Raw genomic sequence first — 48,715 nt, 5'->3', positions numbered from 1 at the left:
ACGCTTGAGCAATTTGAGGGCTCCGCGCCCGGCGCGCTTGCCCAAAACGAAACCAACGAATATGAAAACCAGACCCGCAGACTCTCGTTATGAATGAGGGAGCCTCGGGGGGCAGGTCAGGGGCAGGTCAGTCTTGATCCAAGTCAGGTAGAATACGCACGAAACCTCAATCGTACCTTTGGAGCGAAGTTTGGCGGGTTTGGCGTATTTGACGCATCAGGCGGCTTTGGAAGTGTACATTCGGAAGTTAAAACTTTAAACTATGCAGATAAGAACAAGATGTCGCCTGTTGCTATGATTTCTTCGCAAAAGTTCTGCTATCATTGCAAACGGCGTATTGAGCAAAGCGGTGGTACTATCGCACACCCACATGGAGCAGTTTGGTGGTAGATATAGAAGACTCTAGCTATGATATTGTTTTTGATTATATAGAGAAGAGTAGTAGTCAGTCGAATCCACAAAAATGGAGATCGGTGTTACGGATCAGTCTGTTTTTTAGTTTATTTTTGATGGAGTACATCGGTAGGAATAAAATCAATGATAAAGACAGTTTGAAAATATTCTTTAAGAAATTTATCGGTGAAACGGATGGATTGGATTATAAATTCAATAAATTTGGTTTAGAGCACTATTTTCACGAGCTTGATAATATGATCGCTGGCCCTGATGAACTTGATAAATTTTGGGCAGACTTCTATTCTCAAGACTCTCTACTTCTTTTCAATACTTTGGCCAGATTTGAATTCGGTGAAGCTTCCTTCGATGAGCTATATACAGAGTGTCAAGCAAGTTACGCAAAAGCTCAGCACAAAAATTTTGTCTCTGGCGTTTTGTTTCAGGATCTATTTGACGTCGAAAGCTTGGAAAATTTCTTAGATGGAGACGCAGAGCACTTTGAGAAAAGTCTATCTGACCTTGCAGCAAGAATATATGGACAGAGGGGATTTTTTAATTTACAAAGCATATATTATAGATAGGTTTTATATCTAGTGGAATATAATATATTTGATGATATGTGACTTTTAGATATAAACTACAAAAAGCAACAAGTTGGGCCTAAATCAGTGCGCTCGCTTGATACATCCGGTTAACGATGACAATGAAACCTGACGGGTTTGCGAAAGAAATACTGAAGCGTGGGCGATTTCACGACTTTATCACGTTTTGGGAACATATCGAGCCGATGTATACGTCAGAGATGGGAAAATAGAGTACATTCTCACGAATAAGATGGGTGTAAACTCCTTCTTCGCTGGGAGGCCACTTAGAGAACACTTGGGACTTGAGGGGGTTCCAGACTTGTTACCGAATGCGGATGGCACCCGTCGAGCGTTCGGAAATTACTATCAGATTTTTTATATCTATGAAGCTGCTGATACTGTTTCCGAGTCTAGATCTGATAATGATAGTGGGCGAGGTCGCGGCAGAGGAGGGAGACCTTCCAGTGACTTATACGTGTGTAACTATGGTTGCTCATCAGGGGGTCTATATTGATGAAATCTTCTTGTGTATTTTTATATAAATTTTTTGAAATCAAGGAAAGTTTTGATTTAATTTATTCTGTATTTAATGGGATTAAGTGTAAAAAATTAAATTATTCAAAATATATACTACTTATAGGTGGCCTATTTTTGACTGCATCCTGCAGGGGGGAGATCTCGGATGATTTTTTTGGGACGTACGCATTGACCACAGAAGGATGTCATCATATTTTAATACTCAACAAGGACAGAACATATACACATAAGTACACCGAAAGATCCATAGGAAAAGAATATACCAGAAGCGGTAGCTACTCGTTTTCTCATAAAGCTGCCGACCATAGGATAGTTTTAAGTGGATTCTCATTTCATCCACTAAGTGCAGGGTGCGGTGTGCCGTACAACTCAGACGAAAAATTTACTTCCTCCGCGCCAATTCTTTCTGTATCAATATTTGGAAAAAGATCGATTGTATTTGATTATGATAGCGGTGTGATTTTTGATATGAAGTAGAGGCTCTTGGTACATTCGCTGCGACCCATCCTATCATCGGCTGGTACTGAAGTGGTACCCGAAAACCGGATAGTTGGCTAAAGTGTATTACAAGCCTTTAAGGGCTAGGAGCCCCGCGCCTCGCAACAAGACTGGACCTGGCAAGCCGCCGTCGCAACGGAAGAAAAAGCCTTCATCGGCGAACGCTACGACGAAGAAGCGGGGCTCAGCTACCTCAACGCCAGATACTACGATCCGGCGCTAGGACGCTTCATCCAACCCGACTGGTGGGAGGTCACAGAACCCGGCGTCGGCACCAATCGCTACGCCTACTCCTTCAACGATCCCATAAACCTCGCCGATCCAAACGGTCATAGTGCGGTTGGTCAGGCACTGAGTGCGGTCGGCAACGCTTTGAAGAGTTTTGGGACTTGGCTGGCCGATACCTTCCTCGGATTGCCGGATGTTGGGGGCGGGGCCGCAGGTTCTCAAAACGCATCAGAAAGCGTCGGCGTCGGCATTGAGATGCTGGGGTACGGGGCAACACTCTCGACCGGCATCGATGCAATAAATGGCGCAACTAACAACGCAATGCATGACCTTGACAAAGCAGTTGAGATCACAAGTGGTGCGGCCAAGGAAAGAGCTAGGCGAATCAGAGAGACTGGGCGAACCATGCTTGAAGATGGAAGGATTATAAAGGTTGTAGGTGAAACGATATTTCTTCATGGAGCAGGGCGAGTTCCTACCAAGATTATTGACAAGGTCACCGCACGCAAGTTGATTGCAAACGGCTGTTCATTCCACGGTTCCACCCTCGTGCTGACAAAAGATGGCTATCAAGCGATCACCGGGATCGAGGCGGTCGATACCATGGTCTGGGCCAAGGACGAGTTGACCGGCCAGATGGGCTGGAAGACTGTCACGACCATCATGCAGAACGCCTACGATCACGCGGTCTATATCACCATCCGCGATGTGGAGACCGGCGATGAACAGACCCTCATCGCCAACAAGATCCACCCATTCTTTGTGCAGACCGCGCCAGCTTCCGGGCCGCAGGAGGCCGCTGCGACACAGTCCAGCGAAGGCCATGTCTACAAGGGCCCGATCCCCAACGGTGCGTGGATCGACTCCGGCGACCTGAAACCCGGCCACCGCCTGCTGAACCCGGATAACACCTGGGCCGAGGTCGTCTCTGTCGAGATGCGCGACGAGGCACTGACGGCCTATAACCTGAGTGTGGACGGATTCCACACCTACTTTGTTGCCGGGGACGAAGATGCTGACGCGGTTTGGGTGCACAATAGCGATTGTCTGGGCAAGAGTTGGCGGCCCCGCGATCCATCAAATTCAATTAACTGGAACGGTTGCGAAAAATGCGCAGCACAAATTCAAAAGCACTTAGGAGGCGGCGAGATAGTTTCAATTACACCAATTGATGGTGCGCCAACACTTGGGGATATCGAGGACCCAACCCAGGTTGGGCTTATCATAAGGTTGTAGTGAAGGACGGGCGAGTGTACGATGCTTTTACTGGTCATCGGGGAGAAAGCATTGATACCTTCAAGTCTCAATTTGAGTACCCGGAGGCCATAAATTTTGGTTTCTGAGGCAGCTGCAAAACTTAGCTCTTTCTTAGGAAAAATTAAACGATACCCAAATATGTTTTTTTTGGGAGGCTCTTATCTATCTGCATGTAACTTTCTTGTCGGCATGGATTACATGTCAGAGCGGCCGTTTTTAAGTGGTTTTGATGGCTGGCTGAGATGTAAATTGGGTTCAAAATCAACACGACATTGGGCTTATATTATTGAACAATACGCCAATGAAAACAAAATGAATTCATATTCTGAAAAGATTGACTTCTTGCTTGAAATGGTTGAGGAATATATTGACTCACCGCACGAATAATTTCATTTATTACTATTGATAATTAGATGCCGACGGCACCCGCCTAAAGAAGATTGTTGACGACAATACCGGCCTGCCGAAAGAAACGCTCTATGTCGGTGTGGTGGAGGTCCGCAACTACGGCACCGCCCAGCAATCTGTGGTGCGGCACCTCCATGACGACGTCCGCGAGGTCGACGGCGTGCGCAGCTGGCTGCACCGCGATCACCTTGCTTCCGTCCGCTTCATCACCGGCGAGGACGGCCTCAAAGCCCGCCGCTCCGACTTCACCGCCTACGGCACCCCCCAACAAGACTGGATCTGGCAAGCCGCCGTCGCAACAGAAGAAAAAGGCTTCATCGGAGAGCGCTACGACGAAGAAGCGGGCCTCAGCTACCTGAATGCGCGGTACTACGACCCGGCCTTGGGCCGGTTCATCCAGCCCGACTGGTGGGAGGTCACAGAACCCGGCGTCGGCACCAATCGCTACGCCTACTCCTTCAACGATCCGGTGAACTTGAGCGATCCCAATGGGCATCAGGCGCGGCCGGGCTGGGTTGAAAGAAACGTTCTGGAACCAGCATATTATGGCCTGATTGGTGCACTAGAATATGTTCAACCAAGCCACGACTGGGAATCAAGAGATGCCATAAAAGATCACCCAGCCTCATCTTTTATTCCAGGTATGGATATTGCAAAGTCTATTGAAGAAGGTGCCCCGGCGGCTGAAATTGGCATTAATGCGGCTCTAGAAGCTGCCGGACCGATTGCCGATGCCCTTAAGATTGGCTCTAGAATCGTTCGCAGCGCTCCGGACTTGCCGGGGGGAAGCAATGCTCGGACAAGCGGAGGAACTGCTAACTCTTTCGCAGGTACGCAACTTAATCGCGAATTACTTTTGGATGAGGTCGTAGATCACGCATTTGAAAAACATGTATTGCAACAAGGTGAGTTTGCTGGGCTCGGAATACGCACGCGCGCGCAGTTTAGAGATCACATCAATAGTGTTCTAGAAAACCCGAGCGAAATCCGATACTATAGAGATGGGAGAGCTGCATATCTTCAAGAGTCGACGGGCACGATCGTAATAAGAAATCCAAACGGCTCCGGTCAGAGTACTGCTCATGGCTTTGAAACTCGGATTGGCCATAAACCTGAAGAAGTCGGATCAATAGGGGAAGAGTTGTGCGAGCTTCTCAACGCTGAGGGCATCTCTGAGTAGCCATAGTTCGGCATTAAGTTTAAGAGATTGCTACTGACGAAGGCAGAAGGTGGCTGCTAATGACAATGCCAGCCTGCCGAAAGAGACGCTCTATGTCGGTGTGGTGGAGGTCCGCAACTGCGGCACCGCCCAGCAATCCGTGGTGCGGCACCTGCAGGACGACGTCCGCGAGGTCGATGGCGTGCGCAGTTGGCTGCACCGCGATCACCTTGCCTCCGTCCGCTTCATCACCGGCGAGGACGGCCTCAAAGCCCGCCGCTCCGACTTCACCGCCTACGGCGCCCCCCAACAAGACTGGACCTGGCAAGCCGCCGTCGCAACAGAAGAAAAAGGCTTCATCGGCGAACGCTACGACGAAGAAGCCGGGCTATCTGCGAGCGCTTCCACAAGACGATCTTGCAGGAGTTCTACCAGGTCGCGTTCCGAAAGAAGCTCTACGACAGCATCGACGCGCTGCAGGCCGATCTGGATGAATGGCTGCACCATTACAACCACGAGCGCACGCATCAGGGCAAAATGTGTTGCGGCAGAACACCCATCGAAACTATGATCCCCTCTCGGCAGATTGCTTTGCAATCGCCTGCCGGGCAGTGGACGGGAAAGAAATCTGGCAGGAAAAGTTCGTGAACTGAACTTCACCTGACAGACGCCGCCAGAAAAACGGACAACTGTCAGATCACATCTGAACCACTACAGATTATCCGCCGATAGCCGCCGCCCCTGTCTTTGCATCAACACCCAACCTGAACCTTGCCCTTGGAGCGCCATCCACAGGCGGATTTGTCGGCTTCATGGATGTGACCAACGGCGTGTTTGAGGACATTGCCGTCCGCAAGGCTGTCATGCTTGCCATAAACTATGACGAACTGGCCAATGCTGTGTTCCACGGGGCAAAGACTCCGGCCACAAGCCTTTATAACAACCGCTTTCCCTATGCGCTTGAAAACTACCGCTATGATGTGGAGGACGCCAATAAGCTTCTTGATGAGGCAGGCTGGGTTCGCGATGGGAACACCCGGACAAAGGATGGTGAAACGCTTTCGGTCACCATGTTGATCTACCCGCAGCAGCCGGATCTTGTGCCGCTCAGCAATGCTGTGCAGTCCTATCTGAAAGAGATCGGTGTGGTTTCCGAGATTGTCTCGGTCGACAATGTGCGAGAGACGGCCTTGAATGATCTGGTCGAATGGGATCTGGCGCTGTCTGGCACCGGCACGGCCACGGTCGGCTCTGTCAGCGGTTTCTTAAATCGGTTTGTCGCCTGCGATGGGGACCGGAATTATGGCAGCTATTGCAACGAGACTGTGCAAGAGTTGATCGAGAAGCTGGACGTCACCGTGGATGAAGACATGCGTTATGAGATGCTGCGCGAGATTCAGCGGATTTTGGTTGAAGACGATCCCTACGCTTTCAACCTTACCATCCTAATTGAGCGGGCTTTGGTAAGCGATGCTTGGTCTGATTACGTGCCAGCAATGGCATGGAACCATATCAAATGGGATACGGCACCGAACCCGTGAAGACATCAACATCAAACCGGCGCGGCGGCCTTATGGTGGCCGCGCTTTTGCGCTGCGGACAAGCGGTGCTGACAGCCCTGGCAGCATGTGTGCTTGTCTGGGCGCTGATGCCGCTTGCGCCGGGTGACCCTGCTGAGAGGGTGCTTTTGGCGCGGGGCGTCAATGATCCAACGATGGCCGAGATTGAAGCCGCGCGCGAAGAGCTTGGGTTGAATGCGTCGCTGCCGGTGCAGTTTGTGAACTGGCTGGGCGGTGCCATCCAGGGCGATCTGGGTCAGAGTTTCACCAGTCAGGCCCCCGTGGCGCAGGAAATAAAGGAGCGTCTGCCCGCTACACTTATGCTGCTGGGCCTCGCGCTTTTGGTTTCGGTGACACTGTCGCTGATATTAGCCCTTGTTGCAGCGTCCTATCGGGATCGATGGCCGGACCACCTGATCCGGCTTTACACGCAAATCGGTGCGGCCCTGCCGACCTTTGTCTTTGCTCTGCTTGCCCTCAGCTTTGTGGTGGTCGGCTTCCAGATGGGCAAGGTATTGACCGATGTCAGTTGGTCCTCTGCCCTGATCCCGGCCTTCATCATCGGACTTGATCGCGCAGCCAGTTGGACGCAACTGCTGCGCACCGGCCTGCTGGAGGCAATGGCCAGCGGTTATGCTGAGGTTGCCCGCGCGCGCGGCGCGTCCGAGCGGCGCATCCTTATGCGCCACGCTTTGCCTAACGCGCTGTTGCCGTTTCTGACAGCGATAGGGGTCAGTGTCGGCGCACTTATCGGGGGTGCGCCCTTGATCGAGGCGATTTTCACCTGGCCCGGCCTTGGTGCTTACCTGCTGGAGGCGCTTTCGGCCCGGAACTATCCGGTGATCCAGGCCTATGTGCTGATTGCCGCGCTGTCCTACGTGACAGCGGCCCTTTTGATCGACCTTGTTGCCATCGCGCTGGACCCTCGGCTGCGGGGGCAAGGCGCATGACACCTGAACGAAGACTTTTTGTAAGGCTCTGGCGGCATCGTGCGGGCAAAGCCGGGATGATCCTTGGCGCAGTGCTGATAACCTTCGCCATTCTTGGCTGTTTCTGGACCCCCCATGCCCCAGACATCCCCAGTTATGCCAATGCCCTGAAAGCACCAAGCCTGACGCACCCCTTCGGAACCGATGCAACGGGGCGCGATTTACTGAGCCGGGTGATGGAAGGCGCGCATCGCTCTATCGGGGCCGCGATTTTGGTGCTGGGGGCGGTGGTTCTTATCGGCCTTCTGGTGGGGACACTGGCCGGTCTTGCCGGTGGGGTGATCGACATGGTGCTGATGCGGATCGCCGACATTGCCATGACCCTGCCGGGGCTGGTGCTTGCATTCGCTGTGCTGGGTCTGCTTGGACCGGGCTTTATGAACCTGCTTATCGCCCTTATCATTGCTGACTGGGCCTGGTACGCAAGACTGGCGCGGTCGCTTTCCCTGAATGCTGGTCAAAAACCCCATGTTATTGCCGCACGAATGGCAAGCATCCCGCGCTGGCGGATCATCTGGGGTCACATCCTGCCGGGGGTAGCACTGCAGGTTGGTATTGTGGCCTCACTTGCCTTGGGCGGGATGATTGGCGCGATCTCTGGCTTTTCATTCCTTGGGCTGGGTGTGCAACCGCCGCGGGCCGAATGGGGCGCGCTGTTGGCAGAATCCCGGCTCTATTTCTCTCTTGCGCCATGGTTGCTGATCGTACCGGCCGGGATGATCTTTCTCTCTGTTCTGTCGGCCAATCTGCTTGGCAATGCCTTGCGCGATATTGCGAACCCGGAGGACGGATGACGGACCCTGTTCTGATTTGCACAGATATGACCGTGGCCTACCCGGGCGGCCATCGGCAGGTGGAAAACCTGTCGTTTTCTGTCGCGCCGGGTGAGTGCTTTGCCCTGGTTGGCAGCTCGGGCGCGGGGAAATCTACTGTCGCGAAAGCACTGGTAGGGCTGCATCGCAACGCCACGCGGGTAAGTGGATCCCTGGTTTTGCAGGGGCGGGAAATGATCGGGGCAAGCCGCGCAGCCTGGCGCAGCGTACGCGGGCAGGACATCGGCTTTGTGGCGCAAAACCCATGGGCCAGCTGTGATCCCCTGCGCCCGGTGCGCGACCATGTGGCCGAAGCCTGGCGGATCCATGGCCTGCCCGTGACCTGGCAGGATGTTGCGCGCCGGTTGGAGGGGTTTGACGTGGCAAATGCAACAGACCGGATGACCCAGCATCCACATACTTGGAGCGGAGGTATGTTACAGCGTGCCTCAATCGCTGCGGCAGGTGCGCTGGCACCGCCCCTGTTGATTGCAGATGAACCGACCAGCGCGTTGGACGCCGACCGGGCCGAAGCGGTGCTAAAGGCTTTGCGATCCCTGGGCGCGGCAGTGGTTTTGATCAGTCACGACATTGGACTGGTGTTGCGCAATGCAGACCGGGTGGGGGTGCTTCATCGCGGATTTTTGGTGGAAACGGGCCGCCCCGACACGTTAAGCATGGCCCCCGCGCATGACGAAACCCGGCGGCTGCTTTCGGCGCTTGAACCCCTGCCGCCGCGCGTCCGGTAGGAAGGCGAGTCGCTTCTAAGACTGAACGGGGCGACCGCGCATTACAATCGGGGGCATGTCCAGGCACTGAGTGCCACAGATCTGGAAATCAATGCGGGTCAGATTGTGGGTGTGCAGGGCCCATCGGGCTGTGGCAAATCCACATTGCTGCGCCTTGCCATGGGGATCGAGCAGCCCACTAGCGGCACGATCTGGCAAGCCGAAGCGCTGCAACAGAAGGGCGCAATCCTGCCTGTTTTTCAGGACCCTGTAGGCAGTCTTGTCCCTCATTGGCCTGTCTGGCGTTCCGTTGCAGAGCCGTTAACCACCACCGGGATCAACCGAACCCAGCGCCGCGCAGCAGTTGAGGCCGCGTTCAAAGCCCTTGGCCTTGAGAAAATCGACCCCGAGGCTCGCCCCGCAGAGCTATCAATCGGCCAGTGTCAACGCGTTGCCATCGCCCGTGCCACAATGGCCCATCCTGCACTGATCGTCGCCGATGAACCCACCAGCGCGCTTGACAGCCCGTCGACCTGGCTGGTCAGCAAGCTGTTGCGTGATGCGGCAGAACGGGGAACAGCGGTTCTGATCGTGAGCCATGACAGCGCATTTCTGCAGCGCATCGCGGATAAGGTGATCAACCTGGAAGCCGAGAATAGCGGAATGGCAAAGCATCGCTAGGCTGGCGGGTTCTTTTTTCTGACCCGCCAAACGCTTTGAAACAGGAACCCAAATGAGCTTTTGTGCCTCTATACGAAACTCTGAATGGTCTTGATCGCACCATCGAGTTCTGTGCCGTTCTCATCTCTTAGCGCGGCTTCTCGCAAACGGTCTATCCAATCGGCTGCATCTGGACGGTCTGAGACCAGCTTTGAAGCCTCCATCACCTTTGAAAACTTGGAAAGGCCGCGGGCATGTGTGTCAGAGTATCCCTTGATCAGTCTGCGGCATTTCAGCAGCTCCACCGAAGCCGGGGCGTTGGACCGCGCCAAATCCAGGCATGCGCTCTGCCATTCATTCAAATGCGCTTGTTCCATCGCATGGCGAAGGCTGCGCCGCCGTGTGCGCCTTAGTGACCCAAGAAAATAGAGCAGCACGAAACCTGATAACCTGTGGGTTCTGATGCGACGCCCTTTGTTCAGGCGGCGGTCGATCCATGCAGACAGTTTGGGGCGGTTTTCAATCGCGCGGCCCAATGAGGCAGGCAGCAGCGAGATTATCTCTTCGCCGCGGGGATGAAAAAACTCCGTCAATCGCACGGGGTTATCGCCGGGCTTCATCTCGTCCGAGATACGGGCGAAACGGGACTTGCGCGTTTTTCTGTCGGCAACGCGGATGATGTCATCATAGCACATGGCATTCGCAATGTGCTTTGCGGCGGCCTCCTGCAAGGCCACGTCAGTGGGGTGAAGGTCGTAAAATTGCCGAACGCGATCAAGATATTCTTGGCCGTAGGACAGGTCCTGATAGTCAACGACCTTTTGCAAACCAAGGCGCACCATCTCAGGGTTCGCAAATGTGCTGGCCTGGCTCTCAATTTCGGTCCAGCTGCGTAGCAGTTTCGATGGCCCCGTCATCCGGCCAGAGGGTTTGGCCATGCTGACATTGTCTTGCGGTTCGTCAGTGTCTGCGGATTTTGCACGCATGAACGCGGCCTCAAACGCCTTAAGGCTTTGCGTGACGCCCTTGCCCGATGCGCGGATCGCGTCTTCGAATGCTTCGCGTGGGAAGGGCAGGGAACCGGATGCTGCCAGCGCACCGAACAGCGCTGACGAGATAACGGAACCATTGTCGGTAGCCAAACGATCCATGTCGAACATGATCAACTGGTCCGACATAAGTTTCGCGGCCTCCTGCACCTCCTGCGAGGATGCAATGCCATCGCCAGGCACCATTTTCTCGGATACGGCCAATGCGCGATGGGTCGAGGCAATCAATGTCGTCCGATCTGGCGTCACAAAGCCGCGCATGATGGCGCGACCGGCCTCCATCATCTCGGCTGCGATCATGATATCGACATCGCCTGCGGTGGGCGCGAGCGAAAAGACCGGGGATGCGTCCCCGCTTGGGGCCATCTCGATATAGTAAATCGTCGCGCCGGTGCGCTGTGCCACGCCAGCGACAGATGTTGCCTGGGCGCTATAGCCCTGCGCGCGCGCAACGCTTTCGATCCAGTTGGTCAACACACCGCCGCCCTGACCGCCAACAGCCAGAATGGCAAGCTTTATGACGGTCTGCAGCTTTTCGTCAGGGGTGCGGGGCGCCAAACTGTTCATTGTGCAGCCTCATCAAAACTAAGCCGCCGGGCAGCGCGCCGATTTTGAAGCCAGTGAATCACAGCCGTCGATTTTTTTGTCCACCACCGCTCAAACCTGCCGGGATTATGCACCACATCCGCTCGATAAAAGCTGGGGCACAGGATCGCGGCATCGGCGACCTCACCGCAATTGCCGCAGCCCACACAGCTTTGATCAATGCTGGCAACAGGATCGTCGCGCAGCGGGTCGTTCAGGTGCTTGACTGAAAGCGAAGGACATCCCGACAGGCGAATACAGGCATGATCCCCTGTGCAGATATCCTCGTCCACACCGAAGCGTGGCACCTCCATCCGCTGCCCATCTTTGATCGCTTTGGCCCGTAGCGGTTTTTCGCGGCGCTGGCGGTTCAGCATACATTCAGAAGACGCCACAATGACCTTTGGCCCGTCATAGTCTGTCGTCAGCGCCTCAATAAAGGTCGCGCGCATCTTTCCCACATCATAGGTGTGGTCAATATGGCGGATCCATTTGACCCCGGCTCCTTCCAGCGCCTTGGTGATCGGATTGTTCGTTGACTTGGTCGGATTGTCCGCGCGGCTTGAAAGGATATCCTGCCCGCCGGTTGCTGCAGAATAGTAGTTGTCCACGATTACAGCAACACTGTCCGATCGGTTGAACACCATATTGCCGATGGAGGACGACAACCCGTTATGCCAGAAGCCACCATCGCCAATGATGGAGATCGCGCGCTTTTCCCCGCCCCCGTCAAAGGCTGCGTTGGAGGCAGGACCCAGCCCATACCCCATCGTTGCGCCGCCAATTTCAAAAGGCGGCAGAGAGGCGAATAAGTGACAGCCGATATCCGCGCTGATCTGATGCGTTCCCAGTTTTTCCTGCGCCAGTTTCAGGCCGGCGAAGATGGGGCGTTCGGGGCAACCGGTGCAAAAGCCAGGGGGGCGTATCGGCACCGTTTTGCTCAGGTCCGGGATATCTGGTGGTGATTGGTTGGGCGCGCGCATCTTCCCCGGAAGCAATCCGGGCGCATTCAGGCGCAGGAATTCCGTGATGCTGTCAAACATCACCTGCCCGGTATACTCGCCCGCCATCGGAAACACGTCTTTTCCGTGCAGTTTTGTTCGGATTTCGGAGCGGAGCAGGATCGTTGAAAGACCTTGCTCTATGAACTCCGGCTGGCCCTCTTCGACCATAAGGATCGCCTTTTTGCCGGTGGCAAAGCGGATCACTTCCTCATCCACCAAGGGATAGGTCACGTTCAGGCAATAAAGGGGAATCTCGGTATTGCCATAGATATCCGCCAGACCCAGCCGCTGCAGAGCGCGGATGACGCCGTTATACATTCCGCCCTGGCAGATAATGCCAATCTCACCATTTTCCGGGCCAAAGAATTCGTTCAGTCCCTTGTCCATGATGTGCTGAACCGCATTGGGCCAACGATTGTTCACTTTGTCCTGCTCATGCGCAAAGGACATGGGCGGCAAAACAACCCGGTTCCAATCCTTCTGTGGGTTGCTCAGCGCGTCGCGCACGGTCAGGTCAGGCCGCTGGTTGTCCGAGCATTCGAAACTGCCCGTCACATGGCAGCAGCGGATGCGGACCATCAGCATCACGGGCGTATTTGACGCTTCGGACAGCTCAAAACTGTCGCCAACGGATTTGACGATTGAGGGCAGATTGGGGCGTGGGTCCATCAGCCAGAACTGCGATTTCATGGCAAATGCATGGCTGCGCTCCTGCATGATGGAGGAGCCTTCGCCGTAATCCTCGCCCACAATCACGATGGCCCCGCCTGTCACACCGGACGAGGAAAGGTTGGCCAGAGCATCGGAGGCAACATTTACCCCGACCGCACCTTTGAATGTCACCGCACCCCGAATGGGATAGTGCACGGATGCGGCCAACATCGCCGCCGCGGCCGCCTCAGAGGCATTTGCCTCAAAGCGGACGTCCAACTCGCCCAACAGGTCCTGCGCGTCGGCCAGAACGTCCATCAAATGCGAAATTGGCGCACCCTGATAGCCGCCGACATAGCCAACGCCATTTTCCAACAGCGCTTTGGTAAGGGCCAGAATCCCTTCGCCTGTGAATGTCTCACCCGCACCTGCGCGCAGGTGTTCAACTTCGGTCTTGAATGATCGTTCTGCCATCGGGTGCCTTGCGGGGTGCCTCTTTTAGAAATTGTGGACGCGGATGTTCTTTAGGATTTTTTGAAGTGTGGCGGTGAACGCGCGCCGCTCGCTTTCGGGGATGTCCTTGAACATCTCGGCGTAGAACTCGGCCATGCGGGGCCAAAGCTCCTCGAACAAGCTCCGGCCTGCCGGGGTGATGAAGATACGTGTAGCGCGCGCATCATCGGGGTCAGGTTCGCGCAAGGCGAGGCCATCTTTGGTAAGCCCGTCCAGCGCGCGCGTCAGCGTTGAATGTTCGACCACGGCATAAACGGCAAGCTCGCCGATCAGGATGCCATCAACCATCGCCAACACCGCAAGAGACCGGATTTTGGGCGTCGTCAGCCCATGCCGCATCATCTCTGCGCGCAAGGACGCGTTATAGCGGCCCATGATGCGGTTCATCAGGTAGGGCGCGAAGTTATCGAGACCGATTTCACCCAGCCGTTGTTGTGTTGTTGCGTCGCTCATCCGCCCAACCTCTTGGCCACATTATACCCAGAGCCACCGCCAAGCCCCGGCCCGGGATGTGTGGACGCCCCAATGTGATAGAGTTTCTTAATGGAAGTCGCCCCATTGCGGGAGGTCGCAAACGGACGAAATGTGAAGAACTGGTCGATACCGCAATGCCCGCCATACGGGTCGCCGCCAACAAGATTTATGTTGAGGTTTTCCAGGTCCGCCGGGGAAAAAGCGCGGCGGTGCAGTTTGATTTTTTCAAAGTTCTTTATGTGCCGGGCCAAAATCGCCTCTATTCGATCAGCGAACGCCTCCCGTGTTGCTTCACTCCATCTGTCGCCTTTGATCTGGCCTGACGCATCCCCTTTGATAGTGCGTGGCGCGTCGGGGATTTGCAGCCACAAGATGGCCTTGCCGTCCGGGCAGCGCGATGGGTCAAGGCGATGCGGTTGTCCGACACAGATGGTTGGTGTTGCGGGCAACATGCCCCGCTCGGCCTCATTGGCGGATTTTGACACGGCATCAATTCCGTCCGTCAGATGGATCAGCGCAACATCGTCCAGCCCGTCGGTTTGCCATTCAGGCATCGCATCCAAGGCATAGTGCAGCTGAAAATTGCCGCGCCCATGCCGGAAAGCCTGAGCTTCGGGGTGTTCCGGCGCATTGGGCAGCAACCGGCCATAGAGTTGGGACGGCGCAACTGATGCAAGGATGTTGCTTGCCCGGATTGTCTGCCCATCGGTCAGTTTGACGCCCTGGGCTGTCCCGTTTTCAACAATAATCTCGCACACATCCGCGCCCGTGCGGATTTCGCCACCATTGGCTTCGATCAACTTACGGAATGCGTTAACAGCCTGACCCGCGCCGCCCTTTACGACTGGCGCACCGGCTGCTTCGAGCGCAAAGGCAATCACCTTGCCCATCTGCGCTGAATAGGTGCTTTCAGGCGTCAGGCCGGTGTGCAAAACCCATGGTGCCCAAAGCGCCTGAAGATCGGCGCTGTTATAAGAGGTTTCCAACCACGCGCGGGCCGGTTGCAGGGCATCGCCGATCCACGCCTTCAGGCCATTCAGGCCACGCTTTCGCATCTGGGAAAACATCAGACGGGCGGTGCGCCAGGTCCACAGCTCGTTGCCAAGCAGCGCAAAAAGAAACTCGCTATCCGCTTCGATCGCGCCAACGTCTTTGCCGTGCTGGTCGCCGTCGCCCTCGGACAGCGCGTCAAAGGCTGCAACATTGGTGACGCGGTCCATGGTCAACATGCAGGACTGGCCACCCGGGCGCAGCACGGCGGTTGGGCGGGGCGTATGGCAGAACTTAAGACCCTGCTTTTCCAGATCGCCCGCCAATTCTGCATAGGCGGGCGATGTCATAAACAGAACAAAAGTTGCAGCCATTACGTCATGGTGGAACCCGGGCAGGGTGATCTGGTCGGTAAACATACAGCCGCCAAGGCGGTCTTCACGCTCCAACACGATCACTCTATGTCCCTTGCGCGACAGCAATGCCGCCGCGACAAGCGAATTGATGCCGGACCCTATGATGACGTGATCTGCCACCAAGGCTTAGCCTTTCGGAACCAAGGCCAATGCGCGAATAGGCGAGCCTGTGCCGCGTTCGATCTTAAGCGGTGCGGCAATCAGGATCGCGCCTTTTGCGGGCAGCTTGTCCAGATTGGCCAGCGATGCCAGGCCAAAGCAATTGTCACGATGCAGCAGGTTGTGCGCGGGGTAGGGCGGTTCCATCCCTCCGGCCTGACCGGCATCGGTTCCGATACACTGGCTGCCCCAGCCAACGATCTTTTTGGACAACAGATACTCGACGCAATCCGGGGTTGGTCCGGGGCTATGCGGCCCTGCTTCATCAGCGTTCAGGAACTTAGCCTCGTCATTTGCACGCTTGTCCCAATCGGTGCGCATGACGACCCATTCACCAGCGTTGATCTCCCCATGTTCGGCTTCCCACGCCTTCACATGATCGGCGGTCAGCAGAAAATCCTCATTCTCAGCACTTTCTTTTGAGCAGTCGATGACATTCACCGGCGCAACCAGTCGGTTGACATCCAAGGTGTCCGTGAAGCCATCCTCGTAATCCTTGCCGGTGATCCAGTGATGTGGCGCATCGAAATGCGTGCCCGAATGCTCGCCCAGAATCATCCAGTTCCATGCAAAGAACGGCCCGTCCTGATCGTATTCGCTGATCTTGTGAATCTCGACCTTTGGCGTGTTCTTGGCGAAATCCTCTGGCAGCTGAAGAATGGGTGTGTTGGGACCCAGCACCCCCGAGCAATCAACAACCTCGACGGAACCGGTGGCCAACATTTGCCCTAAATCAGTCAGTGCGTTTTGCGCGTTCATCTTATCCTCCCTGCGATGACGAAACTCAGATTCTATGACCTGTATTCGATTCATTGCTAGACATATATATTTTCATTTGCAAACAATAACCATCAGGGAGGTTCGGATGGACCCTACGGTAGACGCGATCATTATCGGGTCAGGTGTAAACAGTCTTGCGTGTGCGATGGTGCTTCAGCGCAAGGGCTGGCGTGTGTCCATTTATGAGCAGGCGTCGGAGATTGGCGGGGCTGTCAAAACCGGTGCATATACCGCGCAAGGCTTCAAGCATGACTGGGCTGCGATGAATCTGTCGCTGTTCGCAGGCTCTCCGTTTTTTAAAGAGTTTGGTGATGAGCTTACCTCAGCAGGTCTGTCTTTTGTGCCCGCGACCAAGTGCTTTGCAAGTGCGTTCAAGGATGGGCATTGGCTGGGAATTACGACGGATGCAGATGAAAACCACCGCAACATCTCTGCATTTGCAACAAATGACGGCGACGCCTGGGCCGAGATAAGCGCGGATTTTCCAAGACAGGCAGAGCATATTTTCGCGGTACTTGGCGGGCCCTTCAAATTTCGGCCGATGGTTAGAACGCTTTGGCGTATTTACCGTCAACAGGGATTGGCTGGCGTTCTTGATCTGGCACGATTTATGTCCAGCGCACCGCGGGCGTGGCTGGATGAGCAGTTTGATCACCCTCAGATCAAGGCAACGCTGGCAGCGTGGGGCATGCATCTGGATTTTGCCCCCGACATCGCGGGCGGCGCTATATTTCCCTATCTGGAGGCGATGGCGAACCAGAGTTTCGGCATGGTCATCGGCGAGGGCGGTGCGGATACGGTCACCAAAGCCATGGCGAAATGCATCACGGATGCAGGCGGCACGATCACAAGCGATACGCGCGTTGAATGCGTTCTGATCGAAGAGGGCCAGGCGAAAGGTGTGACGCTTGCGAATGGTGACACGGTCCGGGCGCAGCGTGCTGTGATTGCGAATGTTGCGCCGCGCGGGTTGGCTGCTTTGATCGGGGAGGAAAAGCCTGACTATCGCGCCAAGCTGAACAAGTTCCGCCACGCGCCTGGAACCATGATGATCCACCTCGCGATGGAGGATTTGCCGAACTGGCAAGCCGACGAAGCCTTACGCGACTTCGCCTATGTCCATTTGGCCGAGGACATGGATCAGATGGCACGCACCTACGCGCAGGCGCAGGCAGGTCTGCTGCCCGACGCGCCGGTTATTGTCGTGGGTCAGCCAACTGCGATTGATCCCAGTCGTGCGCCTGAGGGAAAGCATATCCTTTGGCTACAGGTTCGCATGGTGCCAGGTACTATCAAAGGGGATGCGTCAGGCCTAATCAATACATGTGATTGGCAATCTGCTGCGGACCCGATGGCGGAACGCGCGCTGGATATCCTGGAAAGCTATGCCCCCGGCACGCGCGACAAGATCATCGAAAGAAAGATCGTGACCCCAGATATGCTGGAGGCGGACAACCCCAACCTTGTGGGCGGCGACCAGATTTGCGGGTCACATCACCTTTCCCAGCATTTCTTGTTTCGCCCGTTACGGGGCCACTCTGACGGCACGACCCCGATCAAGAACCTTTTCCACACCGGCGCTGCTGTATGGCCTGGCGCGGGAACGGGTGTGGGTGCGGGATATCTGCTTGGACAAAAAATAACCTAATAATCAGGGAGGACTACAATGACGACTATAACAAAACGAAGTCTGCTAAAGCTCAGCACTGCCGCCGTCACCGTGGCTGCAATCGGAATGCCGGCTTTGGCGGCTGAGATTGATGAACTGGTCATCGCCAATAACGTCAATCTTCCCAGCTGGGACCCAACCATTGGCCTTTCGGCTGTGAACCCGACACTGCAAGGTATGTATCAATCGGTGTTCGATCTGTTCATTGCGCAGGATACCGATCTGGCGCAGGTGCCGGGCATCATCACCGAATGGGGCTGGAACGACGACAAAAGCCAAGTCTTCATGAAAGTCCGCGAAGGGGTGAAGTGGCATGATGGCAGCGACCTCACGCCCGAAGATGTCGTTTGGAGCCTTGAAACTGCCGCCGATCCAGAGGGCGGCAACCCGATTCAGTTTGTCTGGTCGACCATCGGCAACTTCAAGATCGACGGCCAGATGATCACGGCGGATGTGCTACGGTTTGAGCCGACGATTTTCAAATGGATGTCGTTCCTGACCGGCTATGTCCGCCCTAAAGCCTATATTGAAAAAGTAGGCGAGGACGGCTTCGAAGCTGCACCGATCGGCTCGGGCCCGTATATGGTCGACAAATATGAGCGCAACGCCTTTGTGCGCCTGAAAGCGTTTCCGGACTATTGGGGGCCAAAGCCGGAATTCGAAAGCGTGACGATCAAATTCGTTACGGATGCGGCCGCCCGCGTCGCGGAGGTGGAATCCGGCAATGCCCATGTGACGCTGGAGATACCCTACGAAGAATTTGATCGCCTGAAGGACGGCAAGTTGCAGGGCGTTGCGCATCCGGTCTCGGACATCGGGATGATCTTCTTTAATGACATCGAAGCGATGACAGATCCAAACGTGCGCAAGGCTGCTGTGATGGCTGTGGACAAACAGGCCATCGTTGACCGCCTGTTGTCCGGCTATGGCGTTCCGATCGATACGCTGCAAACCCCGGAATACTCTGCCTATGATGCGTCGATTACAACGCCTTATGATCCCGAAGGGGCCAAGGCCATGTTGGCGAAGTCAGGGTATAGCCCGGAAAACCCGGTCAAATTCAAGATCCAGACAACGCGCGGTTTCAAGCCAAAGGACTACGAGATCATTCAGGCGATTGTTGGCCTGTGGCGCCGCGTCGGTATCGAGGCTGAGATCGAAGTCTACGAAGTAGCCAAGCACTACGAATTGCGTGCAACGGACACGTTGGCCCCTGCCGCTTTCTATAACTGGGGTAACTCCATCGGTGATCCAACCACATCTACGGGGTTTGCGATGTTCGGGCCGTCCCCACACTCTGTCTGGGATGGCGAGGATCTGACCGCGATGATTGGCCCCTTGTGGGGCGAGGCGGATGAGGCCAAGCGGATTGAAGGCTGGAAAGCCGTTGACCGCAAGATTGCCGATGACGCGTTGGTTTTGCCTTTGATGCAATATGTGCAGCCGATCCTGCACGCGCCCGGGGTAAAGGTAACGCCGCACTCCTCAGGCGCATTGCTGCCACATCTTATGACCCGCAACTAAGCAATGACGGGGCAGCGTTGCGCTGCCCCGATCCATCATGTCAGCCAGAGCTTTTCTCGCCCGCCTATTGTCCATGATCGTCACCCTGTTCGGGGTGGCCGTCATTGTGTTTTTCGTGATCCGGGTCGTGCCGGGCAATCCTATCGCTATGATGCTGCCCCCAGGCGCCGGGGAAGAGGATATCGCAAGGCTCAAGGCGCTTTATGGTTTTGACAAATCCTTGCCCGAGCAGTTTTTCATCTGGCTGGGCGGTGTCGTTCAGGGGGATTTCGGAACGTCCATCACCACCCGGCAACCTGTTCTGTCGCTGGTACTGGGGCGACTGCCCGCAACGATAGAGCTGGCCGTTCTGGCACTGGTGATTGCGATTGTCATAGGCGGCATCCTGGCGCTAACCGGAACGCGCCATCGCGGCACCAAGGTTGAGGGAGCGATTGACGTAACAAACGGTATGTCGCTGTCAGTCCCGGATTTTCTTTGGGGGTTGTTCTTTATCCTTATCTTCGGCGTGCTTTGGCCCATTTTCCACATCTCTGGCCGGGTGTCGCCAGCGCTTGATCTGCCCTTCGCAACGAATTTCTATCTGGTGGAAAGCATCCTGAGACTGCGGTTTGACATTATGGCTGACCTTATAAGCCATATGTTCATGCCCGCGCTGGCGCTTGCCATTCCCCTGGCGGCCATCATCGCGCAGTTGCTGAAACAATCGCTGAAAGAAACCATGCATCTCGATTACGTCACCTTGGCCCGCACCCATGGCTACAGTGAAAACCATGTCATTCTGCGCGAGGCCTTGCCGAATGCGATCCTGCCCACACTCACACTGGTCGGGGTGCAGTTTACATTCCTGATCGGCGGAACGGTCATCATCGAACGGCTGTTCAGCTATGAGGGATTGGGCAATATGGCAATCGACGCGGTTATCAATCGTGATCTTCCGCTGATCCAGGGGATCGTCATTCTGTTCGCGCTGATGTTCACCATGGTCAATCTGATCGTTGATCTGACCTATGCATTGCTAAACCCGAGGCTGCGCCATGGTTGACGCACGCGCCAGCATCAAACGGCCCGTAGGTGCACGGCTTTGGCTGTCAGGCGGATGGCTGATCTTGCTGGTCCTGGCCGCAATATTTGCGCCACTTATCGCACCCCATGACCCATTGGCGCAGGATCTGTTTCTTGGCCGCATGCCGCCATTTTGGGAAACAGGGGCTGAGCCAGGCTATGTGCTGGGAACGGATTCTCTGGGCCGCGATGTTCTAAGCCGACTGTTATTCGGGGCCCGCATCGCCCTGCTGGTCGCTTTGATTGCAGGAACGCTGACTTGTCTTTTGGGCACAACCCTTGGTCTGATTGCCGGCTACTATCGCGGCTGGGCTGATCTGGTGATTTCGCGGTTCATTGACATTTGGATGGCCTTTCCCCCCGTCTTGTTCTCGATCCTTCTAATTGCCGTGATGGGTACCGGCCTGACCTCCATTATCATTGCCATTGTTGTCATCGACTGGACCCGCTTTGCCCGCGTTATCCGCGCCGAAGCGATGACGCAGGGGGCGATGGATTATGTCGCCTCAGCCCAGGTGGCGGGGCGCAAACGGTTCGGAACCATGATCTTTGAAATTCTGCCGAATGTGTTGCCGACAATGGTTGTGCTGCTGACATTGGAAATGGGCATCGCTGTTATCATCGAAGCGATCCTGTCATTTGTTAACCTTTCAATCTCGACCGACGATCCGACCTGGGGGTCGATGATCGCCGAAGGCCGCACCTCCATTCATCAGGCGTGGTGGGTACTGGTGTTTCCCCTGATTGGCCTTTTCCTGACGGTGCTTAGCTTCAGCCAGTTGGGCGAAGGGCTTAAAGACTACTACGATCCGGTGCTTCGATGAGCTTTCTGAAGATTGAAAATCTAAGCGCTGCGGTCGGCCCGGTCCCCATCCTGCGAAACGTGAGCCTTAACGTTGCCCCCGGTGAAGTGCGCGGGCTGGTTGGGGAAAGCGGTGCCGGGAAAAGCATGATCGGCAAGGCCATTCTGGGCACATTGCCAAACGCGATCAAGGTCAATGGAGGGCGTATCCTGCTAGAGGGTGAGGACCTTCTGGCGATGCCAATGGCACAACGGCGGCGCTTAATCGGGCAAAAGGCCGCGCTGATACCGCAAGATCCTTTGACGGCTTTGAACCCGGTGCGCAGGATCGGCCCCCAGATCACCAGGCGATTGGTGAATATTCTTGGCTGGAAAAAACCCAAAGCCGAGGCGCGCGCGCTGGAATTGCTGAACGAGGTCCACATCCCCGACCCGGCCCGCGTGATGCGCAGCTATCCCCACGAACTATCCGGCGGCATGCGGCAACGCGTTCTGATCGCATCGGCCTTTGCCGCTGAGCCAAAGCTGATCATCGCGGATGAGCCAACGACGGCACTGGATGTCACCGTGCAAAAGCAAATCCTGAAGCTGATCAAGAACATGCAGGAGCAGCACGGCACCGCATTGCTGTTTGTAACCCATGATCTGGGCGTGGTCGCAAAGGTCTGCCAAAGTATGACCGTGCTGTTTGGTGGCAAAGTTTTGGAGGACGCGCGCACAGCGGACTTCTTTGAGCATCCCGCGCATCCTTATGCCGCCGCTTTGCTGGCGGCGACCCCGAAATACACCGCCCCCGATGGCAGTCTGACCCCGGTGCCCGATCACATCATTCAGGATCTACAAGCGATGCTTGCAGCCGAAGACCGGGCGGATAAGCGATGACGCCTCTTTATCAGATAAGCGATCTGCGTCTGTCATTTCCTGACATGGCCCGCAAACCTTTGCTGGGGGCCGCACCCGAGATTGAAATTCTGAAAGGCCTGACCTTCGACATAGGTCGCGGCGAGGTTTTGGGCATTGTCGGCGGCTCTGGCTCGGGTAAGTCAACCCTGGGCCGCGCGCTCGTGCGACTGCTCGAGCCGTCCAGCGGAACGATCCGGTTCGATGGGGTGGATATCACCCATCTGCCGGAAACCAGCCTGCGCCCGTTGCGCAAAAGGTTCCAGATGATCTTTCAGGATCCGATGTCATCGCTAAATCCCCGGCAAACTGTCGGCCAGATCATTGCAGGCCCGCTCAAGCTGCATGGGTTTGACAACGTGCCGGACAGGGTTGGGCAGGCCCTTGAGCATGTTGGTTTACCGCAAGCCTTCCGGCATCGTTATCCGCATGAACTATCGGGGGGGCAGCGTCAGCGTGTAGGCATCGGTCGCGCCATCGCAACTGAACCTGAATTTATTCTGGCAGATGAGATCGTATCTGGCCTTGATGTTTCATCGCAGGCGCAAATCCTGACGCTACTGGAACGTCTGGTGGCAGAGCTTGGGCTGACCCTTGCATTCGTCAGCCATGATTTATCGGTGATCCGGCGTTTGTGCACACGCACCCTGGTGCTGCACCATGGCGAAATCGTCGAGCATCGCGCCACCAAATCCCTGTTTGATCAGCCTGAGGCCGGGTATACAAGAACGCTTCTGAATGCGATCCCCTTGCCCGAGCTGCAGCAAGACTGGCTCGCATGACTCCCTGAGTTTAGGGTCTTCTGGGGGATGCCCGTTGCATCGGAAGTCTTGGTTTTTGCCTGCGCAGTCGTTGACGGTGCAAAAAACCGTCTACTCTGCTGCAGTCTTTAAGCTCGCCATAAGCTGGTGGAACTTTTCACCCTGCACGGCGATATGACTGCGAATGGCCTCGGCTGCCTTGGGCCCGTCCCCTTCCTCAAGGGCCAAGACAATCTGCTCATGCTCGCGCATTGATTGCTTTAGGCGGCCTCTCCATCGCAATTGTGTGCGGCGAAAGGGCTGAAGCCTGCGCTGAAGACGAAGGCATTCCTGTTCAAGAAAATTGTTCCCCGACTCGCGGTACAGAATGGCGTGAAAGTGCTCGTTCTCGCGGTAGTATTCCTCGGTGTCGTTTTCCGATACCGCTGCATTGCACCGTTCGTTCGTCTCGTTCAGTTCCCTGATGGCCGCATCCGATATCCGTGACGCTGCCAAACGGGCGCAGGCCGCTTCAAGTTCGGCCATGACTTCGAACATATCCATCAGCTCGATTGGCCCTGGCTGCCTTACAAAGACACCCCGCCTTGGGAAATGCTCCACCAGTCCAGACTGTGCCAGTCTAAGAAATGCTTCGCGAATAGGGGTTCTTGAGACTGCAAACCTCTCCGACAGTTGAACCTCATCAAGCCGCTCGCCGTCACTGAACGTGCCATCGAAAATCAGCTCTTCAATCTGCTGGGCAATTATGTCGGATCGCTTTTGCTCCATATTCTTCAGATAGCACCCCCGAATTAAGCACGCAAGAATCTCATCCTTGTATACAAGATTGTTGACCTACAACGCAAAGTTTGCGATCAGATATGAGACCCGATGGATAAATCGGGATATTCTGGGAGGAAAAAATGAACATGAAATTCACCGTCACCATCGCGTCAGCCACACTTTTGACTGGTTCAATTGCAGCCGGCGCGGCCGAGCTTCGTCTGTCGCATCAATGGTCAACAGCGGATGTTCGCCATCAGGTCGCACAAATGGTCGCTGATGAAGTCGCAGCAGCCGGCGTAGACCTGAATATCAAGATTTTCCCTTCGAAATCACTCTTCAAGCCCCGCGAGCAGTACAAGCCACTAAGCCGTGGTCAGTTGGACATGACGGTGTTCCCGCTCAGTTACGCCGGTGGGCAGCAGCCCGCCTATAACCTGACACTGATGCCTGGCCTCGTAAAAAACCATGATCATGCCGCACGCCTGAACGAGAGCGAATTCATGGGCCAGATCGAGGAGATCATGGCCAGTGACGACGTGATGGTGCTGGTGCATGGCTATCTGGCAGGCGGCTTCGTTGGAAAAGACAAGTGCATTACGTCACCCGAAGATGTTAAGGGCCAGCAAACACGTGCGGCGGGTAAGGCTTTTGAACAGATGCTGGCTGGCGCAGGTGCCTCGATTGCTTCGATGGCCTCCTCCGAAATATACAACGCTATGCAAACCGGTGTTTTGACGGCGGCCAATACGTCGTCATCGTCGTTCGTCAGCTATCGCATCTATGAACAGGTATCGTGCTATACGCCCGCAGGCGATTTCGCTCTGTGGTTCATGTATCAGCCGCTGTTGATGAACAAATCGACATTCGATGGTTTGAATGCAGACCAACAGGCGGCATTGCTGGCCGCTGCCCAAAAGGCAGAGGCTTTCTATCTGGAAGAAGCGAAGAAGCAGGACGCCGCTTCGGCAAAGGTATTTGCTGACAACGGTGTAGAGATTGCGGAAATGAGCCAGGAAGAATTTGATGCCTGGCGCGCGCTTGCACAAGAGACGTCCTACAAAGCCTTTGTAGAGGAAACGCCTGGCGGGCAAGCACTCCTGGATCTCGCTCTTTCTGTAGAGTGATGACCTGATTGGGGCGGCGCACAGTCGCCCCACCACTTCGTCCCACCCCAAAGAACCGGGAGGCCGCCATGGCTGGCCAGAGCAATGCCACTGTTGCGCATGTCGGCAGCAACCCATTTTTGCGCTTCGTTGCCGTCGTATCAACCCTCGCAGGGTGGTGCTCGGCTGGCATGATTGTTGCCGCCGTCGTCATCACTTGCCAGATGATTTTTATCCGCTTCGTGATGAATGGGTCCACCGTGTGGCAGACCGAAGCGGTTATATATCTTGTTGTAGCTGCCACGCTGATAGGTCTGTCCTATGTCCAGCGACTTCGTGGGCATGTGAATGTGGACCTGGTTCCCCTGGCATTGCCACCAAAAGCCCGGATGGTATTGGCGTGTATCACCCTGTCAGTCTCTATCCTGATCGTCGCACTTATGCTGTTGTACGGTTTCGACTATTGGCACGTCGCCTGGGAGAAAGGGTGGCGCTCGGACACGGTGTGGGGGGTTCGGCTTTGGATCCCTTATCTCGCGATCCCGATCGGATTTGGCCTGTTTCTTTTGCAACTCATTGCTGACCTCGTTGCCGTGATTATCGGTGTGGATAAGCCTTTCGGATTGGAGGACGCCTGATGGACCCGATCCTGCTTGGCGCGATTGTTGCTGTCGCGACAATCTTTGTTCTGTTCTCTGGCGTGTCTGTGGCGCTCGGCCTGCTTATCGTATCAGCGGGGTTTCTGCTGGTCTTTGACGGGGTAAGGTCGTTGGAGTTGATGCCGGAACTTCTGTTCGGCAAGCTTGATAACTTCGCGCTGCTCTCTATCCCGATGTTCATAATGATGGGCGCATCTATCGCCTCAACTCGGGCAGGGGCGGACCTTTATGAGGCTTTGGAACGCTGGCTGACGCGGGTTCCCGGTGGGCTGGTCATTTCTAACCTCGGCGCCTGCGCCCTGTTCTCGGCTATGTCCGGCTCATCCCCGGCGACCTGTGCTGCCATCGGCAAAATGGGCATTCCCGAGATGCGCAAACGCGGCTATCCGGACGCGATTGCGTCTGGCTCGATTGCTGCGGGCGGTACGCTGGGAATTCTGATCCCGCCATCCGTCACCATGATCGTCTATGGCATCGCGACCGAAACCTCCATCGGTCGTTTGTTCCTGGCAGGGGTATTCCCCGGCCTGCTGCTGGTCGTACTGTTTATGGCTTGGTCCCTCTATGCGACCTGGAAGTCGGGTGACACAGCCGTCCTAAATCCAAAGCGCTATTCCTGGCGCGAGAAATTTGAAATCCTGCCGCGGGTTCTGCCGTTCCTCGCGATTATCCTTGGGGTTCTCTATACAATGTATGGCGGGATAGCGACGCCCTCCGAGACCGCCGCTATCGGTGCTTTGCTTTGTCTTGCGGTTGCGATGGTGATCTACAGGCTATGGCATCCTGCCGATCTTTGGATCGTTCTTCGTGACAGCACCAAAGAAAGCGTGATGATCCTTTTCATCATCGCTGCGGCTGGCGTCTTCAGCTATATGTTGTCGTCTTTGTCCATCACGCAGTCGATTGCTGAATGGATTGGCACGCTTGACGTGAACCGCTGGGTTCTGATGGGCGCAATCAATGTTTTTCTTCTGATAGCCGGATTTTTTCTGCCGCCGGTCGCCGTGATCCTGATGGCCGCGCCGATCCTACTGCCGATCATAGAGACGGCCGGGTTTGATCCCATCTGGTTTGCTGTTGTCCTGACCATAAACATGGAGATCGGGCTGATCTCCCCACCTGTTGGGCTTAACCTCTACGTGATAAATGGCATTGCGCCGGACATTTCGTTGAAGACGATCCTGCGTGGATCGCTGCCTTTCGTGGCCTGCATGATTGTGGCTATTATCCTCTTGTGCGTGTTGCCCGGCATCGCAACATGGCTTCCTAACGCTGTTATGGGAGTCTCATTGTGACAATGCTCGCCGACCTCCTTTCGACGGTTTTTGAGCGTCGTATACGGATTGCCAGTCCTGCAACGGTTGATGCTCGGTCCACAGAAGAGCTTGCTGATGCTTTGGTAGGCACGGATGGGGAAATGTCCGGTCAAACGCTCGGCCGCCTGATACTGGACCGTTTCGGCGATATGGATGACGGGCAACGGAAGGCATTCTTTGACCACCTTGCAAAGGCTATGGACTTTGAACCAGCGGCGGTTCGTCAAGCCCTGGCGGACCATGAGGAAAGCCCGTCCCGGAAAACCTATCAACGATTTGCAGAAGCCGCCGAGCCAAAACGGCAGGAACTTATCAGACGGCTTAACCGGGTGCCGCAAGCCACTGGTGAGTTGGTCGCGATGCGCGCGCAGTTACTGAAATACACCAAAGAGGACCCGTCGCTGGCTGCATTGGATTTAGATTTTCAGCACCTGTTCAGTTCCTGGTTTAATCGGGGTTTTCTGGTGCTGCGCCCAATCAACTGGGAGAGCCCGGCACACATACTGGAAAAGATCATTGCCTACGAGGCTGTCCATGCCATCGATAGTTGGGACGATCTAAGGCGGCGACTTGAACCAGAGGACCGCCGCTGTTTCGCATTCTTCCACCCGGCAATGGCGAATGAACCGCTGATTTTCGTCGAGGTCGCTTTGACCAAAGGAATTCCAAGTTTGGTTCAGGATCTTCTGTCGGAGAAGCGCGATGGCCTGCAGGCTGATGAGGCCGACACGGCCGTGTTTTATTCGATATCCAACTGTCAGGCTGGTCTCGCCAACATTTCGTTTGGCAATTCGTTGATCAAGCAGGTCGCTGTTGATCTCTCATTGGAATTGCCCGGCCTGAAAACCTTTGTCACGCTTTCGCCCATGCCTAGTTTCAACGCCTGGCTCGCAGAGAACAAGATTGAGCCCAGACCGGATGAAACGGACCGCATGCGCAACCTGGCCGCACATTACTTACTGGAGGCAAAACGTGACAGTGGTGTCCCACTTGATCCTGTAGCCCGTTTCCATCTAGGGAATGGCGCTCAGATCCATAAGGTTCACGCATCGGCGGATGTGTCAAAGAACGGCATGAAGCAATCCAGCGGGGTCATGGTCAACTATCTTTATGACCTTGGGAACGTCTCGCAAAACCACGAGCGTTTTGCCATGACGGGTAAAATTTCCGCATCCTCGGAAATCCGCACTATGAACGCGAATGGAAAGAAACTTGTCGCCGAGGAGAAAGGTCAATGACGAACCCGCTCTATGATGCATTGTTTGGAAAACATGCAAACCAGCCATCACCGTTCCTTCAATTGCCAAGCGGTGTTGTGCTGACACATGCAGACCTCCTTGCAATGGCTGCGCGGTTTTCTCATGCACTTGCAGATGCGGGGCTGAAGCCCGGTAATCGCCTGGCGGCGCAAGTTCAAAAGTCTCCGGAAGCTTTGGCGCTCTATGCCGCCTGTGTACAGACCGGCGTGGTCTTTCTGCCGCTGAACACGGCGTACACCGCCGACGAGCTGTCCTATTTCATCAATGACAGCGGTGCAAAGCTGGTCATGTGCGATAGTTCAGATCTAGCGACACTTGGTGCGATCGCGGGTCCGCTCGGGGCACAGATATACTCAATGGACGGGGATGGAACGGGCACATTTTTAGAACTCTCCAATACCAAACCAAACGAGTTTCCTACGGTAGAGCGCACCGAAGACGATCTTGCCGCATTCCTTTACACATCCGGAACAACGGGCCGGTCAAAAGGTGCGATGCTGACGCAGGGAAACCTTTTGTCTAACGCGCAGACATTGGCCCGTTACTGGCAATTTCAGTCAAATGATGTGCTGCTTCATGCCTTGCCGATTTTTCACACCCACGGGCTGTTCGTAGCAACCAACGTTACGCTGGCCAGTGGCGGTTCCATGATCTTCTTACCCAAGTTCGACCAGGATCAGATTATCGCGTTGTTGCCAAAGTCCACGGCCATGATGGGGGTTCCGACCTTCTATACAAGGTTGCTGGATGATGAACGTTTCACAAAAGACCTTGTGGATCACATGCGGCTGTTCGTGTCGGGAAGTGCGCCGCTTTTGGCAGAAACACATATCCAGTTCGAAGCCCGGACAGGCCACCGCATCCTGGAACGCTACGGCATGACGGAAACGAACATGAACACGTCAAACCCATATGACGGAGAGCGCCGCGCCGGAACCGTCGGCCTGCCGCTCCCTGGTGTCGAGATCAAGATCACGGACCCAGAGACCGGCGAGGAACTACCAGCAGGCAAAGTGGGACAAATCGAGGTGCGTGGTCCCAACGTCTTTAAGGGCTATTGGCAAATGCCTGAAAAGACCGCGGCCGAGCTGCGCGACAACGGCTTTTTCATCACAGGTGACCTCGGCAAGACTGATGAGGATGGCTATGTTCACATCGTTGGTCGCCACAAGGATCTGATCATCTCTGGCGGATATAATATCTACCCAAAGGAAATTGAGCTTGTACTCGATGCGCAGCCGGGGGTCCTGGAAAGTGCGGTTATTGGCGTTCCGCATGCTGACTTTGGTGAAACCGTAGTGGGGCTGATCGTAGCGGCAGAAGGCGAGCCGCTTGATCTGGAGCAGGTGAAAGCCGCTGCGTCAGCATCACTTGCCCGTTTTAAACATCCTCGTGAGTTACTCGTGGTGCCGAGCCTGCCACGCAATACGATGGGCAAAGTGCAAAAGAATGTCCTGAGGGACACGCACAAAAATCTCTTCGCCTAAGCGTAATCGGAAAGAGATCACCTTTTCGCACGAACAACGAGCGAATGTTGCACAGCAGTTCGCGACGGGCTTGCGGAGCAGCAAGGTTAGTCTGCCTCAGCACAGCTTAAGGTTATTGGTGAGAGCTAAGAGACGTCATTTGCAACGGTGACGTCTTGCTCAGATTTTCAGACATGACAAAAAGATCAAGCGGATCACGCCCGACAATATCTGCCAGCTGAGTTTGCCCGACGACCTTCGCGGGAATTGTTATGGCCATCCGAAGCGCGTCTTCCAGCGTGATGCCGATATGATTTGCCAATCGCGCAACGCCTTGGGCCTGAGTGATGTGCGCGCCCGCAAGGCTGCCTTCCGTGTTGATCAGACAGCCATTTTCAAGGTGCACCTCCTGACCATAAAGATCAAAGTGTTCGGGGCCGCCAACGGTTGCCATTGAATCGGAAACCAGAAACATCAGATCTTTGGCCGGGCGCGCCCGCAATGCCAGGGCGATCATCCTGTCATCAACATGATGTCCGTCACAAATGATGCCGGCTTTTAGGTGTGAATTGATGACGGCCCCAACAGCGCCGGGCTCACGGCCCATCATCTGTGACATCGCATTGAAAAGATGTGTGGCACATATCGCCCCAGCCGCGATTGCGGCTTCAACCACATCTGCGCCAGCATCCGTGTGCCCGATGGAGACGACAGCCCCCATGTCAGATAGCTTTGCGATCTGTTCATTCGTCGCCGACTCTGGGGCGACGGTGATCATCACGGCAATGCTGTGAAGCCGCAGGCGCGCAACCAGATCCATTGTCCGGTCATCAAGCTTGCGAATGTAGTCGCCGCTATGGGTGCCCCGGCGCGGGGCGGAGATATGTGGCCCCTCGATATGTAGCCCCACGATCCCTTTATCATGCCGCGCTTCAATCGCCGCCTCGGCCGCGCGGTCGAGTACGTCAGGGGCATCGGTAATGACCGTTGGCATTATGGCGACAGTGCCAAAGCGCCGGTGCGCAGCGGCAATGGCCGCCATACCTTCCCTTGTTGGGGTTGTGTTCAGCATCACACCGCCACCGCCATTCACTTGCAAATCGACAAATCCTGGGGTCAGGCATCCCTTGATCACGGGGGCGGTGCCTGGCGCAGGCGCAACCTCCACCACGCGGTTATCAACAATGCGGATGGCATGGCCCGTTTTCAGGGTCTGGCCGTCAAACAACTGCTCTGCAGCGATCCATGTCTCTGTCATACTGTCTTCTCAAAGAAATAGGGGGCCAATGCGCATTCGATTTGCGCGTCAATCAAACGCTGAGCCTGTGTCCCTTGCAGGGCGTCGACCCGATCAAGGACAGCGGTATCGAAAACGCGTGCAAGGTCTGTGTCTGCAATTGGGCGCGTAAACGCAGCCAGCAGATCGCGCACGGCTGCTTTTGCCTTTGCCTGGGGCCAATAATAGCGAATGCGATCAGCCAATCCAAAGTGACGCTGGCTATAGAGTGCTTCTGCGTCGCCTTGGTAGTGGCCCTGCCACATAGAGGGATCGTTTGTCATCACCGCCTCCATCGTCGCCTGCAGGGCGCCTTTGTCATCGCGCAGTCGGTCTAGTGCATAAAGCGCCTTGCGATAAGCAAATGTCAGGGCCGGGCCGACCTTTTGGAACGCGAAACCGAGTTGGGCAAGGCGCGGGTAAACGGCCGGGTCCTGATAGTCGGTCGAATGCGCCTCAAGACAGACATCAGGGTGTTGCTGCAAGGCATTGATCAAACCCGGGTCCCGGTCCATCGGCAGCGCATGCACTGCGGTCGGACTGAACTCAACACCCGGCTGTACCACTAGGCCGCCAATTTTTTCGGCCATGTCTTCAAATGCCGCATCATGCGCTGCCAGCGTTTGTCGTGCGGCATTGGGCGATGTCGGTGGAATGTCACCATCTTCATCAACACGCGCCCCCCCCGGGGGCGGCACTTCGGTGCCTACGACAAAAAGCAGATCGGCGGTTTCGTCGCAGCAGACCCGTGCCAATCGGGCGGAGCGGGCTGCCGTGACCTCATCGCCCAATTGCGCGGGCTCTCCGGCGCATCCTTCCGAGCAGTCCAGGTGTATCTTTCCGAACCCTGCAGCCACGTAATCACGCACCAAGACATCCGCCTTGGCCATCGCGGCGTCGGCGTCAAGTGCGCGCCATGCCTGCGGTCCAAGGTGGTCACCCCCAAAAATCAGTCGTGCACGATCTGTACCACTGTTGTCGGCAAGAGCATTGACGAACTGAATGAAATCAGTGGGCGTCATGCCGGTATAACCGCCCTCCTGATTGACCTGATTTGATGTCGCCTCGATCACGATCTGGCGATCCAGGCGTTGGGCCAGCGCCATGGAGGCGCGCAGCACGTCGGGTTGCGCAGAGCATACAGATGGTATTGCGACAGGCTGGCCAGCGCGATTGCGCCTGATGACTTCGCGCAAAACTTCAGTCATCTTGCTGTTCCTGCCAGGCGGCATAAGCCGCACCGCGCGCACCGCTTGTGTCACCACCCTCAGCCAAGGCTAGGGCAGGCGTCGCAAACCCGGCAAGTTGCGCTTGCTGCGCCGCATGCGTCAGGTCCTGTGTCAAACCATCGATTTTCGTCAGTCCACCGCCCAGCACGATCAGATCAGGATCGACAGTCATTGTCAGCGCATGCAGCAAATCCGCCGTCAGCGCGCACCAGATATGCCAGACCTTTGCCATTGCGCCCTTACGCTCAGCCGCAATCTGAGGAGGTGTGACATCCTGCCCGGTAATGTGCTTTGCTAGGCGTGTCAGTCCCGGCCCGGAGACATAGGCCTCAATGCATCCTATCCGTCCGCAGCCGCATTGCATCACTGGCAAACCATGCTGGACAACCAGATGTGCAGGTGCAGAGATGTGGCCGAACTCCCCACCTGTCAGGGTCGGGCCTTGCAAAAGCCTTTGATCAACGCAGATGCCACCGCCAACTCCTGTCCCGAGGATCAGAGCCATGACGGTGCGATACCCCTTACCCAGCCCGAAAACCGCCTCGGACAGCGCCAGCGCTCTGCAATCGTTCATATAGGTGATCGGGTGCCCCGCGGCATCGGCAATATCCTTCGGAAAGGGCTGGCCTGTCGCAACAAGATTGGCTGTTGAAGCCAATCCGTCCAAAGGATTGACCAAACCTGCGGCACCAATGCCAACCGGAGCATCTGCGCCGGCCTGCGCGATACCCCATTTGATCTGTTCGACAACAGCCCTCAGCAGGTCAGGGTAGCTGCGGGGCGTATCGTTCCGCTGGCGCGCTACGACCGACCATGCGTCATCAAAGATCTGCGTTTCGATCTTTGTGCCGCCCAGATCTATACCAACCGCTGTCATGCGGTCACCGGGTAAAGCTTCACGCCCGAGACAACCCGGCTTAGTGTTCCTTGACCGGTAAACGGATCATCCACATTCAGACCAAGCTCATGCGCCCAGATTACGCCTTGTACCTGCGCAGATGCAACGAAAAGCGGGGCAGCCCATGCTGCTCCAAACGGCAAGGATAGGTCAATATCACCGCCCGGTCCGATGCTCTGCACATGCGAATTCGGGAACTGGGTCTGTAATTCGGCGATCAGATCGCTGTCATATGAATGCGCTGGCTCATCCGGGCTTAGAAAGACAGTGACATTGGCTGCATCGGTGACAAAGGACTTCGGTCCATGCCTGAAACCCAGCGTGCTGTCCCACAGCGCCGGGATTTGTCCGGCCGACAGTTCCATGACCTTCAAAGCCGCTTCGCGAGCAGCAAAGGTAAGGGGGCCGGAGCCTACATAAACGGCCCGCTCAGGACGTTTTGCGGATGCAAAAACCGGCAGCAGGCGCTGAAGCTGATCCGCCAGTTGGCCCAGACGTCGCGGCAGGTCGCAGGGGGTATCAAAAAGCGCTAACGCGGTCAGCAACATCGTTGAAAAGCTCGACGTCATGGCAAAACCCGCATCATGGGTCGCGCCGGGCAGCACGATCACTTGCGTTGGTGCCTTTGAACCACGAGTGGCCAACGCGCCATCTTTGTTGCAGGTGATGTTCAGGCGCGGCGCATCGGGGGCCAACACATCAAGGGCATCAAGGGTGCCGATGCTTTCCGTGCTGTTGCCCGAACGTCCAAAACTGACCACCAGTGGCCGGACACCTGACAACAGATGCGCAGGGCTGGCGACAATATCGGTCGTCGGGATCGCGCGCACTCCCCTGATCGACGCCGCAAGAATATCCCCGATATAGGCGCTGGTGCCTGCGCCGCAGAACCAGACCTCGTCAAAAGTCTGGGCAGCGATCCAGGCCCGCAAACCGGCGACGTCCAGCTTGGTCGCCCAGCCGCGCCAGATGTCAGGCTGGCGGTGGATCTCCTGCCATGTTGCCCATTTATGCAAGTCATCTGTCATGTTGTCTGCGTGACCTTGGAAAGGGTTTCGGGCGCGTCGGGGTCCAGCCCCAATGCCAGTCCGGTGCTAAGGATGACGGGATACATCATGGCAAGCAAAGCGGCGGCAGCTGCGGCAGGCGCAATGTCATCCAATCCGACATCGCTAACGCGAATGCGCTGTACATCGCACCCTGCTTGCCTGAACCGCGCTTCTGCCTGGTTGAGGCTGTCCTGTATTTCAGCAAGCCCGGTATCCAGCATCAGAACCATCAGCGGTTTGGTCGCCAGCTGCAACGGGCCATGCAACACCTCTGAGCTTGAATAGGCCTCGGCATGGATCGTGCAACATTCTTTGAGTTTCAGCGCAATCTCATGTGCGGCCCCATACCCGGTATCACGTCCGATCACATAGACATGACGTGCGCGCTCAAACGATGATTGCAATTCAGTTGCCCGGGGATGCTGCAAAGGCATCTTGGCAAGTGCGCGGGCCGCCACCTGCGCCTTTTCATGATAGGATGGCTTGAAGCTGGCCAGCAAAGCCATGCCCGCAGCCACCGACCCGATCACGGATTTGGTTGCTGGAACCGCCAGCTCTGGTCCGGCACCGCCCGACAGCGTCACGTCCGCTGCATCTTCCACGGCACTGCCGGGTTGATTCGTCAGGGCCAGCACCGTCGCGCCTGCCCTCGCCGCCCCTTTGGCTGATAGGACAAGGTCATGGCTTGCCCCCGATTGGCTGATGACCAGGGCCGCCGTTCCCTCCATGGCAATGCCTTTGCCCAGCGAAAACACAGACGGCGGCAAAGAGGTCATTGGGACAGCAAGCTCACGCATGAATTCATAGGACAGGATATTCGCTGCAGCATCGGATGAGCCGCGCGCGATGGTATAGATCGCTTTGGGTAACTGAATACCTGCTGGCGCCGATTGGGTCGCAGATGCGGCAAACACCTGAAGGCTTTGCGCAGCCTCCCTGGCCATCAGGCTGCCAGGCGTTTTGTTTTCGTGCGTCATGCTCTCAGCCCATATTGGTCAAACTCGCGCCAGGTTTCGCTAAGGTCGACGATCCCGCCGCTGATCCGCGCCTCATCCAGCGCCATGGCAACAAGCCCCGCCTCAAGGGCATCGACCACGCCCACTGGCAGGCTGTCGGTCTCCCCACGCAGAAAGGCGACGATGTCATCGACCATCATGTGATCAGCGCCATAGTGCGAAGACGCCCGCGCCTCGTCCATCTGCGTATAGTCATGATCGGCTATCACAGACCCATCACGGGCGGTGGCCTTCAAATAGCCGCGGACAAAATCACCCTCAGCCATGCCATGCGTGCCCATCACGCAAAAGCGGCGATGTTCGTCCGGAACATTCAGGTTGGTATGAAACGTAAGCGACGCGCCACTCTCGTACTGCAAAAGTGCCGTCTGAAAGTCGATGATATCGCCATCCGAATGGAAGGCGTCGTCAATCGCATTCCAGACCGAGGATTTGTGGTGCATGATTTCGTTTTCGATGTTCTCACTGGGCGAATTGGCCGGAACAAAAGATTTGCGTCCGCCAAAGCTTGCGACCTTTGTCGGACGCGAACCTGTCACCATGTTGTAAATATCGAGGTCATGGCAGCATTTTTCCAACATGAAACCGCCCGACCAGGATACCATCCGCCGCCAGTCACGCATGAAGAATGCACCGTGATAAGGGGCAATATGCTCGTTCGCCTCAAGCGAGACGATCGGCCCGAGGTCGTCCAGGACCGCACGCAGATCAACTGCATGCTGGGAATATCGCAGCACCAACCCAACCATCACACGATCTGTGCCATGCTCCGCCAGAAGTTCGGCCAACTCCATCGTTTCTTCTTTTGTGGTCACGACTGGCTTTTCGGCAAAGATGCGCACACCAGCCTTCAGGCCAATCTTGATATGCTCAAGGTGAAAGCAGTTAGGGGAACCGACAAAGAAAAGGTCAGGCTTGGTCTCGGCCAACATCTGTTCCAGGTCATCAAAGCGCGGCGTCTCGCGGCGCATTTTAGCGCAAGCGGCAAAGCCCATTTGCAGCTGCTTGATCTTGGGCACGTCGGGATATCCGGGGAAAACCTGATCAGGTATCAGCGACATGACATCTTCTTCGCTGAGCGTGGGGCCGCCCATACCCAGCGTCAGCGTCGAATTCGGATCGTAGTAACCTACCAACTTTGCCTCTGGCATTGCTTCTTTCACGATTGAAAGGATATGCGCGGCCCGCAATCCGATACCTGCTGTAGCAATTTTCATAACTTGGTCCTTAGGCGAAAACTTCAGGGTTGGACTTGCGGCGTAATACGTCGCCAGCAGCATCAAAAACGTGACAGGCTTCCGGCGGCACCTCGAGCGTTATGGGCGCGCCTTCCGTGATCCTTGCATCCCCGGGCAGGGATGCGCAGAAACGCGTACCATCGCCGATGGTGCCATAGGTAATTGATACACCGCCAAGCCGCTCAAGCACGTTGACCGAAATCTCAAATCCGTTGCCACCTATCTGCACATGCTCTGGCCGGATGCCGACCTCGACCTGATCACCAACTGCTGCGGTACTGCTGTCCACGGGCAGCACCATTTGATGGCCACCGCTTAGCGCCACCTTGACCCCAGTGGGATCGACGGCCTCGATTGTGGCTGGGATCAGGTTCATGTTGGGTTGGCCAATGAACTTGGCCACAAACTTGGTCCTGGGATGATGGTAGAGTTCCATGGGGCTACCGAATTGCTCAACACGCCCGGCATTCAGGACGACAATCCGGTCGGCCATTGTCATCGCCTCTACTTGATCGTGGGTCACGTAGACCATGGTGGCATCAAGGCTGCGATGCAGCTGACTAAGCTCTACGCGCATGTCGCTGCGCAGGGCCGCATCCAGATTGGATAGCGGCTCGTCAAACAGGAATACCTTGGGGTTGCGCACAATAGAGCGGCCGATTGCCACGCGCTGGCGCTGCCCACCGGAAAGCTGGCCAGGCTTAAGGAACAGCTTATCTGTCAGTTGCAGGATATTGGCGGCGCGTTGGACACGTGCATCCAAATCCGCCTTGGCAAGTTTTTGAACGCGCAGCGGGAAAGCGATGTTTTCATAGACGCTCAGATGCGGATAAAGCGCATAGGACTGGAATACCATCGATATGCCGCGCTCAACCGGTGGTGCTTTGCTGACATCTTCGCCGCCGATCAGGATAGACCCGTCTGTGGCCTCTTCAAGACCAGCGATGATCCGTAACAAGGTTGACTTGCCGCAACCCGATGGCCCGACAAAGACAACGAATTCTTTGTCATCAATCGCAAGGCTGATGTCATGCAGCACCTTGGCGGCGCCAAATGATTTGTTGATGGCATCTAGGGAAAGCGTCGCCATTTGTCCGTCAAACCGTTCTGTACTGGTGGATAAATAAAATCCCCGGGCAACCCAAAGTCAGGCCACCCGGGGTCGGGGGCTTACTAAAGGGCTTCGTCCAGCTCTTCGGCTGCGATCGTTACCAGATTGTCCACGGTGTCATCCTGAAGGATGATCCCCTGCACCATATTAGTGAAGACGGATTGCAAAGACTTGAAGTCTTCCACGATTGGCTCTGGGCCGCCGATCGAAATCGATGCGGTAAAGTTCGGCCAGATGCCGGATGCGTAGTAAAGATCTTCTTTGCCCATTGCAGCGTAGTCATAGATCGGTGTCAGACCCCAAGAGCTATCGAGGTCGTATTGTGCATCACCCGACGTGATACGCTTGGCCAGATCATGCGCCAGCTCTTCGTGGCCGGAACCTTTGAAGACAACGATCGAGTCTGTGATCAGGATCGAACCGCTTTCACCGGATGGACCCGCGGGCACCCGGGCGACCAGTTGGTTGATATCCTCATTATGCTGGCCGTAGCCCCATGGGCCCTGCACATACATGGCGATCTTGCCATCATTGAACAGGTCCTTCAGCTGGTCACGTTCCCACGCAGTCGGGCCTTCCTGGGCGACGGTTGCAAGCTTGCCGTAGAATTCCAGCGTTTCGCGGGTCTGCTGACTGTCGAGCAGGTTCTCGCCTGTTTTCGGGTCGATCACGGCACCACCATTGGAGTAGAGGTAGTTCAGGAACTGGTGCATTGTGTTGTCGAAGTCTTTACCAGCAAGACCGACACCAGCGACATCGGTGTTATCCACGACACCTTTGGCCATGGTGTACATCTCGTCCCATGTTTTCGGTGCGACGCATTCCTGTCCCGAGGCTTCGATGATCCCACAATTGATATAAAGCGCCTTGGTAGAAAATGCGTGGGGGTAGCCCCATGTCACGCCCTCAATGGTCACTGTTTTCAGAACACCAGGCTGGTAAGGCGCTTCAGGGTCAATTGTAGCAGGTACGATCAGATCGTTGTTGGCCAATTGCTGCAAAGTGCGCGAGCCCATATATGCGATGGATGGCGGATCACCGGCAGCGGCCAACGTCAGGGACTTGTCCTGACAGGTGCCCCAGGGCACGGCCTCAAGATTGACGGTCACGCCTTCATTGTCGGCCATAAACTGATCGGCAACCGCCTGATCAGCCTCGCGAACTTCGCCACCGCACATGATGAAGTGCAACTCGGTCGCATCGCCGTCTGCAAGTGCCATGCCCGCCCCGCAGGACAAAAGCGCTGCGCCAAGTGTCATTTTCGTGAGTTTCATCATAGTCTCCCTTTGTTGGATTTTGGTTATTCTTTGACCGCACCAGCCGTCAGACCGGCCACGAGGTATTTTTGCAGGAAAAAAAAGATGACCAGCACCGGCAGAATGCCCGTCAGGGCAGCGGCCATCATCTGGTTCCAGGTTACATCCTGATAGCCGATAAACTCAAACAGTCCGGCGGGCAGGGGTTGCAGCTCTCGTTGCTGATTGAACGTGATCGCAAACAGGAACTGCTGCGCATATGCACCTATGAAAACCGCAGTACCCACAACGATCAGACCCGGCGTGGCAAGCGGCAGCACCACACGGCGCAAGGTATACATCCGCGATGCGCCATCGACATATGCGGCCTCTTCCAGTTCACGCGGGATTTTTTCCAGATACGACCGCAACAGCCAGATGCCGGTCGGAATCAGAAACGCGACACCGGGAATGATCATCGCCCAATAGGTGTTCAGGAAGCCCATGGAACGCAAAACGCGATAAAGCGGGATCAACAGGACCGCGCCGGTAAACATATTCACACCCAGAAAGATGGCAAGCGAGCCGTTCTTGAAAGGAAAATCCAGGCGCGCATATGCGTAGGCCGCTGGCACCACCATAACCATCGTGATCAGAGTCACGGCGCTGGCGATAAAGACCGAGTTGAAGATATAGCGTCCCAAAAGCGGCACCGTCTCCCACATGTCCCGATAGGCCTGAAAACTGAAGTCGTCTGACCAGAACTGGTAGGGACTGCGGAACAAATGCTCCAGTGGGCGCAAGGACGCCATGAACATTTCAAAGAACGGCAGCAGGATAAAGATCAGGAACACAGTGATCGCAGCATAAATGCCTACCATCTGCAACTTTGTGTATTTGTCCATCATCTTACTTGGTTCCGTACTTCCGGTTTACGAACTTGAGCACGTTAAGATACAGGATCGAAAACAGACCAAGCAGGATCACAATGATCACGGCCCGTGCAGAGCCTTCTCCGAACTTGAAGTTGCCGATCGCAGTCTTGTAGGTGTCCACAATCAATGTGGTAGTTGCGCCGCGCGGACCGCCCTCAGTCAGGATCCAGATGATCTCAAAACTGTTGAAGGTGAAGATCGCCGACAAAAGCGACATGGATACAATCACTGGCATGATTTGCGGGATCGTGATCCGACGAAAGCGGTACCAGCGACCTGCACCATCCACCCAAGCCGCTTCATAGAGGTCCCGGCTGACACCCTGCATCGCTGCCAGAAAGAAAAGCGTTACCATGGGTGTGCCAACCCATACATCGGCAACGATAGCGGAATAGAAAGCTGAGCCTTTGTAGGCCAGAAACTCAAACGGCGCGTCTGTGATCCCCAGCGACATCATCGTGCCCGACAAGACGCCAAAGTAGCCGTTATAAAGCCACAGCCAGCCGATCATCCCGATTGCTATCGGAATAATCCAGGGTGGCATCACAAGTACCCGAAACAGCCCGCGACCGGGGACAGCGGCGTTCAGCAAGGTTGCGCCGATCAGCCCAAGGACAAGTTTCAGCGCGACCGACAGAAACATCCAATAGAAGGTCCGGACGATGGTCTGATGGAATTTGCGGCTTTCGACCAGGTCTTCATAGTTTGCGAAGCCCACGTATTTTTCACCACCAATCCGGGCTTCCATAAATGACAGGCGGATGGTCTCGGCCAGCGGCCAGGCAACGATTACAACGATGAACAGCATGGCCGGGCCAATCAAAAGCCATGCAAAGACAGATTCGGACAGTGTTTTGGATTTTTTGCTTGCAAGCGGGAAAGCACTGTCTTTCTCAGATGCTTCTGCCATCTTTATCATCCACCCCCGTCAAGATCGTCTCGAATCGATCTGCTCCAAGTAGATTAGCGCGAAAGTCCAATTGTGCTACCATTATAATACCAAATTACTGCGTGTCTCATTTTTGCATATATTACAGTTGGTTATATGTAGTGCATGGGCGAAACTCGTCAGAATTGGTTTGCATTGGTATTAAAGTACGATACCACGTTACCATCAAAAGAAAGGCGAGCATGTTGTCGGATTTCATGGCTGAGCTTGATCAGGGTAAGTGGTTTCAGCCGAGCCGCGGTCCGCGCTACAAGCAACTTCGCCGTCATATCAGCGGCTTGATAACCGCCGGCACACTGGTTGCCGACGATCAACTCCCGTCCGAGCGTGATATTGCGACGCTCGCCCAGGTCAGCCGTGTAACAGTGCGCAAGGCAATCGCGGAGCTGGTGCTGGACGGGCTGATCGAACAACGCCAGGGTGCGGGCTCTTTCGTTCGCGGTGGTGGCGAACGGTTCGAGCAGTCACTGTCATCGCTGGTGTCATTCACAGAAAACCTGCAAGCGCGCGGAATCGTTTCGACCAGCGAAGTTCTCTCGAACGGAATCTTCCGCCCGACTGCTGCCGAGACGATGGTTCTGGGCCTGTTGCCTCATCATCGGGTGGCCCGGGTCCACCGGCTGCGGCGCGGTGATGATGTACCAATGGCGCTTGAGCATTCTTCGCTGCCCGAAGATGTGCTGCCACGGCCCGACAAGGTGCAGACCTCGCTTTACGAAGTACTGCGGGCGCGCGGCAAGGCGCTGACCCGCGCGATGCAACGCGTTACGGCCGTCAACGCACCCGGACCAGTCGCGCGTCACCTTGATCTGGCTGAGGGGACCGCAGTGCTGCAAATCGAGCGTACAGCCTATCTTTCAAGCGGGCGGCCTATCGAATTTACCAGCGGATTCTACCGCTCGGATGTCTACGACTTCGTCTCTAAACTGCGATTGGACTGACATGCAATATGATTGCCGCATAGAGGGTGACCTTATGATTTGCACCCTAATCGCAGACCGTGCGCTGGAAGACGCGGTGTTCTGCTTTTCCGGAATGGCACCCATGGCACCCGTCGACGGCGGCAGGTTGCAGAAAGCTGTGGGTAGTTATACCGAAATCGCTCTGCCAAATATGCCCGCAGGCAGCACCCACACGATTAAGATACAGTATACCCGCGGGAACAGGCCAACAAATCGCGCCTGGATGCCGCTTGGGCCTTATTTGCGCCTCGGCGACGATGTGATCGTGCTTTCGGCAACGCCCGCAGGTCGCCATGTGCCAGAACACAAGGAGCCGCCCGAACACGCGTTGCTGCCCATCGTGCCACAACCCGAACGCTGGGCCGCAACGGGCGAGCGGATCAAGATTAACGGCATCAGCATCGCAGGTGACGCACTGGCCGCAGTGGCTGAGCTGGCGGATCGTCAGAACCTGCATTTTCGCGGAACATATCCAACGGTGACAAAGCATGAGGCGCTTCCGTTAGATGCTTATCGGATCGTCATTGATGAAGATCGAATTTCGATCTTTGCCTCATCTTACGGCGGACAGTTTTATGCGGGTATCACCTTGCTGACATTGCTGCGCCATGGCCCCCTGCCGTGTGGCGAAATCTATGATGCGCCCAGATTTGCCTGGCGGGGCCAGCACCTTGATACCGCGCGGCATTTCTATGAGCCGCAGACCATCACGTCCCTGCTTGACCTGATGGCGATGCTAAAGCTTAACCGGTTTCATTGGCACTTCGCCGATGATGAGGCGTTCCGGATCCCACTTGAAACACTGCCAGAGCTTGCACAGAACCTTACCTTTCGTGGCGAGGGGCAGTTGCTGCCCGCGCTCTTTGCTGGCGCGCCTGTGCAGGGTGGAATTTACTCTCAGGGCACCGTCCGCGAGATCATCCGTCATGCGGCTGCGCTGAATATCGAAGTATTGCCTGAGATCGAAGCCCCGGCCCACGCACTTGCCCTTGCTGTCCTTTATCCCGACACGCGCGATCCGGATGACACGGGCACCGAAACCTCGGTCCAGGGATACGCTGCAAATGTCCTGAACCCTGCAATGCCGCGGACCTGGGAAATACTCGAAAAAATCGTTGATGAAATTGGCGCGCTGTTCCCATTCAAGCACTTGCATCTCGGCTGTGATGAGTTGCCCGAGGACACCTGGATGCACAGCCCCCGCGCGAAGGCTTTGATGGACAAGCACGGCCTTGTCACGACGCAAGACCTGCAAGGCTGGACCATTGAGAAACTGGCCGCGTATGCCGCCGGAAATGGCCTTCGCCCCGCGGCATGGGAAGAAGCAGCGCAAGGGTGCAATGGCGGCATTGGCAACAACGCGATCCTGTTTAGCTGGACAGGCCAAGGCCCCGGCTTGGAAGCCGCGCGCGCGGGATATGACGTGGTCATGACCCCGGCTCAGCATGTCTATCTCGACATGGCCCATACCGACGACCCGGATGACTGGGGGGCGAGTTGGGCTGCTTTTGTTGATTTGCCCGATACGGTGTCGTGGGACCCCGCGCCAGACCCGGCGCTTGCCGACCAGATTATCGGTGTGCAGGGTGCCTTCTGGTCAGAGTTTACAACGCAGGATGATCAGATTTGGCCCATGCTCATGCCGCGCATGCTGGGTGTCGCCATGATGGCGTGGCAGACCGTTCGACCAGAGCCGGAGGCCTTAAGCATCTTATCACACTATTATACGGTGAATGATATCGGCCGTCTCAATAGCACCCCCAAGCTGTAGGCTTGCGTGTGCTCAAATGATGCCGCCAAGCGTTCCGTTGCGTCGAATTGGGGACCCGAATTTCCTATCCGAAGACGAGTCCGCCATCCACAATGAGGTTTTGCCCGGTTACCGCCCGTGCCCAGGGACTGGCGAAGAACAACACGGCGTCAGCAGCTTCCGCAGGGGTGGTAACGGTTCGTAGTGGCGTAACACCCGCGATATAGTCGAAGACCTCCGGGGGCGTGGCCGAGCTTGCATCCGTGCTGCGCAACAAGCCGCCAGAGACCATGTTTACAGTAATGCCTTTGGGGCCAAGCTCTGCGGCAGTCGTGCGGGTCAAAGCAAGCAATGCAGATTTGGCCGAGGTGTAGTCGTGGTAGGGTACAACCGGGTTCTGGACAAGGTTGGTCCCGATGGTGATCACGCGACCGAACTGCGCTTCAGCCATGGCCGGAACAGTTGCCTGGATCACGTTCAATGCGCCAAGCACCGCAGTGCTATGCTGAGCTACCATTTCTGACGCCGATATGGTTTCTACCGTGGCGCGCGCGTCTACGTTGAAGCTGTAATCCGACAGCGCGTTATGAACGACCGTTGTTATTGGTCCCATCTGCTCAGTGGCAAGCGAGACCATCTGTTTCACAGCATCCATATCTTGAACATCGGCTTGCAGCGCGATGACCTGGTCACCCAGCGACGCGGCGAGTGCTTCAGCGGCTTCCTTGCTTTGACGATAGTTGATCACAACACGCGCCCCTTCCCGGGCAAAAGCGGTTGCGATTGCTGCGCCCAATCCGCGCCCCGCGCCAGTAACGAGTACTGTTTGTTGGTCGATATCTTTGATCATTTTCAGTCCTTCCAAAGATCGAAATAGTGGTGAACCGGCCCATGGCCTTTCCCAACGGTCAGTGCGTCGGCGGCGGCAATCGCGCCCGAAACATAACCTTTGGCTTTTTCAACGGCCTCAAGCGCCGACATCCCTTTCGCCAGCTGTGCGGCAAGTGCAGATGACAGCGTGCAACCCGTGCCGTGGGTGTTTTTGGTTGCGGTGCGTTTCCCCTCGAACCAGTGCAGACCATTGTCAGCAAACAGCACATCGGGGCTTTCGTCTGTGGTCATGTGACCGCCCTTGATGAGGGTGGCCTGCGGCCCAAGCGTTATCAATGCACGCGCCTGGTCAGCCATCGCATCGCGGCTGCTTGCCTCCTCTGTCATCAGGAGGCGTGCGGCCTCGGGCAAATTCGGTGTGATCAGCGTTGCCATCGGAACAAGCGCTGTGCGCAAAACCTCCATCGCATCATCTTGCAAAAGCGGCGCACCGCCTTTGGCGACCATCACCGGGTCCAGCAGGATAGGAATATCGCGGTGATCTGAAAGGGCCTCGGCCACCGCAGTTGCGATTTCGGCGGTGGCAATCATTCCGATCTTCACCGCATGAACGTGGATGTCTGCAAAAACCATCTCGATCTGGGATTTCACAAAGCCGGGAGAGATCAGTTCGACCCCGCTGACACCTTGCGTATTTTGGGCGGTTAGCGCCGTCAGCGCAGCCATCCCGTACACCCCATTGGCAGCAAAGGCTTTCAGGTCGGCCTGAATGCCTGCGCCACCGGATGGATCAGACCCTGCTATGGTCAGTACGTTCTTGATCATTGGTTGATGTCCCTGTTTCCATTAAGCGCTTGGATCATTGATCTTGCGGCCTCTTCCGGGGCCGTCTGTCCGCAAATGGCCGACACCACAGCAATGCCGTCGCAGCCTGCTTTAAGCACTGCGGCGGCATGCTTGGCTTTAAGCCCACCGATGGCGACGGAAGGCAGCTTGGACAGACGCGCCATCTCGGCCAATCCTGACAGGCCAATCGTGGGTTTGTGATCCGTTTTGGTCGCTGTGGGAAACACAGTCCCAAGGCCCAGATAGTCGATCACTTTTGGGTCGGCGGCCAACACCTGCGCTGTGCTGTCGCAAGACAATCCGATTATACGATCGGGACCCAGACGCGCGCGGGCCTCGACCGGCCCTACATCATCCTGACCGATATGAACCCCGTCGACATCAGCCGCGATCGCGGCCTCAAGATCGTCATTGATGACCAGGGGCACGCCAGTATCTTTAAGGCACTGTTTCAGGGCGCGGGCCGCTTCAACACGTGCCTGGGTCGATACGTTCTTGTCGCGCAACTGCACAAAGCTCACCCCGCCGCGAACCGCGGCGGCCACCGTGTCAAGCAGGGCAGGTCCAGGGCAGAGACCGGGATCCGTGACAAGATAAAGACGCAAAGAGTCCGGTCTTACATCCATGTGACACGCGCTTCGTTCAGATCACCTGGTTGCAGGCTGTGCAATCGATCCAGAAATGCTACAAGAAAGCTGCCGGGACCATCAGATCGTGGTTCAGCCCAAGCACCGGCCTCAGCAAAGTGGAGGAAAGCCGCGATCGTGGCAACCAGGCTTGGCGCAACAGCGGCATAAGCCCCGACCAAAGCTGTTAGTGAACATCCCAAAGCAGTGATCTTAGGCATCACGGCTGAACCACCGCTGACAAGTACGTTGCGCTTGCCGTCTGTGATGAAATCCTCTGGCCCGGACACGGCCACAACGCTTCCTTGGTTCCGGGCCAATGTCTCTGCGGACGACTGCGCATCTGCGACACTGTCACCGCTGTCCGCACCCTGGCCAGAGCCTGCACCACCAGCAAGTGCGATGATCTCTGAGGCATTCCCCCGAACGATATCTGGTTGCAGGGCAAGCAGATGTTGCGCTGTCTGAGCCCTGTACGGCGTTGCGAAGTGCGCAACCGGATCGAACACCCATGGCACGCGCGCACCCCGCGCCGCCGTTGCCGCAGCCTTCATGGCTTCGACCCAGGAAGGGGACAACGTCCCGATATTGATTGTCAGCGCACCGGCAATCGGTGCGAAGTCAGCAACCTCTTCAATGGCGTGGATCATGGCCGGTGACGCACCCGCAGCAAGCGTCACATTCGCGGCGATGTTCATGGCAACATAGTTGGTTATACAATGCACGAGCGGGGTCTTCGCACGCAATTGCTCCAGAGCAGCATTCGGTGTCATCAGCTCTTTCCTTGTTCAAGGCAAAGAAAGACGCGACAGCCCGAAACGGCCTGATCTTGTCTCCCTCCGCCAGCATTATCTGGTTCAGGTTCAAAGGGTACATCTCAGCCTCTCAGCGCCCCTGACACGCGCAAACTTAACTTAATGGGCAGTGGGGTCAATCAAGAATGTTCTTAGATCTGTTCAGCTCCCTGAAAACCGGGTCGTCCGGTTGGAGCATGCCAGCGGTTTGGCAATATTATTGGCTACGTGCACGCCTATTCCCGCCGGAAATGCTTAGTTGTCCGTCCGAAGGATAACAGTGGTATCGATGTGATCCGTTTGATGTGCGCTAGTGATTAATGTCGCAGTCGGGTCTGCTTGCTGCTTGCATTTTTGTTTGATGTGATGTTTAGCAAATACCGCTGAAACAAACCTATTTGCTGGGTGGGGATTCTTATGAAGAGAGTTTGTTTTGGAGCGGTCTTTGCGGCCGTTTTATTTGTGAGTGTTGCGCGTGGGGATGTTGCTGGTGGTCTTGCGCTTTTGAATGATGGAGATGTTTCGTCTGCGGCGCAGGCATTTGCGGAAGCGTATGATGCTGGTGAGGCGGATGGGGCGTTTTATCTTGGGCGGTTGTTCGAGATGGGGCTTGGCACCGAACAGGATGAGATGCGGGCGGCGAACCTTTATGCGGCTGGGGCCGAGAAGGGGTCTTCGCGGGCTCAGGCGCGGCTGGGGTTGATGTATCATGAAGGCCGGGTGCTGTTGCGGAACTATGCCGAGGGTACTCGATTGTTATGTGCGGCGGCGGCGGCGGGTGATCCGGATGGTCAGTTGAACTGCGGGCTGGCACTGCAGGCCGGGCGCGGCATCGACAAGGATGAACAACGTGGCCTGGCGCTGATCGAACAGGCGGCTGGCCAGGGGTCTGTTCTGGCGTTGAATGTCCTGGGTCAGCACTACCTGAGCCGAGGCGATACGGAAGCGGCGGCGAAGCATCTTCTGAATGCGGCGGATCGCGGCAATGCTTTGGCGATGTATGAATATGCGCGGGTAGAGGCCTCGAAGGCCGCGCCGGATGACGAGACGGCGTATATGTATGCCTCGCTTGCAGTGGTGCGGGGGCTGCCTGCGGCGGGCACGTTGCTCGATGAGCTTGAGGCGCGGATGACGGCCGAGGCTGTGGCGGGTGCACAGGACAAGGCGCGTGCCTGGACAGAGGCACGTGTGGCCGAGGCCGCACAGGAATGAGGCGTTCGGGCGCGGTCGCCGCGCTCGTCTGTTGTCTGGCCGGGCCGGGTATATCCCAGACCTGCCTGCCGATTGACCGGATCGAGACAACGGGCGTGACGCTTTTGTCGGCGGCGGGTATCCGTACGGCTCTGGCGCCGTTCGAAGGGCAATGCCTTGGCATTGAGGGGCTGAACGGCGCGCTTGAAGCTGTGACGCTGGCCTATGTCGAGAAGGGCTATGTCACCGCACGGGCCTATCTGCCGGAGCAGAGCATCGCAGACCGGGTGCTGGATATCGCAGTGGTTGAGGGCCAGTTGGAGGCGATCCGCTTCAATGGCAAGCCAAACCGCCGCTGGCAACATATCGTGTTCCCGCGTCTGGTCGGCGAACCTGTGCAGTTGCGCAAGGTTGAACAGGGTCTTGATACGATCCGGCGCATGCCAGCCTATGAGGCAGAGATGGAAATCTCTGCCGGTGAGGCTGAGGGCGGGTCGGTTCTGGATATCACCGCCACAGCGAAGAAGCCCTGGACCTTGCGCGTCGGGGCCAACAATTACGGATCGCGCCGGGATGCCACCAACCCGGAGGACGAGACGATCCTGTCGACCTATTCGGGAACGGTTGATGTGACGGTGGATCATCTTCTGGGGCTGAACGAGACCTGGTCCTTTGGCTATTCGCGGGGCACCGAGACGTTCCCGTTTGATACGCGGGATGGGGATTATGCCACGCAGCGGATCGAGGCAGGGCTGCGCCTGCCCTATGGTCCGTGGGAGTTTTCCGCGCGGTACATGCAGTCCAAATATGCGCTGTCGAGCTTTGGCACCATCAGCTTCATCCCGTCCGATGGCTGGGTTAAGGAAGCACGGGTGTCGTTGTCGCGGCTGCTGCATCGGGGGCGTGATAGCAAGACGACGCTGTCCGGCACGCTGGAGTTTCGCCAAAATGAGGATCGTGTGGCCAAGATTGTCATCAACGCCTCCAGCCGGACCCTGTCTTCATTCCGGCTGGATCTGACGCATGAGCGTGCCCTTGGAGGTGGTCTGCTGAC

The 48,715-nt window shown here is 56.2% G+C and carries 45 protein-coding genes, 2 pseudogenes and 1 riboswitch; of the genes and pseudogenes, 27 read left to right on the top strand and 20 right to left on the bottom strand.

Annotated features, from left to right (window positions below; translation table 11 throughout):
- Positions 1-383: 383 nt before the first annotated feature.
- From ACW9UQ_RS10135 to ACW9UQ_RS10080, 12 genes and pseudogenes are all read left to right on the top strand, one after another.
- The gene (locus ACW9UQ_RS10135) at positions 384-977 is read left to right on the top strand and encodes a hypothetical protein (protein WP_458930901.1); all 594 of its coding nucleotides are present in this window, start codon (positions 384-386) and stop codon (positions 975-977) included.
- Positions 978-1,493: 516 nt separating this feature from the next.
- Positions 1,494-1,994, top strand: coding sequence for a hypothetical protein (locus tag ACW9UQ_RS10130; protein ID WP_458930900.1), 501 nt, complete (start codon positions 1,494-1,496; stop codon positions 1,992-1,994).
- Between the two features lie 165 nt (positions 1,995-2,159).
- Positions 2,160-2,336, top strand: a pseudogene (locus tag ACW9UQ_RS10125) (RHS repeat-associated core domain-containing protein); the annotation flags it as partial.
- Positions 2,337-2,387: 51 nt separating this feature from the next.
- Complete coding sequence (locus ACW9UQ_RS10120) at positions 2,388-3,479, top strand: polymorphic toxin-type HINT domain-containing protein (protein WP_458930899.1); 1,092 nt, start codon at positions 2,388-2,390, stop codon at positions 3,477-3,479.
- Between the two features lie 96 nt (positions 3,480-3,575).
- Positions 3,576-3,887 (top strand): hypothetical protein, encoded by a 312-nt coding sequence (locus ACW9UQ_RS10115; protein ID WP_458930898.1) that lies wholly within the window; start codon positions 3,576-3,578, stop codon positions 3,885-3,887.
- Between the two features lie 100 nt (positions 3,888-3,987).
- The gene (locus ACW9UQ_RS10110) at positions 3,988-5,088 is read left to right on the top strand and encodes an RHS repeat-associated core domain-containing protein (protein ID WP_458930897.1); all 1,101 of its coding nucleotides are present in this window, start codon (positions 3,988-3,990) and stop codon (positions 5,086-5,088) included.
- Between the two features lie 366 nt (positions 5,089-5,454).
- Positions 5,455-5,720, top strand: a pseudogene (locus ACW9UQ_RS10105) (integrase core domain-containing protein); the annotation flags it as partial.
- A gap of 75 nt (positions 5,721-5,795) precedes the next feature.
- The gene (locus ACW9UQ_RS10100) at positions 5,796-6,608 is read left to right on the top strand and encodes an ABC transporter substrate-binding protein (protein ID WP_458930903.1); all 813 of its coding nucleotides are present in this window, start codon (positions 5,796-5,798) and stop codon (positions 6,606-6,608) included.
- Positions 6,584-7,576 (top strand): ABC transporter permease, encoded by a 993-nt coding sequence (locus ACW9UQ_RS10095; RefSeq protein ID WP_458930896.1) that lies wholly within the window; start codon positions 6,584-6,586, stop codon positions 7,574-7,576. Before ACW9UQ_RS10100 ends, ACW9UQ_RS10095 begins: the two co-directional genes overlap by 25 nt.
- The gene (locus ACW9UQ_RS10090) at positions 7,573-8,409 is read left to right on the top strand and encodes an ABC transporter permease (RefSeq protein ID WP_458930895.1); all 837 of its coding nucleotides are present in this window, start codon (positions 7,573-7,575) and stop codon (positions 8,407-8,409) included. Before ACW9UQ_RS10095 ends, ACW9UQ_RS10090 begins: the two co-directional genes overlap by 4 nt.
- On the top strand, positions 8,406-9,176 hold the full coding sequence (locus ACW9UQ_RS10085; RefSeq protein WP_458930894.1) for an ATP-binding cassette domain-containing protein: 771 nt from the start codon (positions 8,406-8,408) through the stop codon (positions 9,174-9,176). Before ACW9UQ_RS10090 ends, ACW9UQ_RS10085 begins: the two co-directional genes overlap by 4 nt.
- Before the next feature lie 21 nt (positions 9,177-9,197).
- A complete protein-coding gene (locus ACW9UQ_RS10080) occupies positions 9,198-9,836 on the top strand; it encodes an ATP-binding cassette domain-containing protein (RefSeq protein ID WP_458930902.1) in 639 nt (212 codons plus the stop codon).
- A 68-nt stretch (positions 9,837-9,904) separates the two neighbouring features.
- Here the strand turns inward: ACW9UQ_RS10080 and ACW9UQ_RS10075 are convergent, their stop codons facing one another.
- Genes ACW9UQ_RS10075 through ACW9UQ_RS10055 form a run of 5 tightly spaced genes read right to left on the bottom strand, consistent with a single transcriptional unit; the run spans position 9,905 to position 16,415 of the window.
- Positions 9,905-11,431 (bottom strand): indolepyruvate oxidoreductase subunit beta family protein, encoded by a 1,527-nt coding sequence (locus tag ACW9UQ_RS10075; RefSeq protein WP_458930893.1) that lies wholly within the window; start codon positions 11,429-11,431, stop codon positions 9,905-9,907.
- Positions 11,428-13,578, bottom strand: coding sequence for a thiamine pyrophosphate-dependent enzyme (locus ACW9UQ_RS10070; RefSeq protein ID WP_458930892.1), 2,151 nt, complete (start codon positions 13,576-13,578; stop codon positions 11,428-11,430). The genes ACW9UQ_RS10075 and ACW9UQ_RS10070 overlap by 4 nt, the downstream gene beginning before the upstream one ends.
- A gap of 24 nt (positions 13,579-13,602) precedes the next feature.
- The gene (locus ACW9UQ_RS10065; RefSeq protein WP_458930891.1) at positions 13,603-14,070 is read right to left on the bottom strand and encodes a MarR family winged helix-turn-helix transcriptional regulator; all 468 of its coding nucleotides are present in this window, start codon (positions 14,068-14,070) and stop codon (positions 13,603-13,605) included.
- Positions 14,067-15,617 carry a phytoene desaturase family protein gene (locus ACW9UQ_RS10060; RefSeq protein WP_458930890.1) on the bottom strand — a complete coding sequence of 517 codons (1,551 nt, stop codon included), beginning with the start codon at positions 15,615-15,617 and terminating at the stop codon, positions 14,067-14,069. Before ACW9UQ_RS10060 ends, ACW9UQ_RS10065 begins: the two co-directional genes overlap by 4 nt.
- A 6-nt stretch (positions 15,618-15,623) precedes the next feature.
- Entirely contained in the window at positions 15,624-16,415 is a 792-nt protein-coding gene (locus ACW9UQ_RS10055) for a cyclase family protein (protein WP_458930889.1), read from the bottom strand.
- Between the two features lie 106 nt (positions 16,416-16,521).
- Between ACW9UQ_RS10055 and ACW9UQ_RS10050 the strand changes: the two genes are divergently transcribed.
- Genes ACW9UQ_RS10050 through ACW9UQ_RS10025 form a run of 6 tightly spaced genes read left to right on the top strand, consistent with a single transcriptional unit; the run spans position 16,522 to position 23,178 of the window.
- Positions 16,522-18,084, top strand: a complete 1,563-nt coding sequence (locus ACW9UQ_RS10050) for a phytoene desaturase family protein (RefSeq protein WP_458930888.1) — start codon at positions 16,522-16,524, stop codon at positions 18,082-18,084.
- 18 nt (positions 18,085-18,102) lie between these two features.
- A complete protein-coding gene (locus ACW9UQ_RS10045) occupies positions 18,103-19,629 on the top strand; it encodes an ABC transporter substrate-binding protein (protein ID WP_458930887.1) in 1,527 nt (508 codons plus the stop codon).
- Positions 19,630-19,666: 37 nt separating this feature from the next.
- Entirely contained in the window at positions 19,667-20,674 is a 1,008-nt protein-coding gene (locus ACW9UQ_RS10040; RefSeq protein WP_458930886.1) for an ABC transporter permease, read from the top strand.
- Positions 20,667-21,518, top strand: a complete 852-nt coding sequence (locus ACW9UQ_RS10035; RefSeq protein ID WP_458930885.1) for an ABC transporter permease — start codon at positions 20,667-20,669, stop codon at positions 21,516-21,518. Before ACW9UQ_RS10040 ends, ACW9UQ_RS10035 begins: the two co-directional genes overlap by 8 nt.
- Positions 21,515-22,378: an ABC transporter ATP-binding protein gene (locus tag ACW9UQ_RS10030; protein ID WP_458930884.1), complete on the top strand. Its 864-nt coding sequence runs from the start codon at positions 21,515-21,517 to the stop codon at positions 22,376-22,378. The genes ACW9UQ_RS10035 and ACW9UQ_RS10030 overlap by 4 nt, the downstream gene beginning before the upstream one ends.
- Positions 22,375-23,178 carry an ABC transporter ATP-binding protein gene (locus ACW9UQ_RS10025; RefSeq protein ID WP_458930883.1) on the top strand — a complete coding sequence of 268 codons (804 nt, stop codon included), beginning with the start codon at positions 22,375-22,377 and terminating at the stop codon, positions 23,176-23,178. Before ACW9UQ_RS10030 ends, ACW9UQ_RS10025 begins: the two co-directional genes overlap by 4 nt.
- Before the next feature lie 90 nt (positions 23,179-23,268).
- Here the strand turns inward: ACW9UQ_RS10025 and ACW9UQ_RS10020 are convergent, their stop codons facing one another.
- Positions 23,269-23,925 carry a GntR family transcriptional regulator gene (locus ACW9UQ_RS10020; RefSeq protein WP_458930882.1) on the bottom strand — a complete coding sequence of 219 codons (657 nt, stop codon included), beginning with the start codon at positions 23,923-23,925 and terminating at the stop codon, positions 23,269-23,271.
- A 134-nt stretch (positions 23,926-24,059) separates the two neighbouring features.
- Between ACW9UQ_RS10020 and dctP the strand changes: the two genes are divergently transcribed.
- The 5 genes from dctP to ACW9UQ_RS09995 all read left to right on the top strand — a co-directional run bounded on the left by dctP (position 24,060) and on the right by ACW9UQ_RS09995 (position 29,746).
- Positions 24,060-25,046, top strand: a complete 987-nt coding sequence (gene dctP / locus ACW9UQ_RS10015; protein ID WP_458930881.1) for a TRAP transporter substrate-binding protein DctP — start codon at positions 24,060-24,062, stop codon at positions 25,044-25,046.
- A gap of 68 nt (positions 25,047-25,114) precedes the next feature.
- A complete protein-coding gene (locus ACW9UQ_RS10010) occupies positions 25,115-25,663 on the top strand; it encodes a TRAP transporter small permease (protein WP_458930880.1) in 549 nt (182 codons plus the stop codon).
- Positions 25,663-26,979, top strand: a complete 1,317-nt coding sequence (locus ACW9UQ_RS10005; protein WP_458930879.1) for a TRAP transporter large permease — start codon at positions 25,663-25,665, stop codon at positions 26,977-26,979. The genes ACW9UQ_RS10010 and ACW9UQ_RS10005 overlap by 1 nt, the downstream gene beginning before the upstream one ends.
- Positions 26,976-28,238, top strand: a complete 1,263-nt coding sequence (locus ACW9UQ_RS10000) for a malonyl-CoA decarboxylase (protein ID WP_458930878.1) — start codon at positions 26,976-26,978, stop codon at positions 28,236-28,238. The genes ACW9UQ_RS10005 and ACW9UQ_RS10000 overlap by 4 nt, the downstream gene beginning before the upstream one ends.
- Positions 28,235-29,746 (top strand): malonate--CoA ligase, encoded by a 1,512-nt coding sequence (locus ACW9UQ_RS09995; RefSeq protein ID WP_458930877.1) that lies wholly within the window; start codon positions 28,235-28,237, stop codon positions 29,744-29,746. The genes ACW9UQ_RS10000 and ACW9UQ_RS09995 overlap by 4 nt, the downstream gene beginning before the upstream one ends.
- Positions 29,747-29,858: 112 nt before the next feature.
- On the opposite strand, the gene nagA is transcribed toward ACW9UQ_RS09995, so the two are convergent.
- The 10 genes from nagA to ACW9UQ_RS09945 form a co-directional block, all read right to left on the bottom strand.
- Positions 29,859-30,983, bottom strand: coding sequence for an N-acetylglucosamine-6-phosphate deacetylase (gene nagA, locus ACW9UQ_RS09990; RefSeq protein WP_458930876.1), 1,125 nt, complete (start codon positions 30,981-30,983; stop codon positions 29,859-29,861).
- On the bottom strand, positions 30,980-32,209 hold the full coding sequence (locus tag ACW9UQ_RS09985; protein ID WP_458930875.1) for a class II D-tagatose-bisphosphate aldolase non-catalytic subunit: 1,230 nt from the start codon (positions 32,207-32,209) through the stop codon (positions 30,980-30,982). Before ACW9UQ_RS09985 ends, nagA begins: the two co-directional genes overlap by 4 nt.
- Positions 32,202-33,107: an ROK family protein gene (locus ACW9UQ_RS09980; protein WP_458930874.1), complete on the bottom strand. Its 906-nt coding sequence runs from the start codon at positions 33,105-33,107 to the stop codon at positions 32,202-32,204. Before ACW9UQ_RS09980 ends, ACW9UQ_RS09985 begins: the two co-directional genes overlap by 8 nt.
- Positions 33,104-34,156 (bottom strand): SIS domain-containing protein, encoded by a 1,053-nt coding sequence (locus ACW9UQ_RS09975; protein WP_458930873.1) that lies wholly within the window; start codon positions 34,154-34,156, stop codon positions 33,104-33,106. Before ACW9UQ_RS09975 ends, ACW9UQ_RS09980 begins: the two co-directional genes overlap by 4 nt.
- Entirely contained in the window at positions 34,153-35,154 is a 1,002-nt protein-coding gene (locus ACW9UQ_RS09970) for an SIS domain-containing protein (protein ID WP_458930872.1), read from the bottom strand. The genes ACW9UQ_RS09975 and ACW9UQ_RS09970 overlap by 4 nt, the downstream gene beginning before the upstream one ends.
- Positions 35,151-36,410 (bottom strand): Gfo/Idh/MocA family protein, encoded by a 1,260-nt coding sequence (locus tag ACW9UQ_RS09965; protein WP_458930871.1) that lies wholly within the window; start codon positions 36,408-36,410, stop codon positions 35,151-35,153. Before ACW9UQ_RS09965 ends, ACW9UQ_RS09970 begins: the two co-directional genes overlap by 4 nt.
- 10 nt (positions 36,411-36,420) lie before the next feature.
- The gene (locus ACW9UQ_RS09960; protein ID WP_458930870.1) at positions 36,421-37,521 is read right to left on the bottom strand and encodes an ABC transporter ATP-binding protein; all 1,101 of its coding nucleotides are present in this window, start codon (positions 37,519-37,521) and stop codon (positions 36,421-36,423) included.
- 83 nt (positions 37,522-37,604) lie between these two features.
- Positions 37,605-38,816: an ABC transporter substrate-binding protein gene (locus ACW9UQ_RS09955; protein WP_458930869.1), complete on the bottom strand. Its 1,212-nt coding sequence runs from the start codon at positions 38,814-38,816 to the stop codon at positions 37,605-37,607.
- A gap of 26 nt (positions 38,817-38,842) precedes the next feature.
- Positions 38,843-39,658 carry a carbohydrate ABC transporter permease gene (locus ACW9UQ_RS09950; protein ID WP_458930868.1) on the bottom strand — a complete coding sequence of 272 codons (816 nt, stop codon included), beginning with the start codon at positions 39,656-39,658 and terminating at the stop codon, positions 38,843-38,845.
- 28 nt (positions 39,659-39,686) lie between these two features.
- Positions 39,687-40,622 (bottom strand): carbohydrate ABC transporter permease, encoded by a 936-nt coding sequence (locus ACW9UQ_RS09945; protein WP_458930867.1) that lies wholly within the window; start codon positions 40,620-40,622, stop codon positions 39,687-39,689.
- Between the two features lie 224 nt (positions 40,623-40,846).
- Here ACW9UQ_RS09945 and ACW9UQ_RS09940 point away from each other — a divergent pair, with 224 nt between their 5' ends.
- Complete coding sequence (locus ACW9UQ_RS09940; protein WP_458930866.1) at positions 40,847-41,602, top strand: GntR family transcriptional regulator; 756 nt, start codon at positions 40,847-40,849, stop codon at positions 41,600-41,602.
- A 34-nt stretch (positions 41,603-41,636) separates the two neighbouring features.
- Positions 41,637-43,394: a beta-N-acetylhexosaminidase gene (locus ACW9UQ_RS09935; RefSeq protein WP_458930865.1), complete on the top strand. Its 1,758-nt coding sequence runs from the start codon at positions 41,637-41,639 to the stop codon at positions 43,392-43,394.
- 64 nt (positions 43,395-43,458) lie between these two features.
- On the opposite strand, the gene ACW9UQ_RS09930 is transcribed toward ACW9UQ_RS09935, so the two are convergent.
- Genes ACW9UQ_RS09930 through thiM form a run of 4 tightly spaced genes read right to left on the bottom strand, consistent with a single transcriptional unit; the run spans position 43,459 to position 46,449 of the window.
- Positions 43,459-44,223: a 3-oxoacyl-ACP reductase gene (locus ACW9UQ_RS09930; protein WP_458930864.1), complete on the bottom strand. Its 765-nt coding sequence runs from the start codon at positions 44,221-44,223 to the stop codon at positions 43,459-43,461.
- Positions 44,224-44,225: 2 nt separating this feature from the next.
- Entirely contained in the window at positions 44,226-45,029 is an 804-nt protein-coding gene (gene thiD / locus ACW9UQ_RS09925) for a bifunctional hydroxymethylpyrimidine kinase/phosphomethylpyrimidine kinase (protein ID WP_458930863.1), read from the bottom strand.
- A complete protein-coding gene (gene thiE / locus ACW9UQ_RS09920) occupies positions 45,026-45,676 on the bottom strand; it encodes a thiamine phosphate synthase (protein WP_458930862.1) in 651 nt (216 codons plus the stop codon). Before thiE ends, thiD begins: the two co-directional genes overlap by 4 nt.
- Complete coding sequence (thiM, locus tag ACW9UQ_RS09915) at positions 45,667-46,449, bottom strand: hydroxyethylthiazole kinase (RefSeq protein WP_458930861.1); 783 nt, start codon at positions 46,447-46,449, stop codon at positions 45,667-45,669. Before thiM ends, thiE begins: the two co-directional genes overlap by 10 nt.
- A 44-nt stretch (positions 46,450-46,493) precedes the next feature.
- A riboswitch (TPP riboswitch) is annotated at positions 46,494-46,582 on the bottom strand.
- 305 nt (positions 46,583-46,887) lie between these two features.
- Here thiM and ACW9UQ_RS09910 point away from each other — a divergent pair.
- Both ACW9UQ_RS09910 and ACW9UQ_RS09905 read left to right on the top strand, forming a co-directional pair.
- The gene (locus ACW9UQ_RS09910) at positions 46,888-47,682 is read left to right on the top strand and encodes a tetratricopeptide repeat protein (RefSeq protein ID WP_458930860.1); all 795 of its coding nucleotides are present in this window, start codon (positions 46,888-46,890) and stop codon (positions 47,680-47,682) included.
- Positions 47,679-48,715 (top strand): ShlB/FhaC/HecB family hemolysin secretion/activation protein (locus tag ACW9UQ_RS09905; protein WP_458930859.1); only part of this gene is annotated, 1,037 nt, incomplete at its 3' end. The genes ACW9UQ_RS09910 and ACW9UQ_RS09905, both read left to right, overlap by 4 nt.

Source organism: Halovulum sp. GXIMD14793, assembly GCF_054457435.1.
Note: the sequence above shows the minus strand (reverse complement) of the source record. Positions and strands in the feature narration are given on the sequence as shown.

Coding starts and splice junctions, on each gene's coding strand:
- ACW9UQ_RS10130 (WP_458930900.1), top strand. CDS start 1,494: ATGAAATCTTCTTGTGTATTTTTATATAAATTTTTTGAAATCAAGGAA.
- ACW9UQ_RS10095 (WP_458930896.1), top strand. CDS start 6,584: ATGGGATACGGCACCGAACCCGTGAAGACATCAACATCAAACCGGCGC.
- ACW9UQ_RS10090 (WP_458930895.1), top strand. CDS start 7,573: ATGACACCTGAACGAAGACTTTTTGTAAGGCTCTGGCGGCATCGTGCG.
- ACW9UQ_RS10085 (WP_458930894.1), top strand. CDS start 8,406: ATGACGGACCCTGTTCTGATTTGCACAGATATGACCGTGGCCTACCCG.
- ACW9UQ_RS10075 (WP_458930893.1), bottom strand. CDS start 11,431: ATGAACAGTTTGGCGCCCCGCACCCCTGACGAAAAGCTGCAGACCGTC.
- ACW9UQ_RS10070 (WP_458930892.1), bottom strand. CDS start 13,578: ATGGCAGAACGATCATTCAAGACCGAAGTTGAACACCTGCGCGCAGGT.
- ACW9UQ_RS10065 (WP_458930891.1), bottom strand. CDS start 14,070: ATGAGCGACGCAACAACACAACAACGGCTGGGTGAAATCGGTCTCGAT.
- ACW9UQ_RS10055 (WP_458930889.1), bottom strand. CDS start 16,415: ATGAACGCGCAAAACGCACTGACTGATTTAGGGCAAATGTTGGCCACC.
- ACW9UQ_RS10050 (WP_458930888.1), top strand. CDS start 16,522: ATGGACCCTACGGTAGACGCGATCATTATCGGGTCAGGTGTAAACAGT.
- ACW9UQ_RS10045 (WP_458930887.1), top strand. CDS start 18,103: ATGACGACTATAACAAAACGAAGTCTGCTAAAGCTCAGCACTGCCGCC.
- ACW9UQ_RS10040 (WP_458930886.1), top strand. CDS start 19,667: ATGTCAGCCAGAGCTTTTCTCGCCCGCCTATTGTCCATGATCGTCACC.
- ACW9UQ_RS10035 (WP_458930885.1), top strand. CDS start 20,667: ATGGTTGACGCACGCGCCAGCATCAAACGGCCCGTAGGTGCACGGCTT.
- ACW9UQ_RS10030 (WP_458930884.1), top strand. CDS start 21,515: ATGAGCTTTCTGAAGATTGAAAATCTAAGCGCTGCGGTCGGCCCGGTC.
- ACW9UQ_RS10025 (WP_458930883.1), top strand. CDS start 22,375: ATGACGCCTCTTTATCAGATAAGCGATCTGCGTCTGTCATTTCCTGAC.
- ACW9UQ_RS10020 (WP_458930882.1), bottom strand. CDS start 23,925: ATGGAGCAAAAGCGATCCGACATAATTGCCCAGCAGATTGAAGAGCTG.
- dctP (WP_458930881.1), top strand. CDS start 24,060: ATGAACATGAAATTCACCGTCACCATCGCGTCAGCCACACTTTTGACT.
- ACW9UQ_RS10010 (WP_458930880.1), top strand. CDS start 25,115: ATGGCTGGCCAGAGCAATGCCACTGTTGCGCATGTCGGCAGCAACCCA.
- ACW9UQ_RS10005 (WP_458930879.1), top strand. CDS start 25,663: ATGGACCCGATCCTGCTTGGCGCGATTGTTGCTGTCGCGACAATCTTT.
- ACW9UQ_RS09995 (WP_458930877.1), top strand. CDS start 28,235: ATGACGAACCCGCTCTATGATGCATTGTTTGGAAAACATGCAAACCAG.
- nagA (WP_458930876.1), bottom strand. CDS start 30,983: ATGACAGAGACATGGATCGCTGCAGAGCAGTTGTTTGACGGCCAGACC.
- ACW9UQ_RS09985 (WP_458930875.1), bottom strand. CDS start 32,209: ATGACTGAAGTTTTGCGCGAAGTCATCAGGCGCAATCGCGCTGGCCAG.
- ACW9UQ_RS09980 (WP_458930874.1), bottom strand. CDS start 33,107: ATGACAGCGGTTGGTATAGATCTGGGCGGCACAAAGATCGAAACGCAG.
- ACW9UQ_RS09975 (WP_458930873.1), bottom strand. CDS start 34,156: ATGACAGATGACTTGCATAAATGGGCAACATGGCAGGAGATCCACCGC.
- ACW9UQ_RS09970 (WP_458930872.1), bottom strand. CDS start 35,154: ATGACGCACGAAAACAAAACGCCTGGCAGCCTGATGGCCAGGGAGGCT.
- ACW9UQ_RS09965 (WP_458930871.1), bottom strand. CDS start 36,410: ATGAAAATTGCTACAGCAGGTATCGGATTGCGGGCCGCGCATATCCTT.
- ACW9UQ_RS09960 (WP_458930870.1), bottom strand. CDS start 37,521: ATGGCGACGCTTTCCCTAGATGCCATCAACAAATCATTTGGCGCCGCC.
- ACW9UQ_RS09955 (WP_458930869.1), bottom strand. CDS start 38,816: ATGAAACTCACGAAAATGACACTTGGCGCAGCGCTTTTGTCCTGCGGG.
- ACW9UQ_RS09950 (WP_458930868.1), bottom strand. CDS start 39,658: ATGGTAGGCATTTATGCTGCGATCACTGTGTTCCTGATCTTTATCCTG.
- ACW9UQ_RS09945 (WP_458930867.1), bottom strand. CDS start 40,622: ATGGCAGAAGCATCTGAGAAAGACAGTGCTTTCCCGCTTGCAAGCAAA.
- ACW9UQ_RS09935 (WP_458930865.1), top strand. CDS start 41,637: ATGATTTGCACCCTAATCGCAGACCGTGCGCTGGAAGACGCGGTGTTC.
- ACW9UQ_RS09930 (WP_458930864.1), bottom strand. CDS start 44,223: ATGATCAAAGATATCGACCAACAAACAGTACTCGTTACTGGCGCGGGG.
- thiD (WP_458930863.1), bottom strand. CDS start 45,029: ATGATCAAGAACGTACTGACCATAGCAGGGTCTGATCCATCCGGTGGC.
- thiE (WP_458930862.1), bottom strand. CDS start 45,676: ATGGATGTAAGACCGGACTCTTTGCGTCTTTATCTTGTCACGGATCCC.
- thiM (WP_458930861.1), bottom strand. CDS start 46,449: ATGACACCGAATGCTGCTCTGGAGCAATTGCGTGCGAAGACCCCGCTC.
- ACW9UQ_RS09910 (WP_458930860.1), top strand. CDS start 46,888: ATGAAGAGAGTTTGTTTTGGAGCGGTCTTTGCGGCCGTTTTATTTGTG.